Below are 56,249 nucleotides of genomic sequence, written 5' to 3' on the forward strand. Positions count from 1 at the left end.
AGTGTTGGAGTGCTATGTGCTGATGGGGGCGGTGGACTTTCTGCTGCGTATCGTCACCTCGGATATCGAGGCGTACGAGCGGTTTTTCTTCGAGAAGTTGTCGATGGTGCCGGGGATTCAGGAGGTCAACTCGATTGTGGCGCTGTCGGAGATCAAGTCCACCACCAGCCTGCCAGTATTGCGCTGACAGGCATGCCATTGACTGTAGGAGCGAGCTTGCTCGCGAAGATCGTTAACGATAACGCGGGAAGCCTGGCTCCCCACATCGCTCTCGGGTTTTTCGCGAGCAAGCTCGCTCCTACAGGTAGAGTGACTTACAGGCGCAGAAGGGTCTTCCAGGCACGATTCTGATAAACCGCAATCGCCTGGTGCATACGCGCATCCAGCGATTCATCGGTAATCGGCTGGTTGGCCAGGTGCGCCAGCTTGTTCAGCTCGCCGTACAAACGGTCCAGCTCAGGAATGTCCACCACATGGCGCGCATGGTGCAGCCAGGCCTGGATGCGTTCGATGCGCGGCAGTTGCTCGGCCAGGTCTTCCGGCTGTTGCTGGTAGCGCTGCAGTTGCAGGGCGACAGCGTCGTCGGCCAACAGGCGTGGCAGCCAGTTGGTAATTTGCGCAGCGCCCTGGCGGTTGCCGCGCACGTTACGTTCGGCCGTCCAGGTGCGAGCCAGCAGCCAGCGCGAGAGGTTGAGTGAGAACAGGCCCCAGCGCACGTCTTGCAGCTCTTCGATGAACTGTTCCGGCGCGGCTTTGCGAATGTCTTCATCGTCGTCACCGGCCTGGACCAGCGGGCGCCAGTCTTCCAGCAACGCATCCAGGGCGCTGCGCAGTTCGCTGGTGGATTGGCGTGGCGCGGCCTGGCCGAGGCTGCCGATCAGGGCGCGCAACTCGCCGAGGTTCTCGACCCAGTCCTGCAACAGGCGCCAGTGGCCATTGAAGCGGTATTGCTCAGCCAGGCGCTGGCTGCTGCCCAGCAGGTGCCACAGGATCGCGGCGAAGGCGTCGTCCAATGGCATTTCGGCGTGGATCTGTGGCGCCGGCAGGCTCAGGGAATAGCTACTGGCGTCATACAGGCGATAGCCGCGTTCGGCCTTGCTGATGTCGCACGGCATCAGGGCCAGGGTTGCGGCCAGCTCGGCGGCCAGTTCCAGCAGGGCCGCCGGTTCGCCTTCGCGCAGTTCCAGTTCCAGCTCGCAGATTTCTTCTTTCTGCTTGCCGACCACCACATGGCCCAGGTCCAGGGCGGCTTCGATCACCACCTTGGCCTTGCCACGGCCCCAGGCGATCTCGGCGCGTTCACGCACGAAGTCGGTGGTGAAGATCGGCTTGAGGGTCTTTTTGTCCAGCTCGGCCAGTTGCTCGGGCCAGCACTCGCCATCGAGTTTCTTCACGTCGAGCTTGGCTTTGGGCAGGTCCCAGTTGTATTCGTTGCGTTCCGACAAGCCGGCGACGCTTTGGCCGCGGGTCTTGAGGGTCTGGATGATGTCGTCACCGTCCTTGCGCAGGCGCAGGGCAACCTTGGCCTGGGCCAGGTCACGCTCGGGGGTGTCGAAGTACTGGTTCATCAACTCACGGCGTTCCCAGCCACTTTTGTTGCGTTTTTTCAGTAACGGGTGCTCACGCAGCGCGGCGAGTGTTTCGCGGCTGACGCGTAGCTTGATTTCGGTTTCTTTCTGCATGGCCGGAAAATCCAGGATCGGGAGCGCAGCCGGGGAAAAGTGTGGCTGCCAAGGTCGTGCAGTGTACAGGACTGAGCCCGGCAACGTGCCGCAACGGTTTATTGTGTTGCGCAGATGCCTCTATAGTGAGGTTCATCCGGGAAGTTGGGAGACCGCGCATGCCGTTACCGTCCATGAAAGAGCAGTTCGCCGCCTTGATCGCCGCGCCGTCGGTGAGCTGCACCCAGGCGTCTCTCGACCAGAGCAACCGCCCGGTGATTGACCTGCTCGCCGCTTGGCTGGGCGACCTGGGCTTTGCCATCGATATCCAACAAGTCAGCCCCGGCAAGTTCAACCTGTTGGCCAGTTTCGGCAGCGGCCCCGGTGGCTTGGTGTTGGCGGGGCATAGCGATACCGTGCCGTATGACTCGGCGCTGTGGAACACCGACCCGCTCAAGCTGACGGAAGTCGACGGCCGCTGGGTAGGACTGGGCAGTTGTGACATGAAGGGGTTCTTCGCACTGGTTATCGACGCGGTGTTGCCGCTGCTGGACCAACCCTTCAAGCAACCGCTGTTGATCCTTGCCACCTGTGACGAGGAAAGCTCTATGTCCGGTGCCCGTGCGCTGGCCGAGGCGGGGCGCCCATTAGGTCGTGCAGCGGTGATCGGCGAGCCGACCGGGCTCAAGCCGATCCGCCTGCACAAGGGGGTGATGATGGAACGCATCGAGATCCTCGGGCGCAGTGGCCACTCGTCGGACCCCAGCCTGGGCCATAGCGCCCTGGAAGCCATGCATGACGCCATCGGCGAACTGCGCGGCCTGCGCTTGGCCTGGCAGCGCGAGTACCGCAACGCGCAATTCAGCGTGCCGCAGCCGACGATGAACTTCGGCTGCATTCACGGCGGCGACAACCCCAACCGCATCTGCGGCCAGTGCTCCCTGGAGTTCGACCTGCGACCCCTGCCGGGCATGGACCCCGAGGTGCTGCGCGCCGCGATCCGCCAGAAGCTCGAACCCCTGGCCGAGCGGCATAAGGTCAAGATCGACTACGCGCCGTTGTTCCCCGAAGTGCCACCCTTTGAGCAGCCCGAAGACGCCGAGTTGGTGCGGGTGGCGGAGCGTTTGACCGGTCATCGTGCCGAAGCAGTAGCGTTCGGCACCGAAGCGCCTTATCTTCAGCGCCTTGGTTGCGAAACCCTGGTGCTCGGCCCTGGCGACATTGCCTGCGCCCACCAGCCTGGCGAGTACCTTGAAATGTCACGCTTGACGCCTACAGTGCGTCTATTGCGGGAACTGATCGAACACTACTGCCTGAAACCTGCATAAATTAACCCCTGCCCATTCGTACATAAGGAGAGTGAGCGTGTCGCCAAGCCTGTTCCGACGATAACCATCAGCCGCTGTGCGCTTTCACGATTGATCCTTTATTTGGCTGCTTTTTATTACAGGCCCAGGTGTTATGCCCGAATACGTCAACTGGCTTCGTCACGCTTCGCCCTACATCAACGCCCACCGCGACTGCACTTTTGTGGTCATGCTGCCCGGCGATGGTGTAGACCACCCCAACTTCGGCAATATCGTCCACGACCTGGTGCTGCTTCACAGCCTGGGTGTGCGCCTGGTGCTGGTGCATGGCTCGCGCCCGCAAATCGAAACCCGCCTTGAAGCACGCGGCCTTACCCCGGCTTACCACGAAGGCTTGCGCATCACCGATGCTGCGACGCTGGAGTGTGTGATCGACGCGGTGGGTCATTTGCGCATTGCCATCGAGGCGCGCTTGTCCATGGACATGGCGTCATCGCCGATGCAGGGCTCGCGCCTGCGTGTGGCCAGCGGCAACCTGGTCACCGCACGGCCAATTGGCGTGCTGGAAGGCGTGGACTACCACCACACCGGCGAAGTGCGCCGGGTTGACCGCAAGGGCATCAACCGCCTGTTGGATGAGCGCTCTATCGTGCTGCTCTCGCCCCTGGGGTATTCGCCCACCGGCGAGATCTTCAACCTGGCCTGCGAAGACGTCGCCACCCGCGCCGCCATCGACCTGGGCGCCGACAAGTTGCTGCTGTTCGGCGCCGATCCGGGTCTGATCGATGAGAACGGCCGCCTGGTGCGTGAATTGCGCCCACAACAAGTACCCGCGCACCTGCAACGCCTGGGCAGCAACTATCAAGCCGAACTGCTCGATGCCGCTGCCGAAGCCTGCCGGGGTGGAGTAGGGCGCAGCCATATCGTCAGCTACGCCGAAGATGGCGCTTTGCTTACCGAACTGTTCACCCGCGATGGTGGCGGTACGCTGGTGGCCCAGGAACAATTCGAACTGGTGCGCGAAGCGGCGATTGAAGACGTCGGCGGCTTGCTGGACCTGATCAGCCCGCTGGAAGAGCAGGGCATTCTGGTGCGCCGTTCGCGGGAAGTGCTGGAGCGTGAGATCGAGCAGTTCAGCGTGGTCGAGCGCGAAGGCATGATCATCGCCTGCGCGGCGCTGTATCAGATCGCGGATTCGGATGCGGGGGAGTTGGCGTGCCTGGCAGTGAACCCGGAGTACCGCCACGGCGCGCGAGGCGATGTGTTGCTCGAACGCATCCAGACCCGGGCACGCGCCCAAGGCTTGAAAACCCTCTTTGTACTCACCACCCGTACGGCCCACTGGTTCCGCGAACGCGGTTTTGTACCCAGCAGCGTGGACCGCCTGCCGTCGGCGCGGGCGTCGCTGTACAACTATCAGCGCAACTCCAAGATCTTTGAAAAGGCCCTGTAAAAGAGTACGGCTCTGTGTGGGAGCTGGCTTGCCTGCGATAGTGGCGCCTCGGTTTATCTGAAGGACCGAGTTGCTGGTATCGCAGGCAAGCCAGCTCCCACCGAAGACTGTATTTATTGTGTGATGAATTTGTCGGTCACATACGCCGAATAATCCGGCAGCACCGTCTCCACCTTCCCCTGTTCCTTCAAGAACTTCGCCGTCTCCTCAATCGCCTTCGCCGTGCCGCCCTTGAGCAGCGCAGCGGTTTGCTGTGTCTGCGCATCCGGAAACGTCGTACCGGCCAAGAGTTCCGGAATGTCGCCGGCATTTGAACCTGTCAATTTGGCGATTTTCTGCACTGGCTCGGAATCCACCGTCCAGCTGTCTTTGTGGGCGGCATAGTCGGCAAAGGCATCCAGGGTAACTTTGGCGAACTTGGCCACTACCTCAGGATGTTTTTGCGCAAAATCCTTGCGCGCCACCCACACCTCAAATGTGGGTGCACCCCATTGGCCCACCTGCGCCGCGTCTGTCAGGGTCTTGCCGCTCTTGCGGATTTCACCCAGGGCCGGGGACCACACAAAAGCCCCATCAATATCGCCGCGTTTCCACGCAGCGGCGATTTCGGCCGGTTGCAGGTTCACCACTTTGACTTGCTGGGTGTCCAGCCCCCAGTGTTTCAGCGCGCCGAGCAGGCTGTAATGGGAGGTCGAGACGAACGGCGTGGCGATGGTTTTGCCGATCAGGTCCTGGGGTTTATCGATGCCACTGCCGTTGCGCACCACCAGGGCTTCAGAAGCGTTGATCTGTGCCGATACGATAAACGCCACAATCGGCAGGTTGCGCGAGGCCGCCGCCGCGAACGGGCTGGAGCCGAGGTTGCCGATTTGTACATCACCCGAAGCGATGGCCGTGACTACCTCTGGCCCGCTGTTGAAGCGGCGCCAAGCGATTTTTTCGCCGATGGCTTTTTCATACAGGCCGTCGGCCTGGGGAACCTTGCTGGGATCGATGCCGGTCTGGTAACCCACCGTCAGGTCGGCGGCGTTGACACCAAAAGAAAGTAATAGCGATACAAAAACTGTAACAAATTGACGGGAGGATGTGCGTTTGGCCATGATGGCGTCGCCTTTTTGATCGTGAGTGACGTATGCAACCGTACGGCAACACTAATCGATCTAAAAAAGCACCAGTAAATACCCTTTAGGAATTAGCTTATGGAGCGGCGCGTCTATCCTGACCGGCCAGCTTCACGGAAAGTCTTATTCCTGGATCGTATGAAAAAGAATGAAATAATTCTTTTTGGGTGTATGAAAAACTCATTACCCTGCAGGGACCAAATCAACTGCGATTAGACGAAGGTAGTAGACACACAAGGTTACGATTGACTTGGTGGTCACTATCTGGCGCTAATCGCGCATCTGTGGATCGAGGGCGTCAGACCCGAGACCAAAGAAATACAAAAATTAGAAATGAGAGGAGCGGTACATGAAGAAGTCCACTTTGGCTGTGGCTGTAACGTTGGGCGCAATCGCCCAGCAAGCAGGCGCTGCCGGTTTCATCGAAGACAGCAAGGCCACACTGGGCCTGCGTAACTTCTACATCAACACCGATAACCGCGAAGGCACGGCCAACCCGAGCCGCAACGAAGAATGGGGCCAAGGCTTCGATCTGCGTTTCATCTCCGGTTACACCCAAGGCACCGTCGGCTTCGGTCTGGACGCTATCGGCCTGCTGGGTGTTCGCCTGGATTCCGGCGGTGGCACCAACGGCGCGACTGCCAGCTCCTACGGTGGCACGATCTTCCCGAGCAAGTCCAATGGCGAAGCCGTTGATAACTACTCCAGCCTGGGCCTGACTGCCAAGGCCAAGATCTCTCAAACCGAACTGAAGTTGGGTACCTTGCAGCCCAAGCTGCCGGTCATCGTCACCAACGATGGTCGTATGCTGCCGCAAACCTTCCAAGGTGGCCAGATCACCTCCAGCGACATCAAGGACCTGACTCTGGTTGCTGGCCAGATCGAAAAGGCCAAGGGCCGTAACTCCAGCAACAACGAAAGCCTGTCCATTTCCGGCGCCAACAGCCGCGGTGTGAACTGGCGTTCGAGCAACAAGTTCTACTACGCCGGTGGCGACTACAAGATCACCAAGGATCTGACCGCCCAGTACTACTACGGCAACCTGGAAGATTTCTACAAGCAACACTTCCTGGGCCTGACCCACAACTGGGCCATCGGTCCTGGCGTGCTGAAGTCTGACCTGCGTTACTTCAACAGCTCCGACGATGGCAACAACGGCAACCAGTCCGCTTACTTCTCGACGGGCAACTACAGCGGCGTGAACTCCGGCCGTGGCAAAGTCGACAACAACCTGTACAGCGGCCTGTTCCTGTACTCGGTGGCCGGTCACACCTTCGGTGGCGGTTACCAGGTCAGCAACGGCAGCAGCGACTTCCCTTGGCTGAACCAGGGTGACGGCTCGTCGGCTTACATCACCACCGACATGCAAATCCAGAAGTTCGCCCGTGCCGGCGAGCGTACCTGGCAAGCTCGCTACTCCTACGACTTCGCCAAAGTCGGCGTGCCTGGCCTGACCGCCGGTGTGGTTTACCTGAAAGGTGATCATATCGACACCGTCGCCAGCAACCGTACCGAGTTCACCGGCCAGTCCGAGTGGGAGCGTGACATCACTGTTGCCTACGTCGTACCGGAAGGTCCGCTGAAGAACGTCGGCGTGGCGTGGAAAAACGCTATGTGGCGCAGCGACATCGCCAACGCGCGTAACCAGGACGAAAACCGCTTGATCGTCAGCTACTCGATCCCGCTGTTGTAAGACTGTAAAACCTTGCCCGGCGCAATGCCGGGCAAGGTGTCTTGCTATTCAAGTCGGGCTCAACCCCCGCAAGCCCTTCCTGAATCCCTCTTTTTTGCAGCGTCTCAAGGCCTTCTCGAACCTTGAAGGCGATGTTGGCCTCAGGCCGTTCCCAAGTCCAATGAACTGATTTTTAATATTCTTTTATCGTCTAGATAAATCGATATTTATTCTTTTTAAATCACCAAAAATCCATGCACAGTGGGCTCCATAAGCACTCATCAGGAGCCACACCATGAGCCTAAGACTGGGCGATATCGCCCCCGACTTCGAACAGGATTCCAGCGCCGGCAAGATTCGCTTCCACGAATGGCTGGGCGACAGCTGGGGTGTGCTGTTTTCCCACCCTGCGGACTTCACGCCGGTGTGCACCACCGAGCTGGGTTTTACCGCCAAGCTCAAGGATGAATTCGCCAAGCGTGGCGTCAAGGCCATCGCCCTGTCGGTAGATCCGGTGGACTCGCACCACAAGTGGATCGAAGACATCAACGAGACCCAGAACACCGTGGTCAACTTCCCGATCCTGGCCGACGCCGACCGCAAGGTCTCGGACCTCTACGACCTGATCCACCCGAATGCCAGCGATACCCTCACCGTGCGCTCCTTGTTTGTGATCGACCCGAACAAGAAGATCCGCCTGACCATCACCTACCCGGCCAGCACCGGGCGTAATTTCCATGAAATCCTGCGGGTGATCGACTCGCTGCAGCTGACCGACAACCACAAGGTGGCAACACCGGCCAACTGGCAGGATGGGGATGAGGTGGTGATCGTGCCGTCGCTCAAGGACGAGGAAGAGATCAAGAAACGCTTTCCCAAGGGCTATCGCGCGGTGAAGCCGTACCTGCGTCTTACCCCACAACCCAATCGTTAAGGCATCACGGACCATCCCTCTGTAGGAGCGAGCTTGCTCGCGAAAAACGTCAACGATAACGCGCGCTTCCTGAATGAACGCGGCGCCTGTGAGTTTTTCGCGAGCAAGCTCGCTCCTACCAAAAAGCACTGACTCACAGCAGGGGTTTTCAGGCCGTTTCCACGGCCTTTTTTTTCGCCTGGGGATTGATCAATCGCTTATGTTTTTATGGAATAAACAAATGAATAAATAAGATTTATAGATATATAAATCTGCTGATAAGGTCTATCCCATCTTGGCGCCATCGCCGTACAGCGAACCGCCGACACTTGCTCAAGGAATCTCCTGCATGCTGGTCGTAACACTTGGAGGCAGTCCCAGCCAGCGTTCCCGCTCCGGGGTCTTGCTGGATAAAACCCGTCAGTGGCTGCAACAGCAGGGCGTGGAAGTAGTGAGTTACCAGGTACGGGACTTCCCGGCTGAAGACTTGCTGCACGCACGCTTCGACAGCCCCAAGGTCATTGACCTGCTGCAACAAGTCGCCAATGCCGACGGCCTGGTGATCGCCACGCCGGTGTACAAGGCGTCGTTTTCCGGGGCGTTGAAAACCGTACTGGACCTGCTGCCGGAGCGTGCGCTGGCCCATAAGGTGGTGTTGCCGATGGCGACCGGCGGCAGCATCGCCCACATGCTGGCGGTGGACTACGCCCTGAAGCCGGTGCTGTCGGCCCTCAAGGCCCAGGAATTGCTCCACGGTATTTTTGCCGAAGACAGCCAGATCGCCTATGGCGAAGGCAGTGTTCAGGCGCAACTGGTGCCGGTACTTGAACAGCGTCTGCACGAAGCCCTGGAGCAGCTCTACAGCGCCATGGCGCGACGGCCAAAACCTTTGGACCCTGACGTACTGAATGAACGTTTGTTGAGTGCTCGCTGGAGCATCTGAGCCTCACCCCGAAAAGCTGGAAACACTCACCTTACTCAGCCGACAACGGCCAAGCAGGTGCAGCCAAAACCCTAATCGCACAGTTGGAGAGAGCGCCATGCGCACTGTCATCTTGCGTCGTGGTCTGGTCGCACTCTTTGCTGCGGCTGTGTCCCTCGGCGCCATCGTTCAAGCCCAAGCCGCCGAGACCTTGCGGATCGGTTATCAGAAGTACGGCACCCTGGTGCTGCTCAAGGCCAAGGGCACCCTGGAAAAACGCCTGGCCGACCAAGGCGTGCAGGTGCAGTGGACCGAGTTTCCCGGTGGCCCGCAATTGCTCGAGGGCCTGAACGTTGGCTCCATCGACTTCGGCGTTACCGGCGAAACCCCACCGGTGTTCGCCCAGGCGGCCGGCGCCGATTTGCTCTACGTCGCCTACGAACCACCCGCGCCTACCAGCGAAGCGATCCTGGTGCCCAAGGACTCGCCGATCAAATCGGTGGCCGAGCTCAACGGTAAAAAGGTCGTGCTCAACAAAGGCTCCAACGTGCACTACCTGCTAGTGCGTGCCCTGGAAGATGCCGGCCTCAACTACACCGACGTAAAGACCGTGTTCCTGCCCCCCGCCGATGCCCGTGCTGCGTTCGAGCGTGGCAGCGTGGACGCCTGGGTGATCTGGGACCCGTACCAGGCCGCCGCCGAGAAGCAACTACAAGCGCGCACCCTGCGAGACGGCACCGGGATTGCCGACAACCATCAGTTTTACCTGGCCACCAAACCCTACGCCGAACAGCACCCGCAAGTGATCAAGGCGTTGGTGGAAGAGGTGCGTGCGGTAGGCGAATGGTCCAAGGCCAACCCGCAGGAAGTGACTGAGCAGGTCGCCCCACTGCTCGGCCTGCCGGCAGATATCACCCTCACATCGGTGAAACGCCAGGGCTACGGCGCGCTGTTCCTGACCCCGGAAGTGGTCGCCGCCCAGCAGAAAATCGCAGACACCTTCTACCAACTCAAATTGATCCCCAAGCCCTTGAGCATCAAGGACGTGATCTGGACGCCACCCGCCGCGGTTGCCAAAGCGCCGTAATCCGACTTCATTCAGGAGACAACTCCATGAGCCTCAATATTTTCTGGTTCCTGCCCACCCACGGCGACGGTCATTACCTTGGCACCGCCGAAGGCGCCCGCGCTGTCGACCACGGTTACCTGCAACAAGTGGCCCAGGCTGCCGACCGCCTGGGTTTTGGCGGGGTGTTGATCCCTACGGGCCGCTCTTGCGAAGACTCGTGGTTGGTGGCCGCCTCGCTGATCCCCGTGACCCAGCGCTTGAAATTCCTGGTTGCCCTGCGCCCTGGGATCATCTCACCGACCGTGGCCGCGCGTCAGGCCGCGACCCTGGATCGCCTGTCTGGTGGCCGTGCGCTGTTCAACCTGGTCACCGGTGGCGATCCGGAAGAACTGGCTGGCGACGGATTGTTCTTGAGCCATGAAGAACGCTACCAGGCGTCGGTGGAATTCACCCGCATCTGGCGCCGTGTGCTGGAAGGCGAGACCGTGGACTACGACGGCGAGCACATCAGCGTCAAAGGCGCAAAATTGCTCTACCCACCGATTCAACAACCACGCCCGCCGCTGTATTTCGGGGGTTCCTCCGAAGCCGCCCAGGACCTTGCGGCCGAACAGGTCGAGATGGTGCTGACCTGGGGCGAGCCGCCGGCAGCCGTTGCGGAAAAGATCGCGCAGGTACGCGCCAAGGCTGCAAAACTGGGACGCACGGTGCGCTTTGGCATTCGCTTGCATGTGATCGTGCGCGAAACCAACGACGAAGCCTGGAAAGCCGCCGACAAACTGATCTCCCACCTGGACGACGAGACCATCGCCCGCGCCCAGGCGTCCTTGGCGCGCTTCGATTCGGTGGGCCAGCAACGCATGGCAGCCTTGCACGGCGGTAGCCGTGACAACCTGGAAGTCAGCCCCAACCTGTGGGCCGGCGTCGGCCTGGTACGTGGCGGCGCAGGAACGGCGCTGGTGGGCGATGGCCCAACGGTTGCGGCGCGGGTCAAGGAGTACGCGGACCTGGGTATCGATACCTTTATCTTCTCCGGTTATCCACACCTGGAAGAGTCGTATCGGGTCGCCGAGCTGTTGTTCCCGCACCTGGATATCGAACGTCCCGAGCTGCCAAAAAGCGCCGGCTACGTCAGTCCGTTTGGCGAGATGGTGGCCAACGACATCCTTCCCAAAGCTGCGTCACAGAGCTGAGGCGCCGTTATGGACTTAGAAAAAATCAGCCATCGCGTGGCGCCCTGGGTGCTGCCGATCTTATTGCTGGCGGTGTGGCAGTTGTCGGTGTCGGCGGGTTGGTTGTCGACGCGCATTCTGCCAGCGCCGAGTGCAGTGATCGAAGCCGGGGTGAACCTGGTGGTCAGCGGCGAAATCTGGACGCACCTGGCCATCAGCGGCTGGCGCGCCGGCCTGGGCTTTGTGATCGGAGGCAGCATCGGTCTGGCCCTGGGCTTTATCACCGGCTTGTCGAAGTGGGGCGAGCGCTTGCTCGACAGCTCGGTGCAGATGATCCGCAACGTGCCGCACCTGGCGCTGATTCCGCTGGTGATCCTGTGGTTCGGCATTGATGAGACCGCGAAAATTTTCCTGGTGGCCCTGGGTACCTTGTTCCCGATCTACCTGAACACTTACCACGGCATCCGCAATGTCGACCCGGCACTGGTGGAAATGTCGCGCAGCTATGGCTTGTCCGGTTTCAGCCTGTTCTGGCAAGTGATTCTGCCGGGCGCGCTGCCGTCGATCCTGGTGGGGGTGCGCTTCGCCCTGGGCTTCATGTGGCTGACGCTGATCGTGGCGGAAACCATTTCGGCAAGTTCCGGCATCGGTTACCTCGCGATGAATGCCCGTGAATTCCTGCAAACCGACGTGGTGGTACTGGCCATCGTCATGTACGCCATCCTCGGCAAACTGGCCGACCTGGCAGCCCGTGGGCTGGAACGTGTGTGGCTGCGCTGGCATCCGGCGTATCAAGTCAAAGGAGGTGCAGCATGACGGCCCAACAACCTCCGCGTCTGTTGAAGGGTATCCCACTGGCGGTGCGCAAATTGCGCAAGGCCTTTGGTACCCGCGAAGTGCTCAAAGAGATCGACCTGCATATTCCTGCGGGGCAGTTCGTGGCTGTGGTCGGCCGCAGCGGTTGCGGCAAAAGTACCTTGCTGCGCCTGTTGGCGGGGCTGGACAAAGCCAGTGGCGGCGAGCTGCTGGCCGGCTCCGCGCCACTGCACGAAGCGATTGAAGATACGCGGTTGATGTTCCAGGAAGCGCGCTTGCTGCCATGGAAGAAGATCATCGATAACGTCGGCCTGGGCCTCAAGGGCGACTGGCGGCCCAAAGCGCTGGATGCGCTGGAAGCGGTTGGCCTGGCCGAGCGCGCCAATGAATGGCCGGCGGCGTTGTCCGGTGGCCAGAAACAGCGCGTGGCACTCGCACGGGCGTTGATCCATCAGCCGCGCCTGTTACTGCTCGATGAGCCGCTGGGCGCACTGGATGCCCTGACCCGCATCGAGATGCAGCAACTGATCGAAAACCTGTGGCGCAAGCACGGTTTCACGGTGTTGCTGGTGACCCACGACGTCAGCGAAGCCGTGGCGATTGCCGACCGCGTAATTCTGATTGAAAACGGCGAAATCGGCCTCGACCTGAACATCGACCTGCCACGCCCACGGGCCCGTGGCTCACACCGCCTGGCCGCGCTGGAAGCCGAAGTGCTCAACCGCGTGCTGTCGCTACCCGGTTCCCCACCGGAACCCGAACCTGTTTCACCGCTGCCGACGCAATTGCGTTGGGCTCAATAACTCACACAGGAAAAACACCATGACTATTAAAGCCATCAACGTGCGTAACCAGTTCAAAGGCACCATCAAGGAAATCGTGGTCGGCGACGTGCTGTCGGAAATTGACGTGCAGACCGCGTCCGGCATTGTCACCTCGGTGATCACCACGCGTTCGGTCAAGGAGTTGGAGCTGGTGATCGGCAGTGAAGTGATTGCCTTTGTGAAATCCACTGAGGTGTCGATTGCCAAGTTGTGATAACCCCACTGATCGTTCCCACGCTCTGCGTGGGAATGCCGCCTGGGGCGCTCCGCGTCCCGCTGTGCCAAAGGTGACGCAGAGCGTCACGGGATGTATTCCCACGCAGAGCGTGGGAACGATCAGCGCTTGGGCAGATAGGCCGGCAAATAAAGCCCCACATACGCATCAAACACCCGCATCCCTTCCTCCGCCATGCGCGGCGTAATCAGCCCATGCTGATACACCGAGCGCGCGTACACGCGGTCGCTCAACTCCAATGCCAGGGCAAACACGTCCACATCGCCCGGTAGCGTTGGCACTTCAAAGTGGCGATTGAACACCGCCAGCATCAAGTCGCCCAATTCCAGATCATGCTGGCGATCGGCCTGGGTCACTTCGGTCAACCCATGCTGGGCCAGGATCAACTGGCGCGCCGCGGCATCGTTGCTGTAGATGCTGAGCATGCGTTGTTCAACGATGTAGGACAGGTCGCGCCAATGCTTGAGAGATTCATGCTCGATGGGCGCCTGGATGGCAGCGCGAAAGGCTGCGTGAACGTCAGCGGTCAACGCCTCAAGCAACGCCGGCACACTGGCGAAAAAGTGGTACACCGATGACGGTGGAATCTGTGCTCGTTCGGCCACGCTGTAGATCGACAAGCTGGCCACACCTTCGGCGGCCAGCAAGGTGCGGGCGGCGTCGAGGATCGCATCGATCCGGGCCTGGCTGCGGGCGCGGGGTTTGCGAACAGTGGCGGGGCGGGTGGTCATGGATGTCTCCTACAAGGCAGCAGGCATTGTATGAGCAGGAATCTGTGTTGTCTGCCAAGCCGCTATCGCAGGCAAGCCAGCTCCCACATTTGACCGAGTTCCAACCTTGAAATGCGTTCCACTGTGGGAGCTGGCTTGCCTGCGATGAGGCCAACCCGGTTTCCCAAAATAAACCCATAAAAAAACGCCACTGACCAAAATCAGCGGCGTTCTTTTATTGCAGCAACCGCTTACACGGTATGCAGGTACCAGTTGTACTCAAGGTCGGAGATGGAGTGTTCAAACTCCTCCAACTCACTTTCCTTACAGGCGACGAAGATATCGATGTATTTAGGATCGATGTACTTGGCCATCACCTCGCTGTCGTCCAACTCACGCAGCGCATCGCGCAGGTTGTTCGGCAGGCTCTGCTCGTTCTGCTCGTAGCTGTTGCCTTCCACTGGAGCGTTCGGCTCGATCTTGTTGGTCAGGCCGTGGTGTACGCCCGCCAATACCGAGGCCATCAGCAGGTAAGGGTTGGCATCGGCGCCAGCCACACGGTGTTCGATACGCACGGCATCGGACGAGCCGGTGGGTACGCGAATCGCCACGGTGCGGTTATCCAGGCCCCAGCACGGCGAGTTCGGCACGTAGAACTGTGCGCCGAAACGACGGTAGGAGTTGACGTTGGGGCACAGGAACGCCATTTGGGCGGGTAGGGTCTCCAGCACACCGCCGATCGCGTGACGCAATGCGGCGTTCTGCTCGGGATCCTCGCTGGCAAAGATGTTCTTGCCGTCCTTGTCCAGAATGGAAATGTGTACGTGCAGCCCGTTGCCTGCCTGGCCTGGGTAAGGCTTGGCCATGAAGGTGGTGTCCATCTCATGGTCGTAGGCGATGTTCTTGATCAGGCGCTTGAGCAGTACCGCGTAGTCGCAGGCCTTGATCGGGTCGGCGACGTGGTGCAGGTTCACTTCGAACTGCGCCGGGGCACTTTCCTTGACGATGGCATCGGCCGGAATGCCTTGCTCCTTGGCACCTTCCAGAATGTCCTGGAGGCAGTCGACGTATTCGTCGAGGTCGTCGATCAGGTAGACCTGTGTCGAGTGCGGGCGTTTGCCGGAGATCGGCGAGCGGGGCGGTTGTGGGCGGCCGTTCACGTTCTCCTGGTCGATCAGGTAGAACTCAAGCTCGAAAGCGGCGCAGATGGTCAGACCGAGGTCGTCAAACTTGGTGACAACTTGGCGGAGCACTTCGCGCGGATCGGCGAAGAAAGGTTCACCTTCAAGTTCGTGCATGGTCATCAGCAGTTGCGCGGTGGGGCGCTTTTGCCAGGGTTCATTGCACAGGGTGTCGGGGATTGGATAACAGATTCGGTCAGCATCACCGATGTCCAGGCCCAGGCCGGTGCTTTCCACCGTAGAGCCGTTGATATCCAGGGCAAATAAAGAGGCAGGCAGGTTAATGCCCTTCTCGTAAACCTTGTGGAGGCTGGTGCGTTCGATGCGCTTACCGCGCACCACACCATTCATATCCGCAATTAGAAGGTCTACGTACAGAACCTCAGGATGATCCTTAAGGAACGCGTTCGCTTCGTTAAGCTGAACGGCACGCGGGGGTACCGACATGATGCAACACCTTTGTTGTTAAAAATATCAATCATTGATCTTTTCTGGTTTCAGTCAACCCGAACGGCCTGCCGAAGTCAAGCGAGGCATTTTTTGCCCTAAAAAAGCGCCATGAAGCCTTTTTTGCGGGGTTTTGGGGCGGTTTTTTGGGTTTTAGGGGCTTGGGACCTGCAGGCTTGAGCGGGCCGTGTAGGATTTTTTACGGGGGTGTTGTGTAAAAAAATGAACAAGGCTAAGCTCGATTCAAACCCATAACAGCAATAATACCGGGGTGCTTCATGTTTCACCTGCCGCCAATCGGCGTCTCTGCCTGCTCCAGCCAGGCGTTGTCCGCAGTTCGTTCGCCCCGCGTGAATGCCCAGGCACCGGCCAATATTCTTGACGGCCCGGCCGATCTCCTTTTTGCCATCTCCGACGCCGCTGAGCGACCCTCATCCGCCGTGCCGATCATAATTGCGCACAACTTTGGCCTGAGGAATGCAACCCATGGGCAAATGGCAGGTAAGCTCCTACCCTGAATGAAAAAACGACGCGGATGCTGCGTCAACCAACGCCTGGCCTTTAATGGATGCCAGGAAACCCAGCCCAGAGGCATTTATGAGTAACAACCTCGACCAGCTCACCGATTGGTTGAAAGACCACAAGATCACAGAAGTCGAATGCATGATTGGCGACCTCACCGGTATTACCCGGGGCAAGATCTCGCCGACCAACAAGTTCATTGCCGAAAAAGGCATGCGCCTGCCCGAGAGTGTTCTGTTGCAGACCGTGACCGGCGACTATGTCGAAGACGACATCTATTACGAATTGCTCGACCCGGCCGACATCGACATGATCTGCCGCCCCGACCAGAACGCGGTATTCCTGGTGCCCTGGGCCATCGAGCCGACTGCCCAGGTGATCCACGACACCTACGACAAGCAAGGCAACCCGATCGAGCTGTCGCCGCGCAACGTGCTCAAGAAAGTCCTCAAGCTCTACTCCGACCGCGGCTGGCAGCCCATCGTGGCGCCGGAGATGGAGTTCTACCTGACCAAGCGCTGCGAAGACCCGGACTTCCCGCTGCAACCGCCGATTGGCCGCTCCGGCCGCCCGGAAACCGGTCGCCAGTCCTTCTCTATAGAAGCAGCCAACGAATTCGACCCGCTGTTCGAAGACGTCTACGACTGGTGCGAACTGCAGGAACTGGACCTCGACACCCTGATCCACGAGGACGGCACCGCGCAGATGGAAATCAACTTCCGTCACGGCGATGCCCTGTCTCTGGCCGACCAGATCCTGGTGTTCAAGCGCACCATGCGTGAAGCCGCGCTCAAGCACGACGTGGCCGCCACCTTCATGGCCAAGCCCATGACCGGCGAGCCCGGCAGCGCGATGCACCTGCACCAGAGCATCATCGACATTGCCACCGGCAAGAACGTCTTCTCCAATGAAGACGGGACCATGAGCCAACTGTTCCTCAACCATATTGGCGGCCTGCAGAAATTCATCCCTGAATTGCTGCCTTTATTCGCCCCCAACGTGAACTCGTTCCGCCGCTTCCTGCCCGACACCTCGGCGCCGGTGAACGTGGAATGGGGCGAAGAAAACCGCACCGTCGGCCTGCGCGTACCGGATGCCGGCCCGCAGAATCGCCGCGTGGAAAACCGCCTGCCGGGCGCCGACGCCAACCCGTACCTGGCGATTGCCGCCAGCCTGTTGTGCGGCTACATCGGCATGGTCGAAGGCCATAACCCGAGCGCGCCGGTGGTGGGCCGCGGTTACGAGCGACGCAACCTGCGCCTGCCGTTGACCATCGAAGACGCCCTGGAACGCATGGAAAACAGCAAGACCATCGAGAAATATCTGGGGCAAAAATTCATCACAGGCTACGTCGCGGTCAAGCGGGCCGAGCATGAAAACTTCAAGCGCGTGATCAGTTCGTGGGAGCGGGAATTCCTGCTCTTCGCCGTCTGATGCGCCGGGCGCGCCCTTCAAACGGCGCGCCTTCACTGAAAAGTCTAGGAGATTGGTATGTCCAGCAACAACCCGCAAACCCGTGAATGGCAAGCCTTGAGCAATGATCACCACCTGGCTCCGTTCAGCGACTTCAAGCAATTGAAAGAGAAAGGCCCAAGGATCATCACCAAAGCCCACGGCGTTTACCTGTGGGACAGCGAAGGCAACAAGATCCTCGACGGTATGGCCGGCCTGTGGTGCGTGGCGATCGGTTACGGTCGCGATGAACTGGCCGATGCCGCCGCCAAGCAGATGAAAGAACTGCCGTACTACAACCTGTTCTTCCAGACCGCACACCCGCCGGTGTTGGAGTTGGCCAAGGTCATTTCCGATGTCGCGCCGGCAGGCATGAATCACGTGTTCTTCACCGGCTCTGGCTCCGAAGGCAACGACACCATGTTGCGCATGGTCCGCCACTACTGGGCGATCAAGGGCCAGCCCAACAAGAAAACCATCATTGCCCGCAAAAATGGCTACCACGGCTCTACCGTGGCCGGCGCCAGCCTGGGCGGCATGACCTATATGCACGAGCAGGGCGACTTGCCGATCCCGGGCATTACTCACATCGCGCAGCCCTACTGGTTTGGCGAAGGCGGCGACATGAGCCCCGAGGAATTCGGTGTGTGGGCCGCCAACCAGTTGGAAGAGAAAATCCTGGAGCTGGGCGTGGACAACGTCGGCGCCTTTATTGCCGAGCCGATCCAGGGTGCCGGTGGCGTGATCGTGCCGCCTGCCACGTACTGGCCGCGCATCAAGGAAATCCTCGCCAAGTACGACATCCTGTTTGTCGCCGACGAAGTAATCTGCGGCTTCGGCCGTACCGGTGAGTGGTTCGGTAGCGTTTTCTACGACCTCAAGCCGCACATGATGACCATCGCCAAGGGCCTGACCTCGGGCTACGTGCCCATGGGCGGCCTGATCGTGCGTGACGAAGTGGTGGAGGTGCTCAACGAAGGGGGCGATTTCAACCACGGCTTTACCTACTCCGGCCACCCGGTGGCCGCGGCCGTGGCGCTGGAAAACATCCGGATCCTGCGCGATGAAAACATCGTTAACCGTGTGCACGACGAAACGGCACCGTATTTGCAAAAGCGTCTGAGGGAACTGGGCGATCATCCGCTGGTGGGTGAAGTCCGCGGCGTCGGTATGCTCGGTGCGATCGAGCTGGTGCAGGACAAGGCGACGCGCAAGCGTCATGAAGGCAAAGGCGCGGGCATGATCTGCCGAACCTTCTGCTTTGAAAATGGCCTGATCATGCGCGCCGTGGGCGACACCATGATCATTTCGCCGCCACTGGTCATCAGCAAGGCTGAAATCGACGAGCTGGTAACCAAGGCCCGCCATTGCCTGGATCTGACTTTGGCTGCCTTGCAGGGCTAAGTGCTAGGCTCAGTGCGCGGTGCACTGGGCAGTTAAAAATGCAGGGGCTTTGGTTGAAAGCCGGCCCCTGAACTTGCCAGACTGTCGCCCTGTTTTGTTGCCCTTCGGTTGGGCCGTAAAACATACAACGCTTGTGGCCCAAAAAAGAAAAAATTGGAGCATCACCAAATGAAGGCATTAGGTTTGAAGAACGCTGGCAAGACCCTCCTCGCCTTGTCCCTGATGGGCGCAATGGCGGGCGCGGCCCAGGCAGACAATAAAGTGCTGCACGTTTACAACTGGTCCGACTACATTGCACCGGACACCATCGCCAACTTTGAAAAAGAGTCGGGCATCAAAGTGGTGTACGACGTTTTTGACAGCAACGAAACCCTGGAAGCCAAGTTGCTGGCAGGCAAGTCCGGCTACGACATCGTCGTGCCGTCGAACAGCTTCCTCGCCAAGCAGATCAAGGCCGGTGTCTACCAGGAGCTGGACAAGTCCAAGCTGTCCAACTACGGCAACCTGAACAAATCCCTGCTCAAAGCCGTATCGGTCAGCGACCCGGACAACAAGCACGCCTTCCCGTACATGTGGGGCTCGATGGGCATCGGCTACAACCCGGAGAAGGTCAAGGCCGCACTGGGCGTGGACAAGATCGACTCGTGGGACGTACTGATGAAGCCGGAAAACATCGCCAAGCTGAAAAGCTGCGGCGTGAGCTTCCTCGATTCGCCAACCGAAATGCTGCCGGTAGCGCTGCATTACCTGGGCCTGCCGACCGACACTACGAAGAAGGCTGATCTGAAACAGGCCGAAGACCTGTTCATGAAAATCCGTCCTTCGATCGGCTACTTCCACTCCTCCAAGTACATCTCCGACCTGGCCAACGGCAACATCTGCGTGGCTGTGGGCTACTCGGGTGACATCGAACAGGCCAAAACCCGCGCGGCTGAAGCCGGTGGCAAGGTCAAGATCGCCTACGACATTCCCAAGGAAGGTGCTGGCAGCTTCTTCGACATGGTCGCCATTCCCAAGGATGCCGAAAACGTCGAGGCTGCCTACGCATTCATGAACTACCTGCTCAAGCCAGACGTCATGGCCGCGATCACCAACAGTGTGCGTTTCCCGAACGGTAACGAGAAAGCCACTGCCCTGGTCGATAAAGACATCACCAGCGACCCGGGTATTTATCCGTCGGCCGAAGTGCAATCCAAGCTCTACGCCATTGCCGACATGCCAGCGGCAACTCAGCGTGAAATGACCCGTAGCTGGACCAAGATCAAATCGGGCAAGTAAGCCTCAAAACCTGTGGGAGGGGGCTTGCCCCCGATGACGGAGTGTCAGTCGGCGATTCTCTCGGATGGTGCATCGCCATCGGGGGCAAGCCCCCTCCCACAAATTAGATCAAAGAAAGTTTTGCCGGATCGGTTTATCGACGGTAAGTTGCGCGCCGGTTTTGTTGCCGGGCAACAACTTCAAGGCCCCAACTATTCAAGAGGACCTCCACTTGCCAATTTCTTTATTTCGCAAAGCCATGCTGGTGGGTGCAGGTATCACGCTGGCTGCCAGCGTACAGGCCGCACCGACGGTGCATATTTATAACTGGTCGGACTACATCGGCCCCGACACCCTGGCCAACTTCGAAAAGGCCAGCGGTATCAAGCCTGTGTATGACGTGTTTGACTCCAACGAAACCCTGGAAGGCAAGTTGCTCGCCGGGCGCACCGGCTACGACGTGGTGGTGCCGTCCAACCATTTCCTGGGCAAGCAGATCAAGGCCGGGGCATTCCAGAAGCTCGACAAGTCACTGCTGACAAACTACGCCAACCTCGACCCGGTGCTGCTCAAGCGCCTGGAAAAGAACGACCCGGGCAACCAGTACGCGGTGCCGTACCTGTGGGGCACCAATGGCATTGGCTACAACGTCGACAAGGTCAAGGAAGTGCTGGGGGTCGACAAGATCGACTCCTGGGCCGTGTTGTTCGAACCGGAAAACATGAAGAAGTTGGCCACTTGCGGCGTGTCGTTCATGGACTCGGCCGATGAAATGCTGCCCGCAGTACTCAACTACATGGGCCTGGACCCCAACAGCACCAACCCGGCCGACTACAAGAAAGCCGAGGAAAAACTGCTGAAAGTGCGGCCCTACGTGACCTACTTCCATTCCTCCAAATACATCTCGGACCTGGCCAACGGCAACATCTGCGTGGCGGCCGGTTTCTCCGGCGATGTGTTCCAGGCCAAGGCCCGTGCGGCGGAGGCGGGCAAAGGCGTGAACATCGCCTACACGATTCCCAAAGAAGGCGGCAACCTGTGGTTCGACGTGCTGGCGATTCCCAAGGATGCCAGCAACGTCAAGGAAGCCCACGCCTTCATCAACTATTTGCTGCAGCCTGAGGTGATCGCTCAGGTCAGCGATCAAGTCGGTTACGCCAACCCTAACCCAGGGGCGGACAAACTGATGGAGCAATCGATACGCACCGACGCAGCGGTTTACCCACCGCAGGCGGTTCTCGAGCGGACATTCGTCAACTTTGAGCTACCCCCGAAAGTGCAGCGTTTAATGACCCGTAGCTGGACCAAGGTCAAGACGGGCAAGTAAGGCTAAAACTATCCAAGGCTGGCCCGCATTGGGCCGGCTGCACAGTTTTTTTTGGGAGTTTCGTAAATGGCAGTTGCCTCCGGCGCCTATAAGAAAGCCCTCGAGGGCGACCAGACACCGAAAAAGGTGTTGGTCAAAATCGACCGGGTCACGAAGAAGTTCGACGAGACGATTGCCGTGGACGATGTGTCCCTGGAAATCAAGAAAGGCGAGATCTTCGCCTTGCTCGGCGGTTCGGGTTCGGGCAAATCCACCTTGCTGCGCATGCTTGCAGGTTTCGAGCGCCCAACCGAAGGTCGCATCTACCTCGACGGTGTGGACATCACCGACATGCCGCCCTACGAGCGGCCGATCAACATGATGTTCCAGTCCTACGCCTTGTTCCCGCACATGACCGTGGCGCAGAACATCGCCTTCGGCCTGCAACAGGACAAGATCCCCAAGGCTGAAGTCGACGCACGCGTGGCCGAGATGCTCAAGCTGGTGCAGATGAGCCAGTACGCCAAGCGCAAGCCGCACCAATTGTCCGGCGGCCAGCGCCAGCGTGTGGCCTTGGCCCGCTCCTTGGCCAAGCGCCCGAAGCTGCTGCTGCTCGATGAGCCGATGGGCGCACTGGACAAGAAGCTGCGCTCGCAGATGCAACTTGAGTTGGTGGAGATCATCGAGCGCGTTGGGGTGACCTGCGTGATGGTGACCCACGACCAGGAAGAAGCCATGACCATGGCCGAACGCATCGCGATCATGCACCTGGGCTGGATCGCCCAGATCGGCAGCCCCATCGATATCTACGAAACTCCCACCAGCCGCCTGGTGTGCGAGTTCATTGGCAACGTCAACATTTTCGACACCCAAGTGGTGGACGACGCTGAAGGCCACGCGGTGCTCAAGTGCCCGGACCTGGACCGCGACATCTACGTGGGCTACGGCATCGCCACCTCGGTGGAAGACAAGTCGGTGACCTACGCGATTCGCCCGGAAAAGCTGCTGGTGACCACTGAAATGCCAACCTGCGAGCACAACTGGTCCAGCGGCAAGGTGCACGACATCGCCTACCTGGGCGGCCACTCGGTGTTCTACGTGGAGCTGCCGAGCGGCAAGCTGGTGCAGTCTTTCGTCGCCAACGCCGAACGCCGTGGCCAGCGCCCAACCTGGGGTGACCAGGTGTACGTGTGGTGGGAAGACGACAGCGGCGTGGTACTTCGCTCATGAACATGAAGAAATTCAAGCGGCGCTTGGATCGCATCGTGCCCAATGGCAAGCAGGTGGTCATCGGGATTCCCTTCCTCTGGCTGTTCCTGTTTTTCGCACTGCCGTTTTTCATCGTGCTGAAAATCAGCTTTGCCGAAGCCGATGTGGCGATCCCGCCCTATACCGAGATCTATACCTACGTTGAGCAAAAGCTGGAGGTGGTGCTGAACCTGGCCAACTACAGCTTGCTGGCGGGCGACGAGTTGTACATCGCCGCCTACCTGGGCTCGCTGAAGATGGCGTTTTTCAGCACGCTGCTGTGCCTGCTGATCGGCTACCCGATGGCCTACGCCATTGCCACCGCGCGCAAAGAGATGCAGACCGTGCTGGTGCTGCTGATCATGATGCCCACCTGGACCGCCATCCTGATCCGGGTGTATGCGTGGATGGGCATCCTCAGCAACAACGGCCTGCTCAATGGCTTCCTGCTGTCCATGGGCTTGATCAACGAGCCGCTGCAGATCCTCAACACCAACATCGCGGTGTACATCGGCGTGGTCTATTCGTACCTGCCGTTCATGATCCTGCCCCTGTACGCCAACCTGGTGAAGCACGACCAGAGCCTGCTGGAAGCCGCTTCGGACCTCGGTTCGAGCACCTTCAACAGCTTCTGGAAAATCACCGTGCCGCTCTCCAAGAACGGCATCATCGCCGGTTGCATGCTGGTGTTTATCCCGGTGGTGGGCGAGTTCGTGATTCCTGAACTGCTCGGCGGCCCGGAAACCCTGATGATCGGTAAGGTGTTGTGGCAAGAGTTCTTCAACAACCGTGACTGGCCGGTGGCGTCTGCCCTGGCGGTGGTGATGCTGGCGATCCTGATCGTGCCGATCATTCTGTTCAACCGCAGCCAAGCCAAAGAGCTGGAGGGCAAGATATGAAGCGCTTTCGTTTCTCCAGCTTCATGCTGGTCGCAGGCTTGTTGTTCATCTACCTGCCAATGTTGATCCTGGTGATCTACTCGTTCAACGAATCCAAGCTGGTAACAGTGTGGGGCGGTTGGTCGATCAAGTGGTACGTGGGCCTGTTGGACAACACCCAGTTGATGGGCTCGGTGGCCCGCTCCTTGGAAATTGCCTGTTACACGGCGGTGGCGGCTGTAGCGTTGGGTACCCTGGCGGCCTTCGTGCTGACGCGCATCAGCCAGTTCAAGGGCCGCACGCTGTTCGGTGGCCTGGTGACGGCACCGTTGGTGATGCCCGAAGTGATCACCGGTCTGTCGCTGTTGCTGCTGTTCGTGGCCATGGCACAGATGATCGGCTGGCCCCAGGAACGTGGCATCGTCACCATCTGGATCGCCCACACCACCTTCTGTGCGGCGTATGTGGCGGTGGTGGTGTCGGCGCGCTTGCGTGAGCTGGACCTGTCGATCGAAGAAGCGGCGATGGACTTGGGCGCACGGCCATGGAAGGTGTTCTTCCTGATCACCATCCCAATGATCGCGCCGTCGCTGGCGGCGGGCGGCATGATGTCGTTCGCGTTATCGCTGGACGACCTGGTACTGGCCAGCTTCGTGTCGGGCCCTGGTTCCACCACCTTGCCGATGGAAGTGTTCTCGGCGGTGCGTCTGGGGGTTAAACCCGAGATCAACGCCGTGGCGAGCCTGATTCTGTTGGCGGTGTCGCTGGTGACCTTCCTGGTGTGGTTCTTCAGCCGTCGGGCCGAAGAGCATCGCAAGAAGGCTATTCAGCAAGCGATTGAAGAAGCCGCAGCGGATGGCTGGCAGCAGCCGGACAAGCGCCGGGCGCCAGCGCCGGTCTGACTGCCGGAACAGGATAAAAGTGTGGGAGCTGGCTTGCCTGCGATGGCGGTGTATCAGTCACTTATAAGGTGCTGACTCACCGTCATCGCAGGCAAGCCAGCTCCCACATTTGATTGCATTTCAGGTTGATTACATCGCCCACGGCGACGTGCGGATCACCTGCACAAAATTCATCGGCTTGAACCCCGGCTCCTGGTCCACCAGCACGTCGGTCTTAACATTGCCAAACGTGGTCTGCGGGCGATGGCGCAAACCGTCGGCGAACGCGCAGATAATGCACTCCTTGAACCCTTCACCTCGTGGATGCGCGTGCACCACCGCTTCGCGCTGCGTGCTGCTGAACGCGGCGTAGTCCATGCCCAACACGTCCATTTCCACCCCGGCGGTTACCAGTGCTACGGTGGGGCGCAGGTGTTGCGGCACACCCGGCGTGGTGTGCAGGGCGATGGACAGCCACACTTGTTCGATATCGTCATCGCTCAACCCATAGGGCTTGAGAAATGCGGCGGCGGCGTTGGCGCCGTCCACTTCAAAACGCTCGTCGTCACTGCGGTGGCCTTCCACCAGGCCCAGGTCATGGAACATCGCGCCGACGTAGAGCAACTCCGGGTTGTAGGCCAATTGCTTGCGCTCACCGCTCAAGGCGCCGAACAGGAAGACGCGGCGCGAATGGTGGTAGAGCAGGTCCGATTCGACGTCGCGGATGTATTCGGTGGTGGCCCTGGCCAAGGTGCTGTCAGGGATCTGGATACCGGCTATGGTGGTGCTCATGGTGGATCTCCTCTGGAAAGATTCCAGTCTGGTCCCATGACCCTGAAGCGGCTATCGCCACAGGGAGGCGATCCCGGCCAATGTGCCGCCACATCGTGCCAAGCATGTAGGCGATCCCCTGTGGGAGCTGGCTTGCCTGCGATAGCATCACCTCGGTGTACCTGAGGTACCGAGTCGTCTGCATCGCAGGCAAGCCAGCTCCCACAAGGGGGTCGCGTTTATCCAGTTGGAAAAAGGTGTTTGTGACCATGGGCAAAACCGTCGCCATCCTGATCTTCCCCGGTGTCCAGTCGCTGGACGTGAGCGGGCCGATGGATGTGTTCTGCGAGGCCAACCGCTTCCTGGCGCCCGAGGATCACTATCGGCTGGAAGTACTCGGCTTTGGCCACGGCGCCATGGCGGCCTCCAACGGTTTGTCACTGCAGGCGCACAAGCACTACAGCGAAGCCCGGCAACCCTATGACCTGTTGCTGGTCGCCGGTGGCCCGCAGTTACCCTTCGAGGATTTCGGCTTCGAGTTTGACGCTTGGCTGCGCGCGGCCGCCGCGAAGGCGCAGCGCTTCGGCTCGATCTGCAATGGCGCCTTCATGCTGGCCCGTGCAGGTCTGCTGGACGGCAAGACCGTCACTACCCATTGGAACGATGCCGCCAGCCTGGCGCGGCTGTGTCCCTCGGCCCAGGTCGAAGCCGACCGTCTCTATGTGCAGGACGGCAAGCTCTACACCTCCGCCGGGGTCACGGCAGGTATCGACCTGTCGTTGTACTTGCTGGCCCAGGATCACGGCCCGGAAGTGGCGCTGAGCGTGGCCAAGCGCCTGGTGGTGTTCACCCAGCGCTCGGGCGGGCAATCGCAGTTCAGCCCGTTCCTCACGCCCCATGCCGAAACCACCTCGGCGGTGGCGCTGGTGCAGCTGTACGTGCTGGCCAACCTGACGGGAGACTTGACCATTGCCGACCTGGCCAAGGCGGCCAATATGAGTGCGCGCAATTTCTCCCGGGTGTTTGCCCGTGAAGCGCGGATTACGCCGGCGGAATTTGTCGAGAGGGCGCGCGTGGATGCGGCGCGGGTGATGCTTGAAAGCAGCCACGCACCGCTTAAAACCGTGGCCTATCAATGCGGCTTTCGCGACGCCCAGCACATGCGCAGTGTGTTCAACCGCCGGCTGGGCGTCACGCCGCAACAGTTCAGGCTTAACTTTGCGGCGCCGGTTTGAGCGTGTCGTAGGCTTCCAGGGCGCGCAACGAGTAGATGTAGGCCGCGCCTGCATTCAGCGAGATCGCGGTGGCCAGTGTGGCCGCCACTTCTTCGCGGGTTGCCCCGGCCTTGATCGCGGCATCGGCATGCACGCCGATGCAACCGTCGCAGCGGGTGGTGATCGCCACCGCGATGGAAATCAGTTCACGGGTCTTGGCGTCGAGTACATTGTTTTCCTCGGCAGCTTCCCCCAGCGCCATGTAGGCTTTGACCATCTTCGGGTTGCTCTTGCCCAGTGAGCCAAAGGCTTTCTTCACGGTAGGCAGCAAGTCGGACCAGTTATTGAACATTGCGGTAACTCCTGAACAGGTTGGGTGTGAAGCCAGTCTGTAGCGTTGAAGGCTACGGCTATTGTTCAATCCGCTCATTTTTTTGACCGATGCTCGCAAATGAATGCCATCGACACCCTTATCGCGCTGGCCAACCTGCGCGGCAGTCTGGATTTGCGTTGCCAGTTCCAAGGGGACTGGGCGTTGGACCATGCGCCGGAAAACCTCGGCGTGGCGCCTTATCACATCGTGCTTAGCGGCACCTGCCGCGCCGAGTTGTCTGGCGGGCAATATGTAACGTTGGAGGAGGGCGATATCCTGCTGATGCCCGGTGGCGGTACCCACTTGCTGCGCAGCCAGGGCGCGCGGATCCGCCCGATGCAGCCTCGCGTTATCGAGGGGGGTGCGCTGACCGTGCACCGTTTGGGCGGTGAACAGCCGGATGTGGATATGCTGTGTGGCAGCTTTCACTACAACCGCCAATCGCTGTTGTTCGATGCGTTGCCGGACTACCTGGTGGTGTCCAGCCGCCAGTGGCAAGGCGATGGGCAACTGGCGGCGTTGATAGCGTTGCTGCGCAGTGAAGCGGACGGGCAGCAAGTGGGTGCCCGTTCGTTTATCAATGCGCTGTCGTCAGCCCTGTTCACATTGATCCTGCGCAGTTGGCTGAGCGACCAGGCGCCAGGGGCGGGAACCTTCGCCTTGCTCGCTGACAAGCGCTTGAGCAAGGCCTGGCAAGCCATGCTGGCCGAACCTGGGCATGAATGGACCATCGATGGTCTGGCGTCGGCGGCCAGCATGTCCCGTGCGACCTTTATGCGTGCGTTCGTCAAAGTGGCAGGTGTATCGCCCTGGGTGTTGCTCACCCAATTGCGCATGGAGATGGCGTTCAACCTGCTGCGCCAGTCACGCCTGAGCCTGATCGATATCGCCGCCCAGGTGGGTTATCAGTCCCAGGCGGCGTTCAGCAAGAAATTCAAGGACACCTACGGCCAAGCGCCAGGGCGCATGCGGGCTCACACCCGATGATCATTCCCACGCTCTGCGTGGTAACGCCTCTTGGGACACTCTGCGTCCCGCTTCTAAGGGCGGACGCGGAGCGTCCATGGCTGCATTCCCACGCGGAGCGTGGGAACGATCATCGGGCGGGTAGCAGTTTCAAGGTGCCGCGGGTATTGGCCGTCACTTCCTCCTCACTGAAGTGCGCCTGCTCATACCTGCCCTCGATATAGCTCTGCGCCTGGTCGCCATAGTGCGTATCAAAGGGCACACCGCTTTGCCCCACCGGGTTGATGGTGAGGGCGTGGGCCGGGTCGGCGAAGTCGATCAGGCGCCGTGTCGACGGGCCGTAGGTCACAGGCCACGGCGCCGGGCCAATCGGGGCGGTCTGGTTGTTCGGCACTTCGTGGCTGCCCGGTGCCGGGAACGGGCCGACGTTGAAGATTTTATCCAGCGGTTTTTGCAGGCCCAGCGGGTGGCCGTGGGTCAGGGTGTGCGCCTTGCCCCACTGCCACTGTGCCGGGTCATCGCCGAACGTAGCCTTGAGGTGGGCCAGGCTATTGTCCCAGGCGAGCTTGACGGTGTCGGCCCGATTGCCGTTCCACCAGGGCGAGTCTGCCGACGCGGCCAGGCGGGGCAATGCGGCGTCGATCACGCGGGTGCCGAGCAGGGTCTTGAACAAGGCATCGCCGAGTTTGGGGTGAAAGGTTGCGTCGCTGAGGTTGAACAGCAACTGGTTGAACAGCGTGGCATTGGTGGAGTCCAGCGGGTAGTCACCCTTCCAGTTGGCAAGCTGCTCCACCAGTTTGAGTTGCGCCGGGTCCTTGACCACCTCGCGCAGCACCGGCAACAGCGGTGCCAGCAGGCGTGGGCCGTAGGCGGTGGTGGTGCCCAGTTGCAGGGCCTGGCTGTTGGTCACATCCCACTTCACGCTTGTGTCGCTCAACTGCGCGTTCAACTGCTGGCCGCGGTCAGCCAAGTTGTAATAACCGGGGATCGGCATGCCGGTGGGCGATGCCGGCTGGGCATTGGCGGACACCACATAGCCGCGCGGCGGGTTTTCTTCCTGGGGGTTGGCACTGAAGGGGTAGAAACCCAGCTTGTCGGCCTGGGCAGTGCTACCGTCGAGGATGAACGCCGGGTTGACGCCGGCCGGGCGGATCGGCAACTGCGCTGCCGCCCACCAGCCGATATCGCCTTTGGCATTGGCCCACACGATGTTCAGGCCTGGCGCCGACACCTTGGCGGCTGCGGCACGTGCCTTGGGCAGGGTGTCGGCACGGTTGAGCTGATAGAAACCATCGAGGATCGGGTTTTCACTGTCCAGGAACGCCCACCACATGGCAATCGGTGTGCTGCCGGCGTTATCACCGAGCACGTCGTTGATGATCGGGCCGTGGGGCGAGCGGCGCAGGGTGAGGGTTACCGGCGCCTGGCCCTTGACCTGGATCTGCTGCTCGCTGCTGCTCATGTCCACCCATTGGCCGTGATACCAAACCTGGTTGGGGTTGTCCGGGTTGACCTTCTCGGCGACCAGGTCGAGGTCGTCGTTCTGGAACATGGTCAGGCTCCAGCCGAAGTCCAGGTTGTGCCCCAGGAACGCCACCGGTACCAGCGCGTTGTGGTAGCCGTACAACTCGAAGCCTGGCGCCGACAGCTGCGCCTCGTACCAGACCGAAGGCACCGAGAAACGGATATGAGGGTCACCCGCCAGCAACGGTTTGCCGCTTTGGGTATGACTGCCGCTGACGGCCCAGGCATTGCTGCCTTCGAACTGCGGCAGGCCGTTGTCGGCCAGGGCCTTTTCGCTCAGGGCGGCGATGGCGCCAAGCGTCTGCCAATCGCTGGCCGCCAGGTTGAGGGCGCCCTTGGGTTGCCAGTCGAGATCGAAGACGTTCAAGTAGGCGCTGCCCAGCCGGTCGCGCACGTAGGTCAGTACCGGCTCGGTACGAAAGGCTGCGGCAAAGCTGTAGGCCATGTACCCGGCGACGCTGATGCTGTCTTCGGCGGTAAACGGGCGCTTGGCGATGCCCAGCACATCGAATTCCATGGGGCTGGCGTGGCTGTCCTGATACTGGTTGATCCCGTCCAGGTAGGCTTGCAGGGCCTTGGACGAGGCTGAGCCAGGGTCCATGTGCTCCACATAGCTCAAGGCACGCTCGCGAATGCGCAGGCTGCGAAACAGTTTGTCGGTCTCCAGCAGCTTGGGCCCCAGCACCTCGGCCAGTTCGCCACGGGCCAGGCGCCGCATGATCTCCATCTGGAACAGGCGGTCCTGGGCATGCACATAGCCCAGGGCGCGGTACAGGTCGGCTTCGTTTTCGGCGCGGATATGCGGTACGCCACGGTCGTCGTAGCGCACCGTGACCGAGCCTTGCAGGTGCGCCAGCGTCACCGTGCCCTGGCGCGTGGGTTGTTTGCTGTAGACGTACCAACCGACGCCCAGGGCGACCAGCACAATCAGCACCGCAAAAACCTGCAAGACGCGCTTCATGAACATTCCTTACCAAAGTGGACGGACTACAGATCCTTAGGCCACGAACAATAGCAGCCTACCGCGAGGGTGTGAGTGGCATTCACTTCGCGTCCGGCTCCGAGGGCCTTGAGGATTGGCTCGATAAAACTGTTGCTGGCGTTGCACGTCAGGCCTTCGCTGTAGGGGCCGAAATACGCCAGCTTGCCGGTGCGGTCCCAAATGCCCACGGCCGGGCTGGCGGGGATCTGGTCCGCGCCGGGCAGGGCATCGAGGACTTTCAGATGGCGCAGGTTCTCGGGCAACTGGCCGTGGCTGCCGGGTTTTTGCAGGGCATAGAACTCCACCCCTTGGGGCGCGTACTGCTCGATCAACTCGCCCAGGTGTTGCTGGTTACCGACATTGCACGGGCAGGCCGGGTCCCAGAAGTGCACCAGGCGAATCGGGCCAGGGCCGCTGAGAGCTGCGGGCAGTTGCAGCGTATCCCCGGAAAATACCGCGGTGTGTTCGCTGAAGGCGCGTAGGTAGCGGCCCTGGAACCAGTCATAGGCCGCCCACAGCACACCGGCGCAGATAACCAGGATCAGGCTGGCGAACAGGGCGTTACGGTAGGGCGGTCGCATTGGATGTATCCTCGCAGGTCGCGTAGCTTGCCATGCTTGTCCTGACAGATGAATATCGCAGCTCGATATTCATCTTCACCGCAAGTCTGGAAACCTTTATGCCCGTCACCTTTGACCCTGATCATCTGCGCGAAAGCTTGCGCCCCCTGGTGGATGCGCAACCGCTGTCAGCCGAGGCGAGGGTTTACCAGCGTTTCTACGGGCTCGACCTGGCCGCACGCCAGGTGCCGGCGGTGAGCCGCCTGGGGCGCTTGCAGGTGGATGGGTTCGAGGTGGTGGCCCAGGTCTGGTGGCCGCCAGCGCCAGTGGCGACGATGTTCCTGTTCCACGGTTTCTACGATCACATGGGGCTGTATCGCCATGTGGTGGATTGGGCGTTGGACCAGGGCTTCGTGGTGATCGCCTGCGACCTGCCTGGCCATGGCTTGTCCAGCGGCGCACGCGCCAGCATCGATGACTTTGCGGTGTACCAGAGCGTGGTGCAGGCGTTGTTCGTCGAGGCCAAGGCGCTGCAATTGCCGCAACCCTGGCACCTGTTCGGGCAAAGCACCGGCGGCGCCATCGTGGTGGACCACCTGCTCAACCACGGTGCCCAAAGCCCGGCCCAGGGCAAGACCTTCCTGCTGTCGCCGTTGGTGCGGCCGCGTGCCTGGGGTTGGTCGCAGGTCAGCTATTACCTGCTGCGCCCGTTCGTCAAAGGCATCGCCCGGCGTTTCAGCGATAACTCCAACGACCCTGCGTTCAAGCCGTTCCTGGAAGCCGACCCGCTACAGCCTCGCCAACTGCCTACCGCCTGGGTGGGTTCGCTGGCGCGCTGGATCAAACGCATCGAAGCCGCACCACGCAGCCCCCGGCGCCCGGTGATCGTGCAGGGTGAGGAAGATATGACGGTGGACTGGCAGCACAATTTGCAGGTGTTGCGGGGTAAGTTCGACCGGCCTGAGGTGTTGATGCTCAAGCAGGGGCGGCATCACTTGGCCAATGAAATTCCGCAGATTCGCGAAGCATATTTTAACTTCCTCACGGATCACCTGAAATAACGCAGTCCAAATGTGGGAGCTGGCTTGCCTGCGATAGCGGTGTCACTGGCAGGCAAGCCAGCTCCGACAGGGTTTACTGTGTCAGGCTTGAGGTGCTTTGACCAACGGCAAGCCCTGCGCGAATGGCTGCAAGGGCGGCCTGGTAATACGCCTTGCCCTCCGGCGACTCGGCAAAGGTGGCGAACTCTTCCAGCTCCGGGTCGGACAAATCCCGATAGACATACAGCAAGGTATTGTTCAAATCCTTGTCGATCTGCTGCATCAACCGCTCACGCTGGCCATTCAACATTCCTTGCGCCTGACCGCCGCCGAGCAGGCCTGGGATCATCTGGCTCAAGCTGTCGGCCGCCACGCCCGCAATCGCCAGGCTGACCTCGGCGCCGGCCTCGCGGGCGGGCAGGGCCTGGGCCAAGTGGCCGATGATCAGGCTGCGGGTGGCATCGGCTTCAAGTTTAGGCAGACCCTGGGCGTTTTTTGCCAGTTGGTCGCGGCGCGTGGCCAGCAACTCGGCGGCGACGATCTTGCGGCCCAGGGGCGATTGGAAAAACGCCAGGGCAGGTTTCGGGTCGGGCAAGTGCTTGCGCAATTGCGCCTCGGCACGCTGGTCCATGGCCTGGGCTGCAAAGCGTTTATTGCTGTTGTCCACCAGCGCCTGGTACACCACCGGCGGCAGGCTATTGCGGTAGCGCTGCTGGGCGGCACTGAGGGCGTCATTGAAGTGCGCACGTTGTTCAGCCCAGCCGGCGACCTTGTACAACTGGTCATGGCCGTCTGCCCAGGCGGGCAAAACGCAGAACATCAACACAGAAAAAAACAAACGACGCATAAGGACTCCTGTCAGTCGGCCACTATTGTCCGTGTCGGGCGTAGGATTTGTCGAGAAGTCCTATCAGTCACCTGACTAAAGTGTATTCAGACGCTCAACGGCGCTGTCGGATTTTCAGGCGTATGGATACTATGCGCGCCATGCAAATACCCCTCGAACACCCGCTGCTGCAACGCATCGTCGACGACTTGGCCGAAAAAGGCTGGTCGCAGCAAAATGGCTTCCTGCCCCAGGCTCTGACCCTGGAGCTGGCGGCTGAGTGCCGTAAACGTGCGGCGCAAGGTGAACTGGCACCCGCAGCAGTAGGTCGTGGGCCGGCCCAGGAGATTCGCGAGGGCATTCGCGGTGACCATATCCAGTGGTTGGAGGAGGGGGACGCGCCTATCTGCGATACCTACATGGGCGTGATGGACGGCCTGCGCCTGGCGATGAATCGCAGCCTGTTCCTGGGCCTGGAAGATTTCGAAAGCCACTTCGCGATGTATCCGCCGGGCGCGTTTTACCTCAAACATGTAGACCGTTTTCGCGACGATGACCGGCGCATGGTCTCGGCGGTGATCTACTTGAACGACGCCTGGCTGCCCGAGCATGGCGGCCAACTGCGCATGTACCTCAAGGGCGGTGTCGAATACGACGTGGTGCCCACCGGGGGCTGCCTGGTGGTATTCCTGTCGGGCGAGGTGCCTCACGAAGTCCTGCCCGCTACGCGCGAACGCCTGTCCTTGACGGGCTGGTTTCGCCGGCGGGGCAACGAGCCGTTTTAAACATGGAAAAGATTCTGGTCAGCCGCTGCCTGCTCGGGCACAAGGTGCGCTATGACGGCGGGGCCAGCGGCCCGTTCGATCAACTGGCGGCGTGGCAAGCTGAAGGTCGCGTGGTTGCCATCTGCCCGGAAGTGGCGGGCGGCTTGCCCACACCGCGGCCCTCGGCCGAAATCCCAGGCGGGCAGGGCATCGACGTGTGGGAAGGCCGCGCCCAGGTGCTGACGGCCGAGGGCGAAGACTTCACCAGCGCCTTTCTCGACGGTGCCCGCCAAGCCTTGGCGCTGGTGCAACGGCATCACATCCGCATCGCCATTCTCAAGGCCAACAGCCCATCCTGCGGCAATCTGTTGACCTATGACGGCACCTTCAGCGGGGTGAAGGTCAGTGGCGAAGGCGTCACGGCGGCGCTGCTCAAGCGCCATGGTGTGCAGGTGTTCAGTGAGTTGCAGTTGCCTGAGGCGGCGGCGGCCCTCACGCAGCTTTAAGAAGCTTAAACAGATCAAATGTGGGAGCTGGCTTGCCAGCTCCCACATTTATTGCACCTTGAGCCATTTCTGCGACAGCGCCTTCAACCGGCCATCGTCCTTAACCCGCTTCAACGCCCCGTTCAAACTGGTCTTGAACGCCGGGTTGCCCTTCTGGAACGGGATCGCCAATGCCGGCTTCTGGTGATAAGGCTCACTGAAATCGAAACGATCCTCAAGCTCGGCAGTCATAGCCATATGGTTAATGGCCACGTCGTACTTGCCGGTTTCCACGCCGGAAAGCAGGTCAGCGTTATCGGTGGTGATAAACGAGGAGCGCACCTCCATTTCCTTGGCCAGCAGTTCACCCAGCTCCACTTCAAAGCCGGCGAGTTTGTCGCCCTCTTTGAAATTGTACGGCGGAGTATTGGCTTCCAGGGCGATGCGCAGTTCACCGCGATCGTTTACGTCGTCAATCAGTTCGGCATGAGCCAAGGGGCTCAGAAGAGCAAGCAACAGCAACAGGCCAGGCGAAAAGCGCATGGTCACTCCTAAAGAATTCGTACAGGCGAGGCGCCGTTCAGCAACGTTTTGTTATGGTATCGGGTGCCTTGGACCGCAATTTATCGCGAAGTTGTCATAACCCTACAGATTTCACCGAAAAACTGGAGAAGCGAATGAAAGCCCTTTTGTCCCGTGCAACGATTGCCAGCCTTTTGCTGGGTACCTCGATGTTGGCCAGTGCCGCAGACCTTCCTCGTACGCCTGCGCCTGAAGGTGCCGAAGTGTTCATCGTCTCGCCGAAAGATGGCGCCACCGTTGATAAAACCTTCACCGTCAAATTCGGCGTCAAGAAGCTGGACCTGGAACCGATCGACAAGCAAGTGCCTAACGCCGGGCACCACCATCTGTTGGTAGACCAGAAGGTGGAGTCGCTCAACGCCAATGAGGCGATCCCGGCCACGCCTACCTCGATTCACTTCGGCAAGGCGCAGACCGAAACCGAGCTGACCCTGACGCCAGGCAAGCACACCCTGCAACTGGTGGCCGGCGACAACGTGCATCGCCAGTTCGAGCCCACTGTTGCATCGAAAGTGATCACTGTTAACGTCAAATAAAAAAACGGGAGCCCGTTGCGGGGCTCCCGTTTTTATTTGTAGGAGCGAGCTTGCTCGCGAAAATCCCAAGGGCACCGCGTTTAAACAGCTTAAACGCGTCATCGTTGACGTTCTTCGCGAGCAAGCTCGATCCTACTAGAACAACACGCGGCTACGAATAGTGCCGTTGATGTGCTGCAGCTTCTCTTGCGCCAGGTCCGAGTACTCGGCGTCGACGTCGATCACCACGTAGCCGACCTTCTCGTTGGTCTGCAGGAACTGACCGGAGATGTTGATGCCGTTTTCGGCGAAGACCTTGTTGATCTCCATCATCACGCCAGGGATGTTCTGGTGGATGTGCAGCAGACGGTGCTTGCCCGGGTGAGCCGGCAGGGCCACTTCCGGGAAGTTGACCGACGATACCGAGGTACCGTTGTCGCTGTACTTGACCAGTTTTTCCGAGACTTCCAGGCCGATGTTGGCTTGGGCTTCAGCGGTGGAGCCGCCGATGTGCGGGGTCAGGATCACGTTGTCCAGGCCACGCAGCGGGCTTTCGAAGATGTCATCGTTGGAGCGCGGCTCCACCGGGAACACGTCGATGGCAGCGCCGATCAGGTGCTTGTCCTTGATCGCGTCGGCCAGGGCATCCAGCTCGACCACGGTGCCGCGAGCGGCGTTGATCAGGATCCCGCCTTTCTTGATCGCGCGGATTTCCTTCTCACCGATCATCCACTGGGTCTCGGCCGTTTCCGGAACGTGCAGGGTGACGATGTCGGACATGCCCAGCAGCTCGGTCAGGCTGGCCACTTGGGTGGCGTTGCCCAATGGCAGCTTGGTCAGGGTGTCGTAGAAGAACACCTGCATGCCCAGGCCTTCAGCCAACACCGACAGTTGCGTGCCGATCGAGCCGTAGCCGACGATACCCAGCTTCTTGCCGCGGATTTCGAAGGAGTTGGCCGCGCTCTTGATCCAGCCGCCACGGTGGCAGGAAGCGTTCTTCTCAGGGATACCGCGCAGCAGCAGGATGGCCTCGGCCAGCACCAGCTCCGCCACGGAACGGGTGTTGGAGTACGGTGCGTTGAACACCGCGATGCCGCGCTCGCGCGCTGCATTGAGGTCGACCTGGTTGGTGCCGATGCAGAAACAGCCGACAGCCACGAGTTTCTTGGCGTGGTCGAAGATCTCTTCGGTCAGCTGAGTGCGGGAGCGAATGCCGATAAAGTGCGCGTCGGCGATCTTTTCCTTGAGCTGGGCTTCCGGCAGAGAACTGGTGATGTACTCAATGCTGGTGTACCCGGCGGCTTTCAGAACGTCGACAGCCGATGGGTGGACGCCTTCCAGAAGAAGGAACTTGATCTTGCTCTTATCGAGAGAAGTCTTGCTCATCTGCGTAAACCTGTATCCCGGAGAAAATTGGCAGGGAGTCGAGCAGCGCAAGCTGACCCGGACGGCAGGAAAGCCGTCACCGCAGAAACGCCCTTTGGGTCTGTCCTGCGGGGGCGGTATGCTAGCATACGCACCCCGCTAAACACCTATTCCTGCGACGTGAAGCGTTCTCAGGATGACCATGAATTGTTCGAGAGTTCTGTCGATGACCCATCCTGCCCTGATTGATGAGCTAAAGACCCTGGTTGAGCCCGGCAAAGTGCTGACCGACGCCGACTCCCTGGAGGCTTACGGCAAGGATTGGACCAAGCACTTCGCTCCCGCACCTAGCGCCATCGTGTTCCCCAAGACCACCGAGCAGGTACAGGCCATCGTGCGTTGGGCCAATGAGCACAAGGTGGCGCTGGTGCCATCGGGCGGGCGCACGGGCTTGTCGGCTGCTGCCGTTGCCGCCAACGGCGAAGTGGTGGTGTCGTTCGACTATATGAACCAGATCCTCGACGTGAACCTCACCGACCGCACCGCCGTGTGCCAGCCGGGTGTGGTCACCAAGCAACTGCAGAACGTCGCAGAAGAAAACGGCCTGTATTATCCGGTGGACTTCGCCTCGTCCGGTTCCAGTCAGATTGGCGGCAATATCGGCACCAATGCCGGCGGGATCAAAGTGATTCGCTACGGTATGACCCGCAACTGGGTGGCCGGCATGAAGGTCGTCACCGGCAAAGGCGATGTGCTGGAGCTGAACCGCGACCTGATCAAGAACGCCACCGGCTACGACATGCGCCAGCTGTTTATCGGCGCTGAGGGCACCCTGGGCTTTGTGGTCGAAGCCACCATGCGCCTGGACCGTGCGCCAAAGAACCTCACGGCGATGGTGCTCGGCACGACTGATTTCGACTCGATCATGCCGGTGCTGCACGCCTTCCAGAGCAAGCTGGACCTGACCGCCTTCGAATTTTTTTCCGACAAGGCCCTCGCCAAAGTCCTTGGCCGTGGCGACGTGCCGGCGCCGTTCGAAACCGAGTGCCCGTTCTACGCGTTGCTGGAATTTGAAGCCACCACCGAAGAAGTCGCCAACCACGCTCTGGAAACTTTCGAACATTGCGTGGAGCAGGGCTGGGTGCTGGATGGCGTGATGAGCCAGAGCGAAACCCAACTGCACAACCTGTGGAAACTGCGCGAGTACATCTCCGAAACCATTTCCCACTGGACGCCGTACAAGAACGACATCTCGGTGACCGTGTCGAAAGTGCCAGCGTTCCTGAGCGAAATTGACGCGATCGTCGGTGAACACTACCCGGACTTCGAAATCGTCTGGTTCGGCCATATCGGTGACGGCAACCTGCACCTGAACATCCTCAAGCCGGAAAACCTGAGCAAAGACGAGTTCTTTGCCAAGTGCGCCACCGTGAACAAGTGGGTATTCGAGACCGTCGCCAAGTACAACGGCTCGATCTCCGCCGAGCACGGCGTGGGCATGACCAAGCGCGATTACCTGACCTACAGCCGTTCACCGGTTGAAATCGAATATATGAAGGCCGTCAAAGCCGTGTTCGACCCTAACGGGATCATGAACCCCGGCAAGATCTTCGCTGTTTAACCGCACCTGAAGGAGTCGTTCCATGAGCTACCAGCACAAGTATGTCGACGGCACCAACATCCACTTCCCGGTGGGTAAAGTGGTGTGCATCGGGCGTAACTACGCCGAACACGCCAAGGAACTGGACAACCCGGTGCCTACCGAGCCGCTGCTGTTCATCAAGCCGGGCAGCTGCGTGGTGCCGTTGGAAGGCGGCTTTGCCATTCCGACCGAACGCGGTTCGGTGCACTACGAAGCGGAAATCGCCGTGTTGATCGGCAAGCCTTTGTCCGCCAAGCCGAGCCGGGAAGAAGTGCTGGACGCCATCTCGGGCTTCGCCCCGGCCCTGGACCTGACCCTGCGCGACAAACAGGCCGAGCTCAAAGCCAAGGGCCTGCCGTGGGAAATCGCCAAGTCTTTCGATGGCGCGGCGGTGATTGCCCCCTTCGTGGTCAGCAGTACCTTTGCAGACGTGACCGATATCGGCATTCGCCTGAGCATCAACGGTGAAGTGCGCCAGGACGGCAACAGCGCGCAGATGCTCAACCCGATTGTGCCGATGATTCAGTACATGGCGGGTTGCTTCTCCCTGCAAGCGGGCGACGTGATCCTGACCGGCACCCCGGCGGGCGTTGGCCCGTTGAATGTGGGGGATGAAGTGGTGTTGGAGCTGGCGGGTGTCAATCGCTTCGAAAGCGTTGTGCGCTAAATCACTGCCAAACTGCAATTAAACTGTGGGAGCGGGCTTGCCCGCGATGGCAGTGTGACAGTCACTGAATAGTTGACTGAACGCCCTCAATCGCGGGCAAGCCCGCTCCCACAGTTGTTTGTGTACATCTGCAGGATCCGGCGTTTTGCATTTTTTTCACACGCCATCCGGATAATTCCCTGCTCTTGCGCGCGGGGCCTTGAATCCTGTGCTATCCCCTACGGCTCACTTTCCGGAAAAGCGCTCAATGGTCGTGCCTTTGCCCACTTCGAAAACCTCGCTCCGCTCCCGCTTGTCCATGCGCTGGTATTCCTGGGTGTTCTTGGCCGGTGCCATTTTGTATGGCGTGGCCTGGGCCATGCACTGGGACGATCGCGGTCTGCTGTGGGTGCTGGAGCGTTTCGAGAGTTCGGCTGAGCGCCGGGAGAGTGTGTGGCTGCCCGACTATCACGCGGTGATCGACGCCAAGTTGCTGCCCGGTATGGAGAAGGATGAGGCTTCGGACCTGTCCTACAACCCTCAGACCAAAACCCTGTTTTCGGTGATGGGCAAGAACCCCTTCCTGGTCGAGTTGAGCCTGCAAGGCGATGTGTTGCGCAAAATGCCGCTCAACGGTTGGAACAATCCGGAAGGCGTGGCGGTGATGGAAAACGGCTTGATGGCGGTGGTCGATGAACGCGATCACAGCCTGACCGTGGTCAAGGTCGACGCCGGCACTACGGCGCTGAACAAGGCCGATTTCCCCAGCCATGACCTGGGCCCGTCCAAAGATCAGAACAAAGCCTTTGAAGCCGTCACCTGGGACAAGCGCAACCAGCAGCTGGTGCTGGGCGAAGAGCGTCCGCCGGCCTTGTTTACCTGGAAAAGCGATGGCAATACGCTGACCGGCGACAAGCAAAAACTGGCCAGCACCGAACTGGATGTGCGCAACCTGTCGGCCCTGTCCATCGACCCACGTACCGGGCATTTGCTGGTGCTGTCGGCCGATTCCCACCTGCTGCTGGAACTGGATGAAACGGGCGAGCAAGTCAGCTTCATGACCTTGCTTGGCGGCTTCAATGGCCTGAAAGACACGATCCCACGTGCCGAAGGCGTGACCATGGACGAGAGCGGCAATCTGTACATGGTCAGTGAGCCAAACCTGTTCTATCGCTTTGAAAAGCAGAAATAACTGACGAATTACGTCAGAGTTTTCTTTATAAACGGCATTCGCCAGGCAGTCCGGTGCGTTTAAGTTTAAATTCAGGTGACCTTGATATCTATTCGCCAGTTTTTTCTCTGAGCCCGCCCCGATGCGTCGACTTGCCCGCCCCAAACCTGCTGTTTTTATCCTGCTGTTGCTCGCCTTGGTCGCTGCCGGGCTGGTGGCACAGCAGTTCCGCCTGTTCGAACGCGCCTGGTTCAACTGGCAGGTGTGGTACCAGCCTGCGGATGAGCGCGCCATTGGCCTGGCGGACTACCGTGTCACCCTCGAAGGCCAGGTGATCGAAGGGCTCGACGACGATGTCTCGGCCCTGACCTACGACCCCGTGCGCAAAAGCCTGTTTACCGTCACCAATAAAAACGCCGAACTGGTCGAGTTGTCGCTGGAGGGCAAGATCCTGCGGCGCATTCCGCTGGTGGGCTTTGGCGATGCCGAAGCGGTGGAATTTATCAGCGACAACATCTACGTCATCAGCGATGAGCGCCAGCAGCGCTTGATCAAAGTGCATGTGGACGATGACACCACGTTCCTCGACGCCGCCGATGCGGAGCAAATGACCCTGGGCGTGCACGTTGGCGGCAACAAGGGCTTTGAAGGGTTGGCCTACGACTCGGTGGGCAAGCGCTTGTTCGTGGCCAAGGAACGCGACCCCATGCTGATCTACGAGGTGCACGGGTTTCCCCATTTCAAGCCGGAAAAAACCTATTCGGTACATGTGATCAACAACCCCAAGCGCGATGCCGGGCTGTTTGTGCGCGACCTGTCGAGCCTGCAATACGACGAGCGCAGTGGCCATCTGTTGGCGCTGTCGGATGAGTCGTTCCTGGTCTTGGAGCTGGATATTGATGGTCGCCCTCTAAGCAGTCTGTCGTTGCTTAAAGGGCGCCATGGGCTGAGCAAGCGCGTGCCCCAGGCCGAAGGGATCGCCATGGATGACGACGGCACGCTGTACATGGTCAGCGAGCCCAACCTGTTTTACGTGTTCAAGAAACCCTGATCAGAACATCCATTGCACACCCAGTGAATAACCGGTCTGGCTGCCTTCAGCATGCCCTAGGCGGCCATTGACCTCGGCAAACACGCCCAACTGTGGGGTGATCGCCAGTTGGCTGCCGAGTTGTGCGCGAGCGAAGCTCTTATCCACTGAGCCCAGCCTGGCGGTGCGGGCCTGGCCATCGGCGCGTGCGGTGAGTTGCAGGTCGTCCAGGCGGCCGTCGGCCAATTCCTTGACCCAGGCGATGTCGCCGTAGGGCATCAGGTTCAGGCCATAGGGCAGGGCAACAGCGCCGCGCACGCGCCAACCGAGGCTGGCTTCCAGGGAGTCGAAAGACTGCTCTTCGTACTCCAGGGCCGTGCGCAGGTTCTGCTTTTCGTGGAACTTGTCGATGCGGTAATGGCTGTAGTCCAGGCCGGCGAACGGCCCGCTCTTGATCGCGCCAAAGTCAAAGTCATAGCCACCCAGCACTCGTGCGCCCAACGCCAGGGCATCGGTGTCGCCCGTCAGTTGCTGATTGAGCAGGATCGGCCCGCCATTGGCCTGGATGACCAGGTTGCGCTTGGAGTCGAAGCGCGTGTGGCCCACGCTCAGGTCACCGGCCAGCCAGCTTGGCCCGCCATCGTTGAGCAGCGCATAGACGGCTGCCTGCCAGGTGTCGCTGTCGAGCTTGCCGCGATGCTCCAATTTGTCGCGCCCATTGAGGTAGCTGAGGCTGGCGCCGATATTCAGGCTTGAAGTCAGTTGGTAGTCGCCGAGGGCATGCAGGCCCACGCGCCGAGCTTCGGGGTTGGGGGCCGTGTCGAAGCCGCTGTCCGGGTTGTATTCGCCATCCACACCGATCTCGCCATCGAAGCTTGCGACCTCGCGGCTGGCCGCTTGCAGGGTCAGCCAGCGGCGATCATGCAGGCGCACCAGGGCCTGATGCTGGCGCTGCAGGTTGTCTTGCATATTGCGCGCAACGGCACCGCCAGAAGCGGTCGAGGCCATCAGGTCGGCGTTGGTCAGTTCCAGCACCAGGCGGCTGAGCAGGCGTGAATAGTCACGCAGGCGCTGGTCGATGCGCGCCTGGCCGAACGCATCGGTCAGCACGGCTTTGTTGTCTTCGTTCGGGTCGTGCCAGGTCGAGCCGCCGGGGATTTTCGGGTTGTCGGTCTGGGTGTAGCCGTCCAGGTCGCCCAGTTCCCAGTTGGTGGCCTCTATATAAAGGATCGGGATATTCAGCGGTTCGAACGCTTCACCATCGCTGCAGCAGCCCGTGCCCTTCGGGTACTGCGGGTCGAGGCCGGGGTTGCTGAACAAGGGAATGTTCAACTCCTTGGCGATCTGGAAGGCGTGCTCGCGCAAGGAGGCCAAGGCCGGGTTGGCGGTGCTGTTCTGGCCGGCGTGGGCATACATCATGTCGCCGGTGATCAGGCTGTCGAGGTTGATCATCGCGAGCATGTTGGCGCGCTGGCTGGCGCTGAGTGAGTCGACAAAGGCACGGGAGCCGCGCAGGCCTTCTTCTTCGGCGCCGAAGCCAACGATTTGCAGGCCATTTTCCAGTGACAGGCCGCCGAGGTTCTTCGCCACCTCGGTCAACACGCTGGCGCCGGAACCGTTGTCATCCAGGCCTTGCAGGGTCGGGCGGCCGAAGTAAGTGTCGAAGTGCGCGCCAATCACCACGTACTGGGCCTTGGTACCAGCGGCAGAGGCCACCACGTTTTGCGAAGCCCGGCTGCCGTTGTTCCAGGTGAAGTCCTGGCGGCTGAAGCTATAGGCCGTGCCCATCTGGCTCTGCATCCAGTCGGCTGCCCCGGCAAAATTTGCCGTGCCTCGATATCGGCCAGGGTAGTCGTTGATCAGTTTTTCCAGGGTGGTGTTGGCGTGCTGGCCGTAATCGTAGGCCTGGGTATGCGTGGACAGCAGGGCACCGGCAACGCTGATGGCGAAGGCTAGAGGCTTTATCACAAGGTCTTCCTTGAGGTGATGGGAATGTGCAAGCCCAGACCCTTTGCACAATGCGCGCCTCATTCCATGGGCGGCTGCGAATTGGCGCATTGTTAAACGCGTGGGTCGCGTGGCTGTAATTTGTAACGGATTGGATACCAGGCGTGGCAGGGGATGCCGTGACAGAGCGCACGGTTTTGGCGAGGAGTGCTGCGAAAAGTAGCGTTTTTGTTACATCGCTCTAGAGTCGAGCGCTAACACATGTGGGAGCTGGCTTGCCTGCGATGGCATCGCCTCGGTATCCATTGATACACCGAGTCGTCTGCATCGCGGGCAAGCCCGGCTCCCACAGGGTCAGGCCTTGAGGGTTTTCACGCCTTCCGGGGTGCCCAGCAGCAATACATCCGCCGGGCGCGCTGCGAACAGGCCGTTGGTGACCACGCCCACAATGGCGTTGATCTGCGTCTCAAGCTCCACCGGGTTGGTGATCTGCATATTGAACACGTCGAGGATGATGTTGCCGTTGTCGGTCAACACACCTTCGCGGTACACCGGGTCGCCGCCCAGTTTCACCAGCTCGCGGGCCACGTGGCTGCGGGCCATGGGGATGACTTCCACCGGCAGTGGGAACGTGCCCAGCACGGGAACCAGCTTGCTTGCGTCGGCGATGCAAATGAAGGTCTTGGCCACGGCCGCGACAATCTTCTCGCGGGTCAGGGCCGCGCCGCCGCCTTTGATCAGGTTCAGGTGCTCGTCGCTTTCATCGGCGCCGTCGACGTAGAACTCCAGGTCGCTCACGGTGTTGAGCTCGTACACTGGAATGCCATGGCCCTTGAGGCGGGCGGCGGTGGCTTCGGAACTGGCCACGGCGCCGTCGAACGCGCCCTTGTGCCGGGCCAGTGCGTCGATAAAGCAGTTGGCGGTGGAACCGGTGCCGACACCGACGATGCTCTTGTCGTCGAGCTTAGGAAGGATTAAATCGACAGCGGCCTGGGCCACTGCCTGTTTGAGTTGATCCTGGGTCATGCGGGCTCCGGAACGGGCGGGGAATTAACGAGGGCGGCGAGTATAACCCAACAAAACCTCGGGATTCGTGTGGTCGCCCGGCCAAACGCTGGGTTAGACTCCTTGGCCCTGCCCAACCCGTGAAGTAGATGCCTGCCGATGCTTGAACACTACGTCAAAAAAATCCTCACCTCGCGCGTTTACGACATCGCCGTGGAAACCCCCTTGCAGACTGCCCGCCAGCTCTCCGAGCGGCTGGGTAACAAGATTTGGCTCAAGCGCGAAGACTTGCAGCCGGTGTTCTCGTTCAAGATTCGCGGCGCCTACAACAAGCTGACCCAGCTCAGTGCCGAAGAACGTGCGCGCGGCGTCGTCACCGCGTCGGCCGGCAACCATGCCCAGGGCCTGGCCCTGGCGGCCAAGGTGCTGGGGGTGAAAGCCACCATCGTGATGCCCAAGACCACCCCGGAGATCAAGGTCGAAGGCGTGCGCTCCCGTGGCGGCAAAGTGGTGCTGCACGGTGATTCCTTCCCGGAAGCCCTGGCCTACTCGCTCAAATTGGTCGACGAAAAAGGCTACGTCTACATCCACCCCTACGATGATCCGCACACCATTGCCGGGCAGGGCACCGTGGCGATGGAAATCCTGCGCCAGCACCCAGGGCCGCTGGACGCGATTTTCGTACCGGTGGGCGGCGGCGGTCTGATCGCCGGGATTGCGGCGTACGTGAAATACCTGCGCCCGGAGATCAAGATCATCGGCGTGGAGCCGGACGATTCCAACTGCCTGCAAGCCGCCATGGCGGCGGGCGAGCGCGTGGTATTGCCGACCGTCGGCCTCTTTGCAGACGGCGTGGCAGTGGCGCAGATCGGCCAGCACACCTTCGACATCTGCAAAGACTATGTGGATGAAGTGATCACCGTCAGCACCGATGAAATCTGTGCGGCGATCAAGGACATCTACGACGACACCCGCTCCATCACCGAGCCGGCGGGTGCGCTGGGCGTGGCCGGGATCAAAAAGTACGTCGAGACCCGCGGTGTCAGCGGCCAGACCTTTGTCGCCATCGACTCGGGCGCCAACGTCAACTTCGACCGTTTGCGCCATGTGGCCGAGCGCGCCGAACTCGGTGAAGGCCGTGAGGCCATTATCGCGGTGACCATCCCCGAGCGGCCGGGCAGCTTCAAGGCCTTCTGCGAGGCGGTGGGCAAGCGCCAGATCACCGAATTCAATTACCGCTACCACTCCGGCAGCGAAGCGCACATTTTCGTCGGCGTGCAGACCCACCCGGAGAACGACCCGCGCAGCGCGTTGGTGGCCAGTTTGACCAGCCAGGGTTTCCCGGTGCTGGACCTTACCGAGAACGAACTGGCCAAGTTGCACATTCGCCATATGGTCGGCGGGCATGCGGCCAAAGTCAGCGACGAGCTGGTGTTTCGTTTCGAGTTTCCGGAGCGGCCGGGGGCGTTGTTCAACTTTCTCCACAAGCTCGGCGGGCGCTGGAACATCTCGATGTTCCACTACCGCAACCACGGCGCGGCTGACGGCCGAGTGGTGGCGGGCTTGCAAGTACCGGCGGACGAGCGCCACCTGGTGCCTGCCGCGTTGGCGCAAATCGGTTACCCGTACTGGGATGAAAGCGAAAACCCGGCTTACCAGCTGTTCCTCGGTTGAGCGACTACGCTGACTGAGCGGCCTATAAGGAATAGAGACCATGGAAACGCTGACCACCCTCAAGGTGATCCACATCACCGCCACCGTATTGCTGCTGCTCAGCGGCCTCGGCCTGGCCGTATTGGCGTGGCGTAAACGCAGCGCCGGCCCGGCCGCGACCGTGCAGCGCCCCTGGGCATTTGTATGGCTGCTGATGGGAATTTGCCTGGTGAGCATGCCCTTTACCGGATGGTGGCTGGTGCACTTGCTCGGCTGGCCATTGGGGCAAACCTGGATCTTGGGCTCCAGCATCCTCTACACCGTGGCGGCGCTGGCCTGGTTCTGGCTGGTGGCGCGGCTCAATCGGCTGCGCAAGGGCGAGGGCGGGAGCCTGAATTTCACCCTGGTGCTGGCGGTGGTCAGCCTGGTGGGGTTTGTGGCGATTGCAGGGCTCATGGGCGCCAAGCCTGTTTGAAACCGCGTCGCCTTCATCGCAGGCAAGCCAGCTCCCACACTTGACCGGATTCCAACATGAGAACAGGGTCAAAATGTGGGAGCTGGCTTGCCTGCGATAGCGTTGTCAGCTGCGCAGCGTAATCACCGGCCAACCCCGTTTCTGGGCTTCAGCACGAAGATTCGGATCCGGATCCACTGCCACCGGGTGCGTCACCTGCTCCAGCAACGGCAAATCATTCATCGAATCGCTGTAGAAGTAGCTGTCTTCCAGGCTATGCCCGGTTTCTTCCAACCAACGGTTCAAACGTGTCACCTTGCCCTCGCGAAAGCACGGCACATCGGTACTGCGCCCGGTATAGCGGCCATCCACCATTTCGCACTCGGTGGCAATCAGGGTCTCGACGCCCAGGCGTTCGGCAATCGGCGCGGTGACGAAGCGGTTGGTGGCGGTGATGATCACCAGCTTGTCACCGGCGGCGCGGTGCCTGGCCAGCAGTTCAACGGCCTTGGGAAGCATGATGGGCTCGATGCAGTCGCGCATGTAGTCGTTGTGCCACGCGTCCAGCTGGGCCATCTCGGTGCGGCCGAGGATTTCCAGGCAGAAGTTCAAGTAGGCGGCGTTATCCAGCCGGCCGGCCAGGTAGTCCTGGTAGAACTCGTCGTTGCGGGCCTTGTAGGCTACCGCGTCGAGAATCCCGCGTTCACACAGGTAATCGCCCCAGGCGTGATCGCTGTCACCGCCCAGAAGGGTATTGTCCAAGTCGAATAAAGCCAGGCGCATTGCAGTTACTCGCTGAAAAGTCTGTAAAAAGGCGTCCAGAATACGGTCTTTTCACAAGAGTGCACATAAGGTAAGAAGCCTCGTTGCCGCTGGAACAACCTTTGTGGAACAATGCGGCGACATGCGTTTGCGAGGTTGTTGCCGTGATCGACCCCGATGGTTTCCGTCCTAATGTCGGCATTATTCTGACGAATGATGCCGGACAGGTGCTATGGGCTCGCCGAATCAACCAAGATGCCTGGCAGTTTCCTCAAGGTGGAATCAACCCCGACGAAACCCCTGAAGACGCCTTGTACCGTGAGTTGAACGAAGAAGTCGGCCTTGAGCGCGAAGATGTACAAATTCTGGCCTGTACCCGTGGCTGGTTGCGCTATCGTTTGCCGCAACGCCTGGTGCGTACCCACAGCCAACCGCTGTGCATCGGCCAGAAGCAGAAATGGTTTCTTTTGCGCCTGATCTCCAACGAGCAGCGGGTGCGGATGGATTTGACCGGTAAACCGGAGTTCGATGGCTGGCGCTGGGTCAGCTATTGGTATCCGTTGGGCCAGGTGGTGACATTCAAGCGCGAGGTTTATCGTCGCGCTCTCAAAGAGCTTGCCCCGCGCCTTTTAGCGCGCGACTGACGACGGAGTTCGACCCCGAGCCATGCTCAATACGCTGCGCAAGATCGTCCAGGAAGTTAACTCCGCCAAGGATCTCAAGGCGGCGTTGGGGATTATTGTGTTGCGCGTCAAGGAAGCCATGGGCAGCCAGGTCTGCTCGGTTTACCTGCTGGACCCCGAGACCAACCGTTTTGTGCTGATGGCCACGGAGGGCTTGAACAAGCGCTCCATCGGCAAGGTCAGCATGGCGCCCAATGAAGGTCTGGTGGGCCTGGTGGGGACGCGTGAAGAACCCCTGAACCTCGAGAACGCGGCCGATCACCCGCGTTATCGCTACTTTGCCGAAACCGGCGAAGAGCGCTACGCCTCGTTCCTTGGTGCGCCGATCATTCACCACCGCCGCGTTGTCGGCGTGTTGGTTATCCAGCAAAAAGAGCGTCGCCAGTTCGACGAAGGCGAAGAAGCCTTCCTGGTGACCATGAGCGCGCAACTGGCCGGGGTTATCGCCCACGCCGAAGCGACCGGCTCGATTCGCGGCCTGGGGCGCCAGGGCAAGGGCATCCAGGAAGCCAAGTTCGTCGGCGTACCGGGTTCGCCAGGCGCCGCGGTGGGTACCGCGGTGGTCATGCTGCCGCCAGCCGACCTCGATGTGGTGCCGGACAAGAGCGTCAGTGACATCGACGCCGAGATCAAACTGTTCAAGACCGCCCTCGAAGGCGTGCGCGCCGACATGCGCAACCTGTCGACCAAGCTGGCCACCCAGTTGCGCCCCGAAGAGCGTGCGCTGTTCGACGTGTACCAGATGATGCTCGACGACGCGTCCCTGGGTAACGAAGTCAAGACCGTGATCAAGACCGGCCAGTGGGCCCAGGGCGCGTTGCGCCAGGTGGTCACCGATCACGTCAACCGTTTCGAAATGATGGACGACGCCTACCTGCGCGAGCGGGCATCGGATGTGCGCGACCTGGGGCGCCGTCTGTTGGCGTACCTGCAGGAAGACCGCAGCACCAACATGGTCTTCCCCGATAACACCATCCTGGTCAGTGAAGAATTGACCGCCACCCAGCTTGGCGAAGTGCCTGAAGGCAAGCTGGTAGGCCTGGTCTCGGTATTGGGTTCGGGTAACTCCCACGTGGCGATCCTGGCCCGGGCCATGGGTATCCCGACGGTGATGGGCCTGGTGGACCTGCCGTACTCCAAGGTCGATGGCATCGACATGATCGTCGACGGGCATCGCGGCGAGGTGTTCACCAACCCCAGCGACGTGCTGCGCAAGCAATACGCCGAGGTGGTGGAAGAAGAGAAGCAACTGGCCCAGGGCCTGGATTCGCTGCGCGAGCTGCCGTGTGTCACCCCCGACGGCCACCGCGTACCGCTGCTGGTCAACACCGGCCTGCTGGCGGATGTAGCTCGTGCGCAACAACGCGGCGCCGAAGGGGTGGGTCTGTACCGCACCGAAGTGCCGTTCATGATCAACCAGCGTTTCCCGAGCGAGAAGGAGCAGCTGGCGATTTATCGCGAGCAATTGCAAGCCTTCCACCCGTTACCGGTGACGATGCGCAGCCTGGATATTGGCGGCGACAAGTCACTGTCCTATTTCCCGATCAAGGAAGACAACCCCTTCCTTGGCTGGCGTGGCATCCGCGTTACCCTCGACCATCCCGAAATCTTCCTCGTCCAGACCCGCGCCATGCTCAAGGCCAGCGAGGGCTTGAACAACCTGCGTATCCTGCTGCCGATGATCTCCGGCACCCATGAACTGGAAGAAGCCCTGCACCTGATCCACCGCGCCTGGGGCGAAGTGCGCGACGAAGGCGCCGATGTGCCGATGCCGCCGATTGGCGTGATGATCGAAATCCCTGCGGCGGTGTACCAGGCCAAGGAACTGGCGCGGCAGGTGGACTTCCTGTCGGTAGGCTCCAACGACCTGACCCAGTACCTGCTGGCCGTGGACCGTAACAACCCACGTGTGGCCGACCTCTACGACTACCTGCACCCGGCGGTGCTGCAAGCGCTGCAACACGTGGTGCGCGACGCCCATGCCGAAGGCAAGCCGGTGAGTATCTGCGGCGAAATGGCCGGTGACCCGGCGGCGGCGGTGCTGTTGATGGCGATGGGCTTTGACAGCCTGTCGATGAACGCCACCAACTTGCCGAAAGTGAAGTGGATGCTGCGCCAGGTGGAATTGAGCAGGGCCAAGGATTTGCTCGCCGAGTTGATGACCATCGACAACCCGCAGGTTATCCACAGCTCGCTGCAATTGGCGCTGAAAAACCTGGGGTTGACCCGGATGATCAACCCGGCCTCGGCCAAAACCCTTTAGACCGAGGCGCCTTCATCGCAGGCAAGCCAGCTCCCACCTGTGGAATGCATTCCCCTGTGGGAGCTGGCTTGCCTGCGATAGCGGTGGTCCAAGCAGCGCTAAAACATCAGGTCCACCTCACCCAGCCGCCCCCCGTGCGGGCCAAAGCTGCGCTCCAGCATCCGCCGCGTCCCATCGGCATTCACGATCAGCGCCGTGCTCGCCCGTGTCCCATAACTGGGGCTGGCGATAAACACGCTCGACAGCAGGCTTTCGGTCGCCAGGCCTACGCCGGTGTCCGGCAACTCAGCAAACGGGGCAGTCTGCGGGTCGCTGAGAATTCCCAGCAGTGCCTCAGGCTCGGGGTTTTCCAGCACGGCGCTGAACGCTGCTTTGGCCTTCACCAGCTTCGGCCATGGCGTATCCAGCCCGGCATTGGATAACCCGTACACCCCAGCCTTCAACCGCGTAGCCTCGGTGTCATTGGCGTTGTAGTGCCACAGCTCATCCCGCGTGCCCACCAGCAGGTTGAACCCGGCATATTCAATCGAGCGGCCATTCACATCGGCCAAATAATCGTCGATCGGCAGCGAACCGCTGAGAAACCGCGCAACCAGTTCGCCGCGAGACTTGCGTGCCGGTGGCTGGTGCGGGTCGCGGATGTTGGTCAAGGCGGCAAAGCGCCCATCCGCGTTCATCCCCAGCCAGGTGCCCCCGGCCTCCTGATCGCGACCGGCATAGACCTGGGGCGCATCCGCCCACTGGGCTAGCGGCAGGCTGGGGCGGGCGTAGAACTCATCGCGGTTGGCCGCAACGATCAGCGGTTGGGCATGGCCCGGTCGCCAGGCGAAAACAATCAGGCACATCGGGTGACCCCTTTTGTGTTTTTGCCACTCTACCCACAGACGCGCCGGTGTTCCATCGTCTCGAAGTTGGGCCGCGCACCTCTGATCCGTTAACATGCCGGGCTGTTTGGTGTGTATGTGAACTTCTTAATTTGATCTCGCAGCTGTAACGCAGGCTTAATCGCACATCGGCATGGTCCGGTGCGTCATGACTAAATGTTTTAACGAGGAGTCGCAATGCTGCCTTACCCGCAGATCGACCCGGTGGCCCTGGCCATCGGTCCGCTGAAAATCCATTGGTACGGGTTGATGTACCTGATCGGCATCGGCGGTGCCTGGCTGCTGGCTTCCCGGCGCCTGAACCGTTTCGACCCGACCTGGACCAAGGAGAAGCTCTCCGACATGGTGTTCTGGATGTCGATGGGCGTGATCGTCGGCGGGCGCCTGGGGTATGTGCTGTTCTACGACCTGTCTGCGTATCTCGCCAACCCGACCCTGATCTTCGAAGTGTGGAAGGGCGGCATGGCGTTCCACGGCGGGTTTATCGGCGTGATGATCGCCGCCTGGTGGTTTGGTCGGCGCAATGGCAAGTCGTTCTTCCAACTGATGGACTTCGTCGCACCCTTCGTGCCGATCGGCCTGGGCGCCGGGCGCATTGGTAACTTTATCAACGCCGAGTTGTGGGGCAAGCCGACCGACGTACCGTGGGCGATGGTGTTCCCGCCGTTCAGCGACCCGGCGCAATTGCCGCGCCACCCGTCGCAGCTGTACCAGTTCGCGTTGGAAGGTGTGGCGCTGTTCCTTATTCTCTATATCTTCTCGCGCAAGCCACGCCCAACCATGGCCGTGTCGGGCATGTTCGCGCTGTTCTACGGGATTTTCCGCTTTATCGTCGAATTCGTACGGGTACCGGATGCGCAGTTGGGCTACCTGGCGTGGGGCTGGCTGACCATGGGTCAGGTGCTTAGCCTGCCGATGATCCTGGCGGGCCTGGGCATGCTGTGGTGGGCGTACAATCGCCCGCAGCCGCTGAAGAACGCCGCGCTTTAAATTCGAATGCCAAGACCAGGAGGTCTTGGCTTCAACGATACGGGTAAAAACATGAAGCAATATCTCGAACTGCTGCAGGACGTCGTGACCAATGGCCTGACCAAGGGCGACCGCACGGGCACCGGCACCAAGGCTGTGTTTGCGCGTCAGTATCGGCATAACCTGGCCGACGGCTTCCCGCTGCTGACCACCAAGAAGCTGCACTTCAAAAGCATCGCCAACGAACTGATCTGGATGTTGAGCGGCAACACCAACATCAAGTGGCTCAACGAAAATGGCGTGAAGATTTGGGATGAGTGGGCCACCGAAGACGGCGACCTGGGCCCGGTCTACGGCGAGCAGTGGACGGCCTGGCCGACCAAGGACGGCGGCACGATCAACCAGATCGACTACATGGTGCACACGCTCAAGACCAACCCCAACAGCCGTCGCATCCTGTTCCACGGCTGGAACGTTGAATACCTGCCGGACGAAACCCAGAGCCCGCAGGAAAACGCGCGTAATGGCAAGCAAGCCTTGCCGCCGTGCCATTTGCTTTACCAGGCGTTCGTGCATGACGGCCATCTGTCGATGCAGCTGTATATCCGCAGCTCCGACGTGTTCCTGGGCCTGCCGTACAACACTGCCGCGCTGGCGTTGCTGACCCACATGCTGGCCCAGCAGTGCGATTTGATCCCCCACGAGATCATCGTCACCACGGGCGACACCCACGCCTACAGCAACCACATGGAGCAGATCCAGACCCAGTTGGCGCGTACGCCGAAAAAACTGCCGGAACTGGTGATCAAGCGTAAGCCTGCGTCGATCTACGACTATAAGTTCGAAGACTTCGAAATCGTGGGCTACGACGCCGACCCAAGCATCAAGGCCGACGTGGCGATCTAAAGCCTGTTGCAGTAGGAAACTGTGGGAGCAGGCAAGCCAGCTCCCACATGGGTTTGGTGTTCACCTGAGTTAATGGCCGTGGCTTCTGCCCACATGCGAAGGCTCGGCCTCGCTGGCCGCAATCCCTCCGCTGACTTCCAACTGCTGCAAGATCCCGCACTGGTTGCCACCGCCGCAACGTTGGCGCAGGTCCAGCAGTTGTTCCTGCAAGGCCAACAATCCGTCGATCCGCGCTTTCACATGATGGATATGCTCGTCGATCAACGCATTCACGCTTTCGCACTGGTCCTGAGGGCTGTCGCGTAGCCCCAACAGGCTGCGGATTTCTTCGAGGGTCATGTCCAGGCTGCGGCAGTTGCGGATAAAGGTCAGTCGCTCGGTATGCGCCTGGGTGTATACGCGGTAGTTGCCGTCGGTGCGTGCCGGGGGCGGCAGCAGGTTTTCCTTCTCGTAATAACGGATGGTTTCCACCGGGCAATCGGTGAGTTTGGCCAGTTCGCCGATCTTCATCGCAGCAATCTCCAAATGGGTGCTTGACCCTATAGTGGCTACAGGGTCTTTACTTGGCAACAGGCACCTTTACGGACGCGACCTGATGAGCCACTCCATTCATACCCCGCACAAGCACGATCACAAGCATGATCACGATCACGATCACGATCACGATCACGCTCATGACCACGGCCATGATCACAAACATGACCATGGGCCCGCCAAACTCACGCCTGTGGATAACCACGGCCATTCCGGCTCCTGCTGCTCCGGCGCTGCCGGGCCTGCCATCGTGACCTTGAGTGAAGCGCCCACCGCCGGCTCGCGCCTGAGCACCTTCCGCATCGAAGCCATGGATTGCCCTACCGAGCAGACGCTGATCCAGAACAAGCTGGGCAAGCTCGCTGGCGTGCAGCAACTGGAATTCAACCTGATCAACCGCATCCTCGGCGTCACCCATGACCTGCCGAACACGGCGCCGATCATTGAGGCAATCAAGTCCATCGGCATGCAGGCCGACCCTATCGAAGAAGGCAGCCCCGCTGCCGCGCCGCCCGCCAAGAAACATTGGTGGCCGCTGGCGGTGTCGGGCGTGGGTGCCCTGGGGGCAGAGGTGTTGCACTTCACTGGTGTGGCCCCCACCTGGGTAATCGCGCTGGTGGCGTTGGTGTCGATTCTCAGCGGTGGCCTTACCACCTACAAGAAGGGCTGGATTGCCCTGAAGAACTTCAACCTCAATATCAATGCCTTGATGAGCATCGCGGTGACGGGCGCGATCCTGATTGGCCAGTGGCCCGAAGCGGCGATGGTGATGTTCCTGTTCACCGTGGCCGAGTTGATTGAGGCCAAGTCCCTGGACCGTGCGCGCAACGCCATCAGCGGCCTGATGCAGATGACTCCGGAACAGGCCACGGTGCGCCAGGCCGATGGTTCCTGGCTGGAACAAGAGGTCAAGAGCATTGATCTTGGCGCGATTGTCCGAGTAAAACCCGGCGAGCGCATCGGGCTCGACGGGGAAGTCACGGCCGGCCAGTCCACCATCGACCAGGCACCGATCACCGGGGAAAGCCTGCCGATAGAAAAAACCGTGGGCGATAAAGTGTTTGCCGGCACCATCAACCAGGCCGGCGCCCTGGAGTACAAGGTCACCGCCGCGGCCAACAACTCCACGCTGGCGCGGATCATTCACGCCGTGGAGCAGGCTCAAGGGGCACGGGCGCCAACCCAGCGCTTTGTTGACAGTTTCTCCAAGGTCTACACCCCGGCTGTCTTCCTGTTTGCCCTCGGTGTGGCGGTGATTCCGCCGCTGTTCATGGCGGGCGTGTGGTTTGACTGGATCTACCGCGCCCTCGTGCTGCTGGTGGTGGCCTGCCCTTGTGCCTTGGTGATCTCCACCCCGGTGACCATTGTCAGCGGCCTGGCGGCAGCGGCGCGCAAAGGCATCCTGATCAAGGGCGGCGTGTACCTGGAGGGCGGCTACAAGCTCGACTACCTGGCCCTCGACAAGACCGGCACCATCACCCACGGCAAACCGGTGCAAACCGACTACCTGCCGCTGTTCCCGAACATCGAAGACAGCGCGCCGGCCCTGGCGGCCAGCTTGGCATCGCGCTCCGATCACCCGGTGTCCCTGGCGATTGCCAACGCAGCTGTGGATAAAAACCTGTCGACTCACGCTGTGGATAACTTCGAAGCCCTGGCCGGGCGCGGTGTGCGGGGTGATATCAACGGCCAGACCTATCACCTGGGTAACCACCGCCTGGTGGAAGACCTCGGTCTGTGTTCCGAGGCCTTGGAAGAGAAACTCTTTGCTTTGGAAAAACAAGGCAAGTCCGTGGTGTTGCTGTTGGACAAGTCTGGCCCGCTGGCGCTGTTTGCCGTGGCCGACACGGTCAAGGAGAGCAGCCGCGAAGCCATTCAGCAGTTGCACGACCTGGGCATCAAGACTCTGATGCTCACTGGCGACAACACCCACACTGCCAAGGCCATTGCGGCCCAGGTGGGTATCGACCAGGCCCAGGGCGACCTGTTGCCCACCGACAAGCTGCAAGCCATCGAAACCCTCTACGGCCAGGGCCATCGGGTGGGCATGGTCGGTGACGGTATCAACGACGCCCCGGCCCTGGCTCGTGCCGAGATCGGCTTTGCCATGGCCGCAGCGGGCACCGATACCGCTATCGAGACCGCCGACGTGGCGCTGATGGACGATGATTTGCGCAAGATTCCGGCTTTCATTCGGTTGTCGCGGCAAACGTCGAGTATCCTCAAGCAGAACATCGCCCTGGCGCTGGTGATCAAGGCGATCTTCCTGGCCGTCACGTTCATGGGCATGGCGACCATGTGGATGGCGGTCTTCGCCGACATGGGCGTGAGCCTGCTGGTGGTGTTCAATGGCCTGCGCCTGGTGCGCAAATAGCGGATGAGAGGGTGGTGTGCTGAGTGCTGAGTTAAAGGCGTTTTTCATGGTCGCCCGTCTGGGCAGCATTACCCAGGCGGCGAAGAAACTCGGCTTGAGCCAGCCCACGGTGACCACCCAGATTCGCAACCTGGAAAGCCACTACGGCGTCGAGTTGTTCTACCGTGGCGGCCGCCGCCTCACCGTCAGCGACGAAGGCGCGCGGCTATTGCCGATGGTCAAGGCGCTGTTGCAGCAGGAAGCGGATATCGAGTTTTTCCTGCGCAACAACGGCCAGGTCCAGGGTGCGCTGAGAATTGCCGCAACGGCGCCGTATTACATCCTCGATCTGGTCAAAGCCTTTCGCGAGCGCCTGCCCCAGGTGGACGTGTCGGTGGAAATCGGCAACTCCCAGCAGGTGCTTGAGGCGCTGGACGATTACCGCGTCGATGTCGCGGCCTCATCGCAATTGCTGGAAGACGCCCGGCTGATCCGCCGCGTGCTGGGCACGGACCCGCTAGTGCTGGCGGTGCACCGCAATCACCCGTTGGCCAAGCTCGATCACGTACCGTTGAGCGCGCTTATCGGGCACACCTTGCTGATGCGTGAAGCGGGCTCCACCACCCGCAGGCTGACGGAAGAGATGTTGAAGAGCGCGGGCGTGGGATATGGGCCGTTGTTGGAGATTGGCAGCCGTGAGTCGATTCGCGAAGCGGTGCTGCGCAATATCGGCATCAGCATCATCGCCCGCCAGGAAGTGCCCCATGACCCGCAGTTGCGCGTGCTGACCATCGAGAATGCGCCGCAGATTCCGGAGTATCTGTATTGCCTCAAGGAGCGCAAAGGTGCGCGCCTGCCGGCGGCGTTCCTTGGCCTGGCCCAGGAAATGTCACCCCTCTGATCGTTCCCACGCTCCGCGTGGGAACGCC

At 60.5% G+C, this 56,249-nt stretch carries 52 protein-coding genes (1 of these 52 running past the window's edge); 36 read left to right on the top strand and 16 right to left on the bottom strand.

The features are described 5' to 3' along the window. Window positions 1-187 carry the final stretch of an Lrp/AsnC family transcriptional regulator gene (locus FXO12_RS19590; RefSeq protein WP_054896032.1) on the top strand. The gene continues 284 nt to the left of window position 1, outside the view, so only the last 187 of its 471 coding nucleotides appear in the window; its start codon lies off the left edge, out of view; the stop codon is at window positions 185-187. Window positions 188-314: 127 nt separating this feature from the next. On the opposite strand, the gene FXO12_RS19595 is transcribed toward FXO12_RS19590, so the two are convergent. Further along, window positions 315-1,682: an inorganic triphosphatase gene (locus FXO12_RS19595; RefSeq protein ID WP_020301821.1), complete on the bottom strand. Its 1,368-nt coding sequence runs from the start codon at window positions 1,680-1,682 to the stop codon at window positions 315-317. A 158-nt stretch (window positions 1,683-1,840) separates the two neighbouring features. On the opposite strand from FXO12_RS19595, the gene argE reads away from it, so the two are divergent. Together argE and argA are read left to right on the top strand one after the other, a co-directional pair. Then, window positions 1,841-2,989: an acetylornithine deacetylase gene (gene argE / locus FXO12_RS19600; protein ID WP_057975329.1), complete on the top strand. Its 1,149-nt coding sequence runs from the start codon at window positions 1,841-1,843 to the stop codon at window positions 2,987-2,989. 133 nt (window positions 2,990-3,122) lie between these two features. After that, the gene (argA, locus tag FXO12_RS19605) at window positions 3,123-4,421 is read left to right on the top strand and encodes an amino-acid N-acetyltransferase (RefSeq protein WP_003195273.1); all 1,299 of its coding nucleotides are present in this window, start codon (window positions 3,123-3,125) and stop codon (window positions 4,419-4,421) included. Between the two features lie 113 nt (window positions 4,422-4,534). Here argA and tauA read toward each other — a convergent pair whose 3' ends face one another. Beyond that, window positions 4,535-5,521 (bottom strand): taurine ABC transporter substrate-binding protein, encoded by a 987-nt coding sequence (tauA, locus tag FXO12_RS19610; protein ID WP_057975330.1) that lies wholly within the window; start codon window positions 5,519-5,521, stop codon window positions 4,535-4,537. A 370-nt stretch (window positions 5,522-5,891) separates the two neighbouring features. Here tauA and FXO12_RS19615 point away from each other — a divergent pair, with 370 nt between their 5' ends. The 8 genes from FXO12_RS19615 (at window position 5,892) to FXO12_RS19650 (ending at window position 13,144) form a co-directional block, all read left to right on the top strand. Continuing rightward, window positions 5,892-7,235 carry an OprD family porin gene (locus FXO12_RS19615; RefSeq protein ID WP_034128998.1) on the top strand — a complete coding sequence of 448 codons (1,344 nt, stop codon included), beginning with the start codon at window positions 5,892-5,894 and terminating at the stop codon, window positions 7,233-7,235. 274 nt (window positions 7,236-7,509) lie between these two features. Further along, window positions 7,510-8,148, top strand: a complete 639-nt coding sequence (locus FXO12_RS19620; RefSeq protein ID WP_003195267.1) for a peroxiredoxin — start codon at window positions 7,510-7,512, stop codon at window positions 8,146-8,148. 328 nt (window positions 8,149-8,476) lie between these two features. Further along, window positions 8,477-9,070 (top strand): NADPH-dependent FMN reductase, encoded by a 594-nt coding sequence (ssuE, locus tag FXO12_RS19625; RefSeq protein WP_014720392.1) that lies wholly within the window; start codon window positions 8,477-8,479, stop codon window positions 9,068-9,070. A 97-nt stretch (window positions 9,071-9,167) separates the two neighbouring features. Next, window positions 9,168-10,136, top strand: coding sequence for a sulfonate ABC transporter substrate-binding protein (locus FXO12_RS19630; protein WP_054917067.1), 969 nt, complete (start codon window positions 9,168-9,170; stop codon window positions 10,134-10,136). 26 nt (window positions 10,137-10,162) lie between these two features. Next, the gene (gene ssuD, locus FXO12_RS19635) at window positions 10,163-11,311 is read left to right on the top strand and encodes an FMNH2-dependent alkanesulfonate monooxygenase (RefSeq protein WP_003195260.1); all 1,149 of its coding nucleotides are present in this window, start codon (window positions 10,163-10,165) and stop codon (window positions 11,309-11,311) included. Window positions 11,312-11,320: 9 nt separating this feature from the next. Continuing rightward, window positions 11,321-12,106 carry an aliphatic sulfonate ABC transporter permease SsuC gene (ssuC, locus tag FXO12_RS19640; protein ID WP_003195258.1) on the top strand — a complete coding sequence of 262 codons (786 nt, stop codon included), beginning with the start codon at window positions 11,321-11,323 and terminating at the stop codon, window positions 12,104-12,106. Next, window positions 12,103-12,909, top strand: coding sequence for an aliphatic sulfonates ABC transporter ATP-binding protein (gene ssuB, locus FXO12_RS19645; RefSeq protein WP_032902254.1), 807 nt, complete (start codon window positions 12,103-12,105; stop codon window positions 12,907-12,909). Before ssuC ends, ssuB begins: the two co-directional genes overlap by 4 nt. Before the next feature lie 19 nt (window positions 12,910-12,928). After that, a complete protein-coding gene (locus FXO12_RS19650) occupies window positions 12,929-13,144 on the top strand; it encodes a molybdopterin-binding protein (protein ID WP_003176783.1) in 216 nt (71 codons plus the stop codon). Window positions 13,145-13,266: 122 nt separating this feature from the next. Here FXO12_RS19650 and FXO12_RS19655 read toward each other — a convergent pair whose 3' ends face one another. Together FXO12_RS19655 and FXO12_RS19660 are read right to left on the bottom strand one after the other, a co-directional pair. After that, entirely contained in the window at window positions 13,267-13,896 is a 630-nt protein-coding gene (locus FXO12_RS19655; protein ID WP_057976412.1) for a TetR/AcrR family transcriptional regulator, read from the bottom strand. Between the two features lie 230 nt (window positions 13,897-14,126). After that, a complete protein-coding gene (locus tag FXO12_RS19660; protein WP_003195252.1) occupies window positions 14,127-15,503 on the bottom strand; it encodes a glutamine synthetase family protein in 1,377 nt (458 codons plus the stop codon). Window positions 15,504-16,100: 597 nt separating this feature from the next. On the opposite strand from FXO12_RS19660, the gene FXO12_RS19665 reads away from it, so the two are divergent. From FXO12_RS19665 to FXO12_RS19695, 7 genes are all read left to right on the top strand, one after another. Then, entirely contained in the window at window positions 16,101-17,459 is a 1,359-nt protein-coding gene (locus tag FXO12_RS19665) for a glutamine synthetase family protein (RefSeq protein WP_003195249.1), read from the top strand. Between the two features lie 57 nt (window positions 17,460-17,516). Next, the gene (locus FXO12_RS19670; RefSeq protein WP_057976415.1) at window positions 17,517-18,881 is read left to right on the top strand and encodes an aspartate aminotransferase family protein; all 1,365 of its coding nucleotides are present in this window, start codon (window positions 17,517-17,519) and stop codon (window positions 18,879-18,881) included. A gap of 183 nt (window positions 18,882-19,064) precedes the next feature. After that, complete coding sequence (locus tag FXO12_RS19675; protein WP_019817783.1) at window positions 19,065-20,159, top strand: polyamine ABC transporter substrate-binding protein; 1,095 nt, start codon at window positions 19,065-19,067, stop codon at window positions 20,157-20,159. 211 nt (window positions 20,160-20,370) lie between these two features. After that, window positions 20,371-21,465, top strand: coding sequence for a polyamine ABC transporter substrate-binding protein (locus FXO12_RS19680; RefSeq protein WP_014720384.1), 1,095 nt, complete (start codon window positions 20,371-20,373; stop codon window positions 21,463-21,465). A gap of 66 nt (window positions 21,466-21,531) precedes the next feature. Beyond that, on the top strand, window positions 21,532-22,674 hold the full coding sequence (locus FXO12_RS19685) for an ABC transporter ATP-binding protein (RefSeq protein WP_003195240.1): 1,143 nt from the start codon (window positions 21,532-21,534) through the stop codon (window positions 22,672-22,674). Further along, complete coding sequence (locus FXO12_RS19690) at window positions 22,671-23,591, top strand: ABC transporter permease subunit (RefSeq protein WP_057976417.1); 921 nt, start codon at window positions 22,671-22,673, stop codon at window positions 23,589-23,591. The genes FXO12_RS19685 and FXO12_RS19690 overlap by 4 nt, the downstream gene beginning before the upstream one ends. After that, window positions 23,588-24,472 carry an ABC transporter permease subunit gene (locus FXO12_RS19695; protein WP_003195236.1) on the top strand — a complete coding sequence of 295 codons (885 nt, stop codon included), beginning with the start codon at window positions 23,588-23,590 and terminating at the stop codon, window positions 24,470-24,472. Before FXO12_RS19690 ends, FXO12_RS19695 begins: the two co-directional genes overlap by 4 nt. A 129-nt stretch (window positions 24,473-24,601) precedes the next feature. Here FXO12_RS19695 and FXO12_RS19700 read toward each other — a convergent pair whose 3' ends face one another. Continuing rightward, window positions 24,602-25,243: an HD domain-containing protein gene (locus FXO12_RS19700; protein ID WP_057976419.1), complete on the bottom strand. Its 642-nt coding sequence runs from the start codon at window positions 25,241-25,243 to the stop codon at window positions 24,602-24,604. Window positions 25,244-25,491: 248 nt separating this feature from the next. Between FXO12_RS19700 and FXO12_RS19705 the strand changes: the two genes are divergently transcribed. After that, window positions 25,492-26,457, top strand: coding sequence for a GlxA family transcriptional regulator (locus tag FXO12_RS19705; protein ID WP_034128992.1), 966 nt, complete (start codon window positions 25,492-25,494; stop codon window positions 26,455-26,457). On the opposite strand, the gene FXO12_RS19710 is transcribed toward FXO12_RS19705, so the two are convergent. Continuing rightward, the gene (locus FXO12_RS19710; protein WP_034128991.1) at window positions 26,435-26,788 is read right to left on the bottom strand and encodes a carboxymuconolactone decarboxylase family protein; all 354 of its coding nucleotides are present in this window, start codon (window positions 26,786-26,788) and stop codon (window positions 26,435-26,437) included. The genes FXO12_RS19705 and FXO12_RS19710 overlap by 23 nt on opposite strands. Before the next feature lie 99 nt (window positions 26,789-26,887). Between FXO12_RS19710 and FXO12_RS19715 the strand changes: the two genes are divergently transcribed. Beyond that, the gene (locus tag FXO12_RS19715; RefSeq protein WP_034128990.1) at window positions 26,888-27,796 is read left to right on the top strand and encodes an AraC family transcriptional regulator; all 909 of its coding nucleotides are present in this window, start codon (window positions 26,888-26,890) and stop codon (window positions 27,794-27,796) included. A gap of 109 nt (window positions 27,797-27,905) precedes the next feature. On the opposite strand, the gene FXO12_RS19720 is transcribed toward FXO12_RS19715, so the two are convergent. Together FXO12_RS19720 and FXO12_RS19725 are read right to left on the bottom strand one after the other, a co-directional pair. Next, on the bottom strand, window positions 27,906-30,260 hold the full coding sequence (locus tag FXO12_RS19720) for a penicillin acylase family protein (protein ID WP_057976421.1): 2,355 nt from the start codon (window positions 30,258-30,260) through the stop codon (window positions 27,906-27,908). A 26-nt stretch (window positions 30,261-30,286) separates the two neighbouring features. Continuing rightward, window positions 30,287-30,862, bottom strand: a complete 576-nt coding sequence (locus FXO12_RS19725) for a DUF6436 domain-containing protein (RefSeq protein ID WP_057976422.1) — start codon at window positions 30,860-30,862, stop codon at window positions 30,287-30,289. Window positions 30,863-30,960: 98 nt separating this feature from the next. Between FXO12_RS19725 and FXO12_RS19730 the strand changes: the two genes are divergently transcribed. After that, window positions 30,961-31,902 carry an alpha/beta hydrolase gene (locus tag FXO12_RS19730; protein WP_054896031.1) on the top strand — a complete coding sequence of 314 codons (942 nt, stop codon included), beginning with the start codon at window positions 30,961-30,963 and terminating at the stop codon, window positions 31,900-31,902. A gap of 73 nt (window positions 31,903-31,975) precedes the next feature. Here FXO12_RS19730 and FXO12_RS19735 read toward each other — a convergent pair whose 3' ends face one another. Continuing rightward, window positions 31,976-32,728 carry a DUF2059 domain-containing protein gene (locus FXO12_RS19735; protein WP_003195224.1) on the bottom strand — a complete coding sequence of 251 codons (753 nt, stop codon included), beginning with the start codon at window positions 32,726-32,728 and terminating at the stop codon, window positions 31,976-31,978. Between the two features lie 131 nt (window positions 32,729-32,859). Here FXO12_RS19735 and FXO12_RS19740 point away from each other — a divergent pair, with 131 nt between their 5' ends. Both FXO12_RS19740 and FXO12_RS19745 read left to right on the top strand, forming a co-directional pair. Continuing rightward, on the top strand, window positions 32,860-33,492 hold the full coding sequence (locus FXO12_RS19740; protein ID WP_054895976.1) for a 2OG-Fe(II) oxygenase: 633 nt from the start codon (window positions 32,860-32,862) through the stop codon (window positions 33,490-33,492). A 2-nt stretch (window positions 33,493-33,494) separates the two neighbouring features. Beyond that, window positions 33,495-33,977, top strand: a complete 483-nt coding sequence (locus FXO12_RS19745) for a DUF523 domain-containing protein (protein ID WP_057976424.1) — start codon at window positions 33,495-33,497, stop codon at window positions 33,975-33,977. Between the two features lie 48 nt (window positions 33,978-34,025). On the opposite strand, the gene FXO12_RS19750 is transcribed toward FXO12_RS19745, so the two are convergent. Further along, window positions 34,026-34,499, bottom strand: a complete 474-nt coding sequence (locus FXO12_RS19750) for a transporter substrate-binding domain-containing protein (protein ID WP_057976426.1) — start codon at window positions 34,497-34,499, stop codon at window positions 34,026-34,028. Between the two features lie 134 nt (window positions 34,500-34,633). On the opposite strand from FXO12_RS19750, the gene FXO12_RS19755 reads away from it, so the two are divergent. Then, the gene (locus FXO12_RS19755; RefSeq protein WP_034128985.1) at window positions 34,634-35,074 is read left to right on the top strand and encodes a DUF4399 domain-containing protein; all 441 of its coding nucleotides are present in this window, start codon (window positions 34,634-34,636) and stop codon (window positions 35,072-35,074) included. A 135-nt stretch (window positions 35,075-35,209) separates the two neighbouring features. On the opposite strand, the gene serA is transcribed toward FXO12_RS19755, so the two are convergent. Further along, the gene (gene serA / locus FXO12_RS19760; RefSeq protein ID WP_003195214.1) at window positions 35,210-36,439 is read right to left on the bottom strand and encodes a phosphoglycerate dehydrogenase; all 1,230 of its coding nucleotides are present in this window, start codon (window positions 36,437-36,439) and stop codon (window positions 35,210-35,212) included. Window positions 36,440-36,644: 205 nt separating this feature from the next. On the opposite strand from serA, the gene FXO12_RS19765 reads away from it, so the two are divergent. The 4 genes from FXO12_RS19765 (at window position 36,645) to FXO12_RS19780 (ending at window position 40,928) form a co-directional block, all read left to right on the top strand. Continuing rightward, window positions 36,645-38,039 (top strand): FAD-binding oxidoreductase, encoded by a 1,395-nt coding sequence (locus tag FXO12_RS19765; protein ID WP_005792341.1) that lies wholly within the window; start codon window positions 36,645-36,647, stop codon window positions 38,037-38,039. A 22-nt stretch (window positions 38,040-38,061) separates the two neighbouring features. Continuing rightward, window positions 38,062-38,727 (top strand): fumarylacetoacetate hydrolase family protein, encoded by a 666-nt coding sequence (locus tag FXO12_RS19770; protein ID WP_034128983.1) that lies wholly within the window; start codon window positions 38,062-38,064, stop codon window positions 38,725-38,727. Between the two features lie 247 nt (window positions 38,728-38,974). Further along, complete coding sequence (locus FXO12_RS19775) at window positions 38,975-39,898, top strand: SdiA-regulated domain-containing protein (RefSeq protein ID WP_034128982.1); 924 nt, start codon at window positions 38,975-38,977, stop codon at window positions 39,896-39,898. A 121-nt stretch (window positions 39,899-40,019) separates the two neighbouring features. After that, entirely contained in the window at window positions 40,020-40,928 is a 909-nt protein-coding gene (locus FXO12_RS19780; protein ID WP_034128981.1) for an SdiA-regulated domain-containing protein, read from the top strand. Here the strand turns inward: FXO12_RS19780 and FXO12_RS19785 are convergent, their stop codons facing one another. Both FXO12_RS19785 and rpiA read right to left on the bottom strand, forming a co-directional pair. Further along, window positions 40,929-42,875 carry an autotransporter domain-containing protein gene (locus FXO12_RS19785; RefSeq protein WP_060772776.1) on the bottom strand — a complete coding sequence of 649 codons (1,947 nt, stop codon included), beginning with the start codon at window positions 42,873-42,875 and terminating at the stop codon, window positions 40,929-40,931. A 333-nt stretch (window positions 42,876-43,208) separates the two neighbouring features. Then, complete coding sequence (gene rpiA / locus FXO12_RS19790; RefSeq protein WP_034128979.1) at window positions 43,209-43,880, bottom strand: ribose-5-phosphate isomerase RpiA; 672 nt, start codon at window positions 43,878-43,880, stop codon at window positions 43,209-43,211. A gap of 138 nt (window positions 43,881-44,018) precedes the next feature. Here rpiA and ilvA point away from each other — a divergent pair, with 138 nt between their 5' ends. After that, window positions 44,019-45,533, top strand: a complete 1,515-nt coding sequence (gene ilvA / locus FXO12_RS19795; protein ID WP_034128978.1) for a threonine ammonia-lyase, biosynthetic — start codon at window positions 44,019-44,021, stop codon at window positions 45,531-45,533. Between the two features lie 40 nt (window positions 45,534-45,573). Then, window positions 45,574-45,987, top strand: a complete 414-nt coding sequence (locus FXO12_RS19800; RefSeq protein ID WP_014720366.1) for a DUF2269 family protein — start codon at window positions 45,574-45,576, stop codon at window positions 45,985-45,987. 105 nt (window positions 45,988-46,092) lie between these two features. On the opposite strand, the gene FXO12_RS19805 is transcribed toward FXO12_RS19800, so the two are convergent. Continuing rightward, window positions 46,093-46,749: an HAD family phosphatase gene (locus FXO12_RS19805; protein WP_057976431.1), complete on the bottom strand. Its 657-nt coding sequence runs from the start codon at window positions 46,747-46,749 to the stop codon at window positions 46,093-46,095. 143 nt (window positions 46,750-46,892) lie between these two features. Here FXO12_RS19805 and FXO12_RS19810 point away from each other — a divergent pair, with 143 nt between their 5' ends. Both FXO12_RS19810 and ptsP read left to right on the top strand, forming a co-directional pair. Continuing rightward, window positions 46,893-47,372, top strand: a complete 480-nt coding sequence (locus FXO12_RS19810; RefSeq protein ID WP_003176750.1) for an RNA pyrophosphohydrolase — start codon at window positions 46,893-46,895, stop codon at window positions 47,370-47,372. 22 nt (window positions 47,373-47,394) lie between these two features. Beyond that, complete coding sequence (gene ptsP / locus FXO12_RS19815; protein WP_003195193.1) at window positions 47,395-49,674, top strand: phosphoenolpyruvate--protein phosphotransferase; 2,280 nt, start codon at window positions 47,395-47,397, stop codon at window positions 49,672-49,674. 98 nt (window positions 49,675-49,772) lie between these two features. Here ptsP and FXO12_RS19820 read toward each other — a convergent pair whose 3' ends face one another. Next, window positions 49,773-50,519 (bottom strand): NRDE family protein, encoded by a 747-nt coding sequence (locus FXO12_RS19820; protein ID WP_057976433.1) that lies wholly within the window; start codon window positions 50,517-50,519, stop codon window positions 49,773-49,775. A 216-nt stretch (window positions 50,520-50,735) separates the two neighbouring features. Between FXO12_RS19820 and lgt the strand changes: the two genes are divergently transcribed. Further along, window positions 50,736-51,548: a prolipoprotein diacylglyceryl transferase gene (lgt, locus tag FXO12_RS19825; RefSeq protein ID WP_003195189.1), complete on the top strand. Its 813-nt coding sequence runs from the start codon at window positions 50,736-50,738 to the stop codon at window positions 51,546-51,548. Between the two features lie 51 nt (window positions 51,549-51,599). Beyond that, on the top strand, window positions 51,600-52,433 hold the full coding sequence (locus tag FXO12_RS19830) for a thymidylate synthase (RefSeq protein ID WP_014720362.1): 834 nt from the start codon (window positions 51,600-51,602) through the stop codon (window positions 52,431-52,433). A 69-nt stretch (window positions 52,434-52,502) separates the two neighbouring features. Here FXO12_RS19830 and cadR read toward each other — a convergent pair whose 3' ends face one another. Beyond that, window positions 52,503-52,943 carry a Cd(II)/Pb(II)-responsive transcriptional regulator gene (gene cadR, locus FXO12_RS19835; protein WP_003195185.1) on the bottom strand — a complete coding sequence of 147 codons (441 nt, stop codon included), beginning with the start codon at window positions 52,941-52,943 and terminating at the stop codon, window positions 52,503-52,505. 85 nt (window positions 52,944-53,028) lie between these two features. On the opposite strand from cadR, the gene FXO12_RS19840 reads away from it, so the two are divergent. Both FXO12_RS19840 and FXO12_RS19845 read left to right on the top strand, forming a co-directional pair. Further along, window positions 53,029-55,341, top strand: a complete 2,313-nt coding sequence (locus FXO12_RS19840) for a heavy metal translocating P-type ATPase (RefSeq protein WP_087715986.1) — start codon at window positions 53,029-53,031, stop codon at window positions 55,339-55,341. Between the two features lie 16 nt (window positions 55,342-55,357). Next, a complete protein-coding gene (locus FXO12_RS19845; protein WP_057976439.1) occupies window positions 55,358-56,221 on the top strand; it encodes a LysR family transcriptional regulator in 864 nt (287 codons plus the stop codon). The last annotated feature ends 28 nt before the right edge of the window (window positions 56,222-56,249 follow it).

It is taken from the genome of Pseudomonas sp. J380 (genome assembly GCF_009827115.1).
Taxonomy (GTDB): Bacteria; Pseudomonadota; Gammaproteobacteria; order Pseudomonadales; family Pseudomonadaceae; genus Aquipseudomonas; species Aquipseudomonas paracarnis.

What these genes read in the sequence shown, in the direction of transcription:
- FXO12_RS19755 (WP_034128985.1), top strand. Translation starts at nt 34,634, where the DNA reads ATGAAAGCCCTTTTGTCCCGTGCAACGATTGCCAGCCTTTTGCTGGGT.
- FXO12_RS19840 (WP_087715986.1), top strand. Translation starts at nt 53,029, where the DNA reads ATGAGCCACTCCATTCATACCCCGCACAAGCACGATCACAAGCATGAT.
- FXO12_RS19690 (WP_057976417.1), top strand. Translation starts at nt 22,671, where the DNA reads ATGAACATGAAGAAATTCAAGCGGCGCTTGGATCGCATCGTGCCCAAT.
- argE (WP_057975329.1), top strand. Translation starts at nt 1,841, where the DNA reads ATGCCGTTACCGTCCATGAAAGAGCAGTTCGCCGCCTTGATCGCCGCG.
- FXO12_RS19695 (WP_003195236.1), top strand. Translation starts at nt 23,588, where the DNA reads ATGAAGCGCTTTCGTTTCTCCAGCTTCATGCTGGTCGCAGGCTTGTTG.
- FXO12_RS19685 (WP_003195240.1), top strand. Translation starts at nt 21,532, where the DNA reads ATGGCAGTTGCCTCCGGCGCCTATAAGAAAGCCCTCGAGGGCGACCAG.
- FXO12_RS19820 (WP_057976433.1), bottom strand. Translation starts at nt 50,519, where the DNA reads ATGTGCCTGATTGTTTTCGCCTGGCGACCGGGCCATGCCCAACCGCTG.
- argA (WP_003195273.1), top strand. Translation starts at nt 3,123, where the DNA reads ATGCCCGAATACGTCAACTGGCTTCGTCACGCTTCGCCCTACATCAAC.
- ptsP (WP_003195193.1), top strand. Translation starts at nt 47,395, where the DNA reads ATGCTCAATACGCTGCGCAAGATCGTCCAGGAAGTTAACTCCGCCAAG.
- FXO12_RS19830 (WP_014720362.1), top strand. Translation starts at nt 51,600, where the DNA reads ATGAAGCAATATCTCGAACTGCTGCAGGACGTCGTGACCAATGGCCTG.
- FXO12_RS19800 (WP_014720366.1), top strand. Translation starts at nt 45,574, where the DNA reads ATGGAAACGCTGACCACCCTCAAGGTGATCCACATCACCGCCACCGTA.
- FXO12_RS19725 (WP_057976422.1), bottom strand. Translation starts at nt 30,862, where the DNA reads ATGCGACCGCCCTACCGTAACGCCCTGTTCGCCAGCCTGATCCTGGTT.
- FXO12_RS19650 (WP_003176783.1), top strand. Translation starts at nt 12,929, where the DNA reads ATGACTATTAAAGCCATCAACGTGCGTAACCAGTTCAAAGGCACCATC.
- FXO12_RS19715 (WP_034128990.1), top strand. Translation starts at nt 26,888, where the DNA reads ATGAATGCCATCGACACCCTTATCGCGCTGGCCAACCTGCGCGGCAGT.
- FXO12_RS19700 (WP_057976419.1), bottom strand. Translation starts at nt 25,243, where the DNA reads ATGAGCACCACCATAGCCGGTATCCAGATCCCTGACAGCACCTTGGCC.
- FXO12_RS19730 (WP_054896031.1), top strand. Translation starts at nt 30,961, where the DNA reads ATGCCCGTCACCTTTGACCCTGATCATCTGCGCGAAAGCTTGCGCCCC.
- FXO12_RS19750 (WP_057976426.1), bottom strand. Translation starts at nt 34,499, where the DNA reads ATGCGCTTTTCGCCTGGCCTGTTGCTGTTGCTTGCTCTTCTGAGCCCC.
- FXO12_RS19705 (WP_034128992.1), top strand. Translation starts at nt 25,492, where the DNA reads ATGGGCAAAACCGTCGCCATCCTGATCTTCCCCGGTGTCCAGTCGCTG.
- ssuC (WP_003195258.1), top strand. Translation starts at nt 11,321, where the DNA reads ATGGACTTAGAAAAAATCAGCCATCGCGTGGCGCCCTGGGTGCTGCCG.
- ssuB (WP_032902254.1), top strand. Translation starts at nt 12,103, where the DNA reads ATGACGGCCCAACAACCTCCGCGTCTGTTGAAGGGTATCCCACTGGCG.
- FXO12_RS19710 (WP_034128991.1), bottom strand. Translation starts at nt 26,788, where the DNA reads ATGTTCAATAACTGGTCCGACTTGCTGCCTACCGTGAAGAAAGCCTTT.
- FXO12_RS19615 (WP_034128998.1), top strand. Translation starts at nt 5,892, where the DNA reads ATGAAGAAGTCCACTTTGGCTGTGGCTGTAACGTTGGGCGCAATCGCC.
- tauA (WP_057975330.1), bottom strand. Translation starts at nt 5,521, where the DNA reads ATGGCCAAACGCACATCCTCCCGTCAATTTGTTACAGTTTTTGTATCG.
- FXO12_RS19595 (WP_020301821.1), bottom strand. Translation starts at nt 1,682, where the DNA reads ATGCAGAAAGAAACCGAAATCAAGCTACGCGTCAGCCGCGAAACACTC.
- ssuD (WP_003195260.1), top strand. Translation starts at nt 10,163, where the DNA reads ATGAGCCTCAATATTTTCTGGTTCCTGCCCACCCACGGCGACGGTCAT.
- lgt (WP_003195189.1), top strand. Translation starts at nt 50,736, where the DNA reads ATGCTGCCTTACCCGCAGATCGACCCGGTGGCCCTGGCCATCGGTCCG.
- FXO12_RS19805 (WP_057976431.1), bottom strand. Translation starts at nt 46,749, where the DNA reads ATGCGCCTGGCTTTATTCGACTTGGACAATACCCTTCTGGGCGGTGAC.
- FXO12_RS19735 (WP_003195224.1), bottom strand. Translation starts at nt 32,728, where the DNA reads ATGCGTCGTTTGTTTTTTTCTGTGTTGATGTTCTGCGTTTTGCCCGCC.
- cadR (WP_003195185.1), bottom strand. Translation starts at nt 52,943, where the DNA reads ATGAAGATCGGCGAACTGGCCAAACTCACCGATTGCCCGGTGGAAACC.
- FXO12_RS19720 (WP_057976421.1), bottom strand. Translation starts at nt 30,260, where the DNA reads ATGAAGCGCGTCTTGCAGGTTTTTGCGGTGCTGATTGTGCTGGTCGCC.
- FXO12_RS19630 (WP_054917067.1), top strand. Translation starts at nt 9,168, where the DNA reads ATGCGCACTGTCATCTTGCGTCGTGGTCTGGTCGCACTCTTTGCTGCG.
- FXO12_RS19780 (WP_034128981.1), top strand. Translation starts at nt 40,020, where the DNA reads ATGCGTCGACTTGCCCGCCCCAAACCTGCTGTTTTTATCCTGCTGTTG.
- FXO12_RS19775 (WP_034128982.1), top strand. Translation starts at nt 38,975, where the DNA reads ATGGTCGTGCCTTTGCCCACTTCGAAAACCTCGCTCCGCTCCCGCTTG.
- FXO12_RS19745 (WP_057976424.1), top strand. Translation starts at nt 33,495, where the DNA reads ATGGAAAAGATTCTGGTCAGCCGCTGCCTGCTCGGGCACAAGGTGCGC.
- FXO12_RS19665 (WP_003195249.1), top strand. Translation starts at nt 16,101, where the DNA reads ATGAGTAACAACCTCGACCAGCTCACCGATTGGTTGAAAGACCACAAG.
- FXO12_RS19670 (WP_057976415.1), top strand. Translation starts at nt 17,517, where the DNA reads ATGTCCAGCAACAACCCGCAAACCCGTGAATGGCAAGCCTTGAGCAAT.
- rpiA (WP_034128979.1), bottom strand. Translation starts at nt 43,880, where the DNA reads ATGACCCAGGATCAACTCAAACAGGCAGTGGCCCAGGCCGCTGTCGAT.
- FXO12_RS19770 (WP_034128983.1), top strand. Translation starts at nt 38,062, where the DNA reads ATGAGCTACCAGCACAAGTATGTCGACGGCACCAACATCCACTTCCCG.
- ssuE (WP_014720392.1), top strand. Translation starts at nt 8,477, where the DNA reads ATGCTGGTCGTAACACTTGGAGGCAGTCCCAGCCAGCGTTCCCGCTCC.
- FXO12_RS19660 (WP_003195252.1), bottom strand. Translation starts at nt 15,503, where the DNA reads ATGTCGGTACCCCCGCGTGCCGTTCAGCTTAACGAAGCGAACGCGTTC.
- FXO12_RS19655 (WP_057976412.1), bottom strand. Translation starts at nt 13,896, where the DNA reads ATGACCACCCGCCCCGCCACTGTTCGCAAACCCCGCGCCCGCAGCCAG.
- ilvA (WP_034128978.1), top strand. Translation starts at nt 44,019, where the DNA reads ATGCTTGAACACTACGTCAAAAAAATCCTCACCTCGCGCGTTTACGAC.
- FXO12_RS19740 (WP_054895976.1), top strand. Translation starts at nt 32,860, where the DNA reads ATGCGCGCCATGCAAATACCCCTCGAACACCCGCTGCTGCAACGCATC.
- FXO12_RS19620 (WP_003195267.1), top strand. Translation starts at nt 7,510, where the DNA reads ATGAGCCTAAGACTGGGCGATATCGCCCCCGACTTCGAACAGGATTCC.
- FXO12_RS19765 (WP_005792341.1), top strand. Translation starts at nt 36,645, where the DNA reads ATGACCCATCCTGCCCTGATTGATGAGCTAAAGACCCTGGTTGAGCCC.
- serA (WP_003195214.1), bottom strand. Translation starts at nt 36,439, where the DNA reads ATGAGCAAGACTTCTCTCGATAAGAGCAAGATCAAGTTCCTTCTTCTG.